Below are 57,671 nucleotides of genomic sequence, written 5' to 3' on the forward strand. Positions count from 1 at the left end.
TCGGTGCTGCCGCTCGGTGATCCGGGGCTCCCGCTCGGTGAGGCGCTCGGACGGGTCCGGCGCTGGTACGGCGAACGGGGCCTGCCCGCCTACGTCCAGACCGCGACGGGCGCCGAGGGCACCCAGGAACTGCTCTGCTCGAGCCTGGAGGACCACGGGTGGCGCCGCGAGGTGACGGCGGACCTGCGGATCGCGGCGCTGGCACCGGTCGGGGACCTGGACGTGGACACCGCCGCCGTGCGCGTGTCCCGCACGGCGGACGAGGCGTGGCTCTCGCGCTACCAGCGCTTCGAGACCCCGGGGCCGCACGTGCTGAAGGTGCTGGGCAGCGGTCCCTCGGTGTGGTTCGCCTCCGTGCCCGGCGACGATCCGGCGGGCACGCCGGCCGCGATCGGGCGCTGTGTGGTCGACGGCCGCTGGGCGGGCTTCATGGCCGTCGAGGTGGGCCCGGAGTACCGGCGCAGGGGCCTCGCGACGGCCGTCATGGCCGCTCTGGCCCGCACCGCGCTGGACGAGGGCGCTTCCGCCGCGTGGCTCCAGGTCGAGACGGACAATGAAGGGGCCGGTGCGCTGTACGAGCGCATGGGCTTCGCCACCCATCACAGCTACCACCACTTCCGGCCCGCGTGACCGGAACAGCGGCAGGGGTACGTGTCACACATGAGCACCGATGATCCCGGCAGGCCCGAACGCCGGCGGCGGTTCGCCGAGGAGGCACGCGCCGAGCGGCCGGACCTCGCGCTGCTCTGCCTGCTGCTGGGCGCCGAGGCGTCCCCGCCCGCGGCGGGGGACCCCGATCCGCACGGCATCGACGCCGCGCAGATCGAGCTGGACCGGCTGGCGGGCCTGCTCCCCTACGGGGCGCGCGGCCCTCGTGCCTGGGCGTCCGCGCTCGCCGAACTGCTCGGCGAGCGGTGCGGTTTCGCGGGATCCGCGCAGGACTACCAGCGGCTGGACTCCTCGGTGCTCCAGCAGGTGCTGCGGCGGCGCAGAGGGCTGCCCATCCTGCTCTCCGTCGTCTGGATCGAGGTCGCGCGCAGGGCGGGCGCACCCGTGTACGGGCTGGCGCTCCCCGGCCACTACGTGGTCGGGTTCGGCGACCCGGCCGAGCGGGTGCTCGCCGACCCCTTCGCCGGTGGTGCGCCGCTGACCGGCGAGGACGCGGATCTGCTGGTGACGGGCGTGACCGGGGCGCCCCCCGAGGCTTCGGCACCGGTGGCGGCCAGACCGCTGGAGACCGTGCTGCGGGTCCTGAACAACATCCGCGCCTGGGCCTCGGCACGCCCCGAGCGCACGGATGTGGCGCTCTGGGCGCTGGAACTCTCCCTGCTGCTGCCCTCGCACCCCGCCAGACTCCGCTACGAGCGCGCCCAGCTCCTCGTGCAGCGAGGTGAGTTCCTGCGCGGGGCCGCGGAGATGGACGAGTACGCCGAGATCGTCGACGGCATCGAGCCGACGGCGGCGCAGGCCATCCGCCACCGCGCCCAGGCCGCGAGGGCCCTGCTCAACTGAGGCGCGGCGCGAGGCGTGGGTCCCGGGGGTTCGCGGGCCGGCCTCTCCGCCACCCGACGAGCCTCCAGGACGTGTGGGCACGGCGGCCCCGGCACGGTCGTCGACAGCGCCGTCGCCGGCGTCCCCGCACGCACCGGGGCCCGGCCGCATCCCGCGGCCGGGCCCCGGGCCCGTCTCACACCACGCAGAACTCGTGGCCTTCCGGATCGGCCATCAGGACGTGGTCGGGCCGGCCCTGCAACTCGTACTCCTGGAGGACCGTCGCGCCGGCGGCCGTCAGCCGTTCCACCGCTGCGACCACCCGAGGCCACCGGGTCTCCCACGGGGTCTCACGGCCGCCGCCCGCCCGCACGTCCAGATGCAGACGGTTCTTCACGGTCTTGGGTTCCGGGACCTTGATGAGGGACAGGTCCGGGCCGTGGCCTTCCGGATCGCACAGGTAGGCGCCGTCGTCCCACTCCTCCTCAGGGACCCCGTGGTGCGCCAACCACGCCTCCCGATCGGCGAACCCGGCGGGTGGGGGCTTCTCCACGTACCCGAGGGCCGTGGCCCAGAAGACGGCCATCGCCCTGGGGTGCGCGCAGTCGATCGTCAGACTCCAGCTGGTCGACACGATCCGGTCTCCTCCCCGAGCCTGCCCCGTGGGACGGCTCCTCACGGACGGCCCCGCACGGTCGTGGCGTGCCGGGGCCGGACGGCGACGCCTCCGCCCGGAGGGGTCCGGGCGGAGGCGGGCCGCACGCTGGCTGTCCTGCCGGTCAGCCCTCGCCGTTCAGCTCGATCGCGACCGTGCGTTCGGCGGGGGTCTTGCCGAGCAGCGCGCCCTGCATGGCGTGGGCCACGTCGTCGGCGCCGACCGGATACTGCTTGCCGTCACCCTTGGTGATCATGATGCCGTCGAAGACGCCGTCGAGCAGGGTCTCGATGGCCTTCTTGTCGTAGACCGCCACCAGCTTGCCGTCGACCGGCTTCATGGAGAGGATCTGCGGCAGCGACCTGGCGGGGCCGAAGTCGATCTGCTTGGGCCCTGCCTTGATGGTCACCAGACCCGACATCGCCGGCTCGGCGAACTCCTTCATCGCCCGGTCGAGTTCGGCCTGGGTGATGGTGGGTTCGGTGGCGGCGACCGGCAGTTCGACGACGGCCGGCTCCCCGGTCTGCACCTGCGCGCGGTACGCGTCGCGTACGGAGATCATCGAGCGGTTGACGTCCAGGGCCTTGCCCGACTTGCCCGGTACGGCCACGGCCTTGTTCGGCTCGAACTTGATCGTGCCGTCGCTCGCGGAACCGGAGACGCCGGCCAGATCGGTGAGCGCGACACCGAGCTTCTCCTCGTCGACGGGGATCACCGGGTCGGCGGGGCGCGCCCCGCCGAACAGGGAACCGATCACCGAGACCGGGTTGTAGTCGCTGCCCGCGGCGCCGCGCACCGTCTCCTGGCTGTCCAGGGTCAGGCCCGCCTTCTCGGGGGCGAGCTTCTCCTTCTTGCCGTCCACGGAGAGCTGGAGCGGCGTCCGGGCGCGCTTGCCGAGCGCGGCCTCCAGCTTGCTGACCGCCTCCTCCTTGGTCCCGCCGCCGATGTCCACACCGAGCACGGTGGTGCCCTTGGGAACCTCGGAGTGGTTCAGCAGCAGTCCCGCGCCGTAGGCCAGGCCGAACAGCACGAAGACGGCCACGCCGAGCAGAACCAGCTTGGAGCGGCCCTTCTTGGCCGGCGCGGCGGCCTGGGGCGCGGGCCGGGGCGCGGGAGCGGGCGCCGGGGCACCCGGGGCCGCGGGTCCGCCGCCCGCGGGGCCCTCGGGCCGCAGCCCGCCGGGGCCTCCGGGGAACGGGGAGCGGGCATCGCGCGAGTCCGGCGGGATGACGGGGATGCCGCTGGTCAGCGTGTCGCCGGAGACGTTCCCGCCGGAGCCGGAACCCGGACCGGGCGCCGGAGCCTGCGGGGTGAGGATCGCGGTGTCGTCCGACATCCTCGGCGGCACGCCGCCGGGGCCGCCAGGCCGGGCGCCGGAGGGGCCCGCCTGTCCGCCGCCGGGGAAGCCGTCGAGGTTCGGGGTCAGCGCCGAACTGCCGGTGACCGGGCCGGTGGTGGGACCGGAGGGACCCGGGCCGCCGGGCGGCCTCGTACCGAGGTTCGGCGTCGGGTGCGAGCCGCCGGAGCCACCCGCGCCGAGTCCGTCGAGGGCGCTGCCGCCCTGCCGGGCCCCGCCGTGGTCGCCGGGCTGCTGCGGGCCGTCCGGGAAGTACGGCGCGTCCGTGCGGGGCGGCGTCGGCGCGGGGCCGGAACCGGGCCCTCCGGCCGAAGGGCCGCCCGGGGACGGCGCGCCGGGCCCCTGGCCAGGCGTGCCCGGAGCGGAGGCCGAAGCCGCCGCACCCGCGGCGGGGGCCGGGGCCTTGCGCGGGGCGAACCAGTCGCTGCCGCTCTTCTCCTTGGCGGGCTTCTCGGCCGGCGCCTCGGCGGCGGGACCGCCGTCCCGCGGCTCCGGGCCGGGGCCGCCGGGCGACGGCACGGAAGCGCCGGGCCTCGGGGTGCTGCCGGTCCGCTCGGTGGCCGGACGGCCCCCCGTGGGATCGGTCTCACTCATGGGCGTCCGCATGACGACCGGCGGGATCGGACGCGAACCCGGAATGTTGATCCGGATGCGCGTCGTCAGCGTCGTCTCGGTTCTGGGCTCCTCGGGCTGAGGCGGATCCGCAGGTTCCGGAGTCTCCTCCGCCCCCTCCTGAGAGGGGTGCAGCGACGGATACTGGCGTGATCCGTACGGCGGCGTACCCGACGGGTACGCGGCTCCGCCGCGCCCCTGGGGCCCGGAGGACGAACTGTCAGTTTCACGACTCAAAGCAGGTTCTCCCGATTGGCTCCGCCGCCCGTACTTCCCCCGTGCCGCAGGCCAGGGGACGGCTCGGCGCGCGCACCACCATACTGGCCGCCGCCGTAAGACTCTCCGCGCCCTGGGGAATCAAGGATGCACCCACCGCCGCGCGGAGGGACAACCGGGAGCGGACATACCACATCACGTGCCGTGCCGGCCGGTGTCGTTGGCCGGATCAGGCAGCCGCGACATCGTGGCACACATCACAGCGGCGCCCATCCCTCCGAGCATGAAGAGCGCCAGGCCGAGTTCCGCCCCGAAGACGAAGTCCCCTTCGGGGCGCCCTCCGAGGAGCAGGACGACGGCGATGAACCAGCCGACGGCCGGTACCAGCGCGCCGAGCTGTGTACGGGTCAGCACCCGGCCGCCGTAGAACAGCCCGGCCGACGCGGCGAGAGCGAGCAGCAACCCGCCCGGGAACAGGGCCGCCTGGACGAGGGTGCCCGCGAGCCCGACGGCCGCGCCGAGCACCGCGAGGCCGACGTACAGCGGGATGCGCCTGGGGTTCGGGGGCGCTGCGAGTCCGGTGGGCCCGGGGCTCCTGGGCGGGGCGTTGGTGCGCGGCGCCTGTGAAGAGGCGCGCTGCCTCTGCCTGCTGCTCATGTCTGTGCTCCCGGTGCGAGGGGCGCGTCCGTCAGGCCCGCGAAGAGGTCGCGCTCCCGCCCACCATGGTCCACGCCGGGAACGCCCCGCACCAATTGGTAGTACTCGGTCGTGAAGACGGGCTGCCCGAGATCGTTCGAAAGAGCGAAGAACGGGCCGTCGACGGCGATCTGGGTGGCGTGCGCCCGCATGGCGGCGGTCTTGGCCCCGGCGTAGGACGAACCGTCGATCTCGGTGGTGATCTCCGCGTCGTCCACCACTCCGGGCACGTCGTCGATCGCGGCGATCCCGGGGAAGGCGTCAGGGGCGGTCTCCCGCAGCCGGGCGAAACCTTCCTCGGCCACGGAACGGGGCACCCGGTTCCAGTAGATCTTGGCGACGGTGTGCGGCTCCGCCCCGTCCTCGTACGCGGGATCGGCGGCCAGGTCGGCGGCGCGCATGGCGACGCGGTGGGCCTGGATGTGGTCGGGGTGGCCGTATCCCCCGTCCGGGTCGTAGGTGACCAGCACCTGGGGACGCAGGCTCCGGATCACCGCGACGAGGTGCCCGGCGGCCTCGTCGAGCCCGGCCGCCCAGAAGGCGCCGGGCCGGTGGTTCTGCTCCGTGCCCATCATTCCGGAGTCGCGGTACGTGCCGGCGCCGCCCAGGAAGCGGTGGTCGCTCACCCCGAGCTCCCCCATCGCGGCGGCGAGTTCACCGACGCGGTGGGCGCCCAGGCCGCCCTCCCGGTCCTCGGCGAGGTGCGCCAGGGCGGGCGGGATGACCTCGCCCTCCTCGCCGAGGGTGCACGTCACCAGGGCGACGTGGGCGCCCTCGGCCGCGTACCTGGCCATGGTGGCGCCGTTGTTGATCGACTCGTCGTCGGGGTGCGCGTGCACCAGGAGCAGACGGCGGGCGGGAAGGTCCTTCATGGGACCACCCTACGAGCAGCCCGCCCCCCGCACGGACCGCCCCACGGAGTCCCGGCCCCCCGGGCCGTCCGTCAGAACTTGATGCCCCCGATCATTCCTGCCACGTTCGACGTCACCTCCGAGATGGTCGGGGCGATCGACGAGCTCGCGAGATAGAACCCGAGCAACATGCAGACCACCGCGTGTCCGCCCTTCAGTCCGGATTTCCGGATCAGCAGGAAGACGACGATCGCCAGCAGCACCACCGCCGAAATCGAGAGTGCCACGGCGGTTCACCTCCATCAGTACGGTCGGGACAGGCAGCACACATGGAGCCAGCAGGTTCATACCCACCGAGCGCTACGGATCATAACTATCCGTGCCGACGCATTGATCGGGGCACGGCAGCACGAGGGGCGCACGGACCGCCCGCCGCGGGCTAGGTTCGGTGCCATGACCTCGCAAAAGCTGTCTTTTCCGCGCCAGCACGCCCGGACCCAGCGGTTCACTCTCGGCGCACCTCGCGCCTTCACGGTCTCACCGGATGGGACGAGAGTGGTCTTCCTCCGGTCGTCCTCCGGCACGGACCGGACGAACCGGCTCATGGTGCTCGACACCGCCACCGGTGAGGAGCGGGTCGCCGCCGACCCGGCCGTCCTGCTGGGCCGTTCGCCGGAGAAGCTGTCGCCCCAGGAGCGGGCCCGCCGCGAGCGCTCCCGGGAGGGCTCGGCGGGCATCGTGGGCTACGCGGTCGACGAGACGGCCGAGTTGGCGGCCTTCGCGCTCTCCGGCAAGGTGTACGTCGCGGAGTTGAGAGCGGGCACGGCGCGCGCCCTGCCCGTGCCGGGCCCGGCGATCGACCCGCGCCCCTCCCCTGACGGCCGGCACATCGCCTACGTCTCCCGGGGTGCGCTGCGCGTGGTGGGCGCGGAGGGCGAGGGCGACCGTGCGGTCGCGGAGCCGGAGGAGGCGCATGTCTCCTACGGCCTGGCCGAGTTCGTCGCCGCCGAGGAGATGGGCCGCTACCGGGGCTTCTGGTGGTCGCCCGGCTCGGAGCGCCTGCTCGTCGCCCGGGCCGACGACAGCGCCGTACAGCGGTGGTGGATCGCCGATCCCGCGCATCCCGGCAGCAAGCCTGCCGAGGTGGCGTACCCGGCGGCGGGGACGGCCAACGCCGAGGTGCGGCTCTTCCTGACGGACCTGGAGGGGACGCGTACGGAGGTTGTCTGGGACCGGTCCCGATTTCCCTATCTGGCCCGGGTGCACTGGTCCTCGCACGGCGCACCGCTGCTGCTGGTGCAGGCCCGTGACCAGCGCAGTCAGCGGTATCTGGCCGTCGACACGGAGAGCGGAGCGACCCGGACCGTCCATGTGGACGAGGACGGGATCTGGCTCGATCTTTTCGCCGGAGTCCCGGCGTGGGCGCCGGACGGCCAGCTCGTCCGGGTCGCGGACGAGGGGGGCGCGCGGGTGCTCTCGGTGGGCGGGCGGCCTCTGACCGGTGGCCGGCTGCACGTCCAGGCGGTGCTGGACATCGGCGATTCGGACATCCTGATCCAGGCCACTGCGGGCGAGGAGGCGCCGGACCCGGAGACGGGGCAGAGCCATGTGTACCGGGTCAACGAACTCGGCGTGGAGCGCGTCAGCGAGGGCGCGGGGGTGCACTCCGCGGTGCGCGCGGGCGCGGTGACGGTCCTGGTGTCGGCGTCCCTGGAGTGGCCCGGAGCGGTGGTGAAGGTCCTGCGGGACGGCAAGCGGATCGCCACCGTGGCCGGTCTCGCCGAGGAGCCGTCCCTGCGGGCCCGGGTCCGGCTGACGGAGGGGGGCGCACGGCGCATCCCGTGCGCCGTGTTGCTCCCCACCGGCTATAAGGAATCAGATGGTCCGCTTCCGGTGCTGATGGACCCGTACGGCGGCCCGCACGGCCGCCGGGTGGTGGCCGCGCACAATCCGCACCTCACGTCCCAGTGGTTCGCGGACCACGGTTTCGCCGTGATCGTCGCGGACGGCCGCGGCGCGCCCGGCCGCTCCCCGGGCTGGGAGAAGGCGGTCAGGGACGATCTCACCCTCACCCTCGACGACCAGGTCGAGGCGCTGCACGCGCTGGCCGGCAGCTTCCCCCTGGACCTCTCGAAGGTGGCGATGCGGGGCTGGTCGTACGGCGGCTACCTCGCGGCGCTCGCGGTGCTGCGGCGCCCGGACGTCTTCCACGCGGCCGTGGCCGGCGCGCCGGTGACGGACTGGCGGCTGTACGACACCCATTACACCGAGCGCTATCTCGGCGACCCGGCCGAGCAGCCCGAGGTGTACGCCCGCAACTCCCTGGTCACCGACGAAGGGCTCTCCGGGCCGGCCGGCGAGGCGCGGCCGATGATGATCGTGCACGGCCTGGCCGACGACAACGTCGTGGTCGCGCACGCGCTGCGGCTGTCGTCCGCGCTGCTGTCCGCAGGACGTCCGCACGAGGTGCTGCCGCTGAGCGGGGTGACGCACATGACCCCGCAGGAGCAGGTGGCCGAGAACCTGCTGCTGCTCCAGGTCGACTTCCTCAAGCGCTCTCTGGGGCTGCCGCGGGCGTAGGCGGGGCGCTCACCAGCTGGGCGGCGGCGAGGAGGGCGGCGGCGGGGACGCCCCGTGGCCGCCGCCCTGCGGATAGCCGTAGCCGGGGGTTCCACCCGAGGGGTAGCCGTAGCCCGGCGTGTCCGTCTGCGGGTAGCCGTAGCCGGGGGTCCCGCCCGAGGGGTAGCCGTAGCCCGGGGCAGCGGTCTGCGGATAGCCGTAGCCGCCGTGTCCCTGGTTCCGGTCGCCGGTCTCCTCGAAGCCCCTGCGCGCGAGGACCAGCAGGACGACGGTCCCCGCGAAGGTGAGCAGGAACGAGGTGAGCACGACGAGCTGGTACTCCACCCCGAGGTCGCCGAAGCCGTCCAGCATCCGGTGGTGGAAGGCCCGCGCGATCCCGAAGGCACCCGAGACCAGCAGGAAGGCCGCGGCGATCATGCCGAGCGGCCGTGCGTGGACGGCCCGGAAGAGCGCCGTCCAGGCCACGAGGAGGCAGACCGCGGCCAGAGCCACGCTCGCCCAGCCGGGCGGCGCCCCGGTGAGCCCCAGCGGGATGGCGCGCCCGCCGACGAACCAGTCCGGGTAGAACGCGTCGGGCAGCGTGAAGAACTGCCGGACCTCCCAGGCGAGCAGGACCGCGCCCGAGACGCCGAGCAGCAGGAAGGCCGTGACACCGGCGGCCTGTCCGGGGCGGGTGGGCAGGCGCTCGTAGGAGTCCTCGGGCTGTCTGCGGCCGGCCGCGCCCGTGATGACGAGCGCGAGCCCCGCGGCCACGACGGCGAAGGTGGCGACGAGCGCGCGGGTGCGCAACTCGTCGCCGAAGCGTCCGTCCATCCAGGACGCGCCGACGGTCCAGACGCCGGGCAGCCGCAGCACGAGGGTGACCACCCCCGTGGCGACCAGCGTGGAGGCCGCGATCGACGAACGGAGCGCGGCGACGAGGGCGAGGACGCTCACGACGAGCAGCACCGCGTCGGTCTGCGTCGTGGCGGGGAGACGTTCCGGCCGGGCGTCGCTGTAACCGGCCCAGTAGCGCAGCAGCTCGGCGGGATCTCCGACGGCACGCAGGTCACGCACGATCCAGGCGGCGGCGACGGCCGCGAGCACGGCGCACAGCACCGCTCCGGTGATTCTGGCTCCCCGTGTGAGTATCACCCCAGCGATACTCCACCGCGTCCCGCGGATGGACAAGGGGACCTCTGGGAATCAGGGGGTACGGGTAACCGGCCGGGGCGACGTGATGAACACCCCGGCCGGTTCACGGCACCCGCACGGCCGTACGTTGTCCATGGTGGTGCGTTCGTATATCGGAGCCGCGACGGTGAAGTTGCCTCCGTGTTAACGAAATTGACACCCCTTTATCCTTCTTTGTCACCCGTTTCGCCCGTGCGCGGCGAGGCCGGCGCGTCCTCCTGCCCCGGCACTCCGGCCTGCGCGGACCCCTCCTCCGGCCCGGGCGCTTCCTGCGGAACCACCCGCTTCTCCTCGGCGAAGTGGCACGCCGAGTCGTGCCTGGCCGGGGTGTCCACCTCCCGGAAGACGGCCGGCACCGCCAGCAGCGGCACCTCCAGTTCACACCGCTCCTGCGCCTTCCAGCAGCGGGTGCGGAAGCGGCAGCCGGAGGGGATGTTCGCCGGGGAGGGCACGTCCCCGTGCAGGATGATCCGCTCGCGGTGCTCACGGGCCGTCGGGTCGGGCACCGGCACGGCGGACAGCAGCGCCTGGGTGTACGGATGCGTGGGGTGGTCGTAGATCTCCTCGTCCGTGCCGATCTCGACGATCCGCCCGAGGTACATGACTCCGACCCGGTCCGAGATGTGCCGGACGATCGACAGGTCGTGCGCGATGAACAGGAAGCTCAGGCTGAACTCGGCCTGCAGCCGGTCCAGCAGGTTGACGACCTGGGCCTGGACCGACACGTCGAGAGCGGAGACCGGTTCGTCGGCGACGATGATCTCCGGGTTGAGGGCGAGGCCGCGGGCGATGCCGATGCGCTGGCGCTGACCGCCGGAGAACTGGTGCGGATAGCGGTTGATGTACTCCGGGTTGAGCCCGACGACGTCGAGCAGGTCCTGCACCTTCTGCCGGCGGTTCCCCTTGGGCGCCACCTCGGGGTGGATCTCGTACGGCTCCCCGATGATGTCGCCGACCGTCATACGCGGGTTCAGCGAGGTGTACGGGTCCTGGAACACCATCTGGATGTTGCGGCGTACGGCCTTCAGGGCGCGCCCGGACAGCTTCGTGACGTCCTCGCCCTTGTAGCGGATCGAGCCGCCGGTGGGCGGCTCCAGGTGCACCAGCATCTTGGCGACGGTCGACTTGCCGCAGCCGGACTCCCCCACGATGCCGAGGGTCTCGCCCGCCGCCAGGTCGAAGTCCACGCCGTCGACGGCCTTGACCGCCCCGATCTGCTTCTTGAAGAGGATGCCCCGGGTGAGCGGGTAGTGCTTGACCAGCCCGCGCACCTCCAGGATCGGATCGCCCTCGGCGTACGGCCGCGTGCGGTCCGCCTCGCGCGCCTCGGAGAGCAGTGTGGAGCCTCCCGCTCCCGTGGCGTCCTCGCGTCCCGCGTCATCGGCGTGCATCGAGCGTCTCCTTCCAGAAGTGGCAGGCGCTCCGGCGCTCCTCGTCCACGGTGTAGAGCGGCGGCACGTCCGTCCGGCACACGGCCTGGGCCATCGGGCAGCGGGGGTGGAAGGCGCAGCCGGGCGGGATGTGCAGCAGGTTGGGCGGCAGCCCCTTGATCGCGTACAGCTCCTGGCCTTTCTGGTCCAGGCGCGGGATCGACCGCAGAAGGCCCTTGGTGTACGGGTGGGCGGGGGCCTCGTAGATCTCGTGGACGGGCGAGGTCTCGACGATCCGGCCGGCGTACATGACCGCGATCTTGTCGGCCACGTCGGCCACGACGCCGAGGTCGTGGGTGATGAGGATCAGGCCCATGTTGAGTTCCCGCTGGAGCTCGGCGAGCAGGTCCATGACCTGGGCCTGGACGGTCACGTCGAGGGCGGTGGTGGGCTCGTCGGCGATGATCAGCGAGGGTTCCAGGGCCATCGCCATGGCGATCATGATGCGCTGGCGCATGCCGCCGGAGAACTGGTGCGGGAAGTTGCCGACCCGCTCCCGGGCGGCCGGGATCCGCACCCGGTCCATCAGCTCGATGGCCTTGGCCTTGGCGTCGCCCCGGGACATCCCCCGGTGCACGACGAACATCTCGCCGAGCTGGTCGCCGACGCTCAGCACGGGGTTCAGCGAGGAGAGCGCGTCCTGGAAGATCATGGCCATCTCCTGGCCGCGGATCTTGCGCCGTTCCTCGGGCTTGAGTGTGAGCAGGTCGCGGTCCTTGAAGAGGATCTCGCCGCCGCTGATCTTCCCGGGCGGCGTGTCGAGGATGCCCATGATCGCCTGGGCGGTGACGGACTTGCCCGATCCGGACTCGCCGAGCACGGCGAGCGTCTCGCCCTCGGCCACCGAGTAGTTGACCCCGTTGACGGCCTTGGCCACCCCGTCCCGGGTGTGGAACTCCACGTGCAGATCGCGCACTTCGAGCAACATGGCAGCGGACTCCTCAGCGCAGCTTGGGGTCGAGGGCGTCGCGCACCGCGTCGCCGAGCATGATGAAGGCGAGCACGGTGACGGCCAGCGCTCCGGCGGGCCAGAGCAGCATGTGCGGCGCGTTGCGGACGTACTGGGAGGCGGCGGAGATGTCGATGCCCCAGGAGACCGCGGGCGGCTTCAGGCCGACCCCGAGGTAGGAGAGGGTCGCCTCCAGCGAGATGTAGGTCCCCAGCGCGATGGTCGCGACGACGATGACGGGCGCGACGGCGTTGGGCAGGATGTGGCGCAGCATCATCCGCGGGTTGGAGGCGCCGAGCGCCCTGGCCGCCTGGACGTAGTCGTTCTGCTTGGCGGTGATGACGGAGCCGCGCGCGATACGGGCGATCTGCGGCCAGCCCAGCAGGACGATGAAGCCGATCACGGGCCAGACGGTGGAGCTGGTGACGACGGAGAGGAAGACCAGTCCGCCGAGGACCACCGGGATGCCGAAGAAGACGTCCGTGATGCGGGAGAGCACGGCGTCCCAGCCCCTGCCGAAGAAGCCGGCGAGTCCTCCCAGCACGCCGCCGAGGAGCGAGACCCCGAGGGTGGAGAGGACGCCGACGGTCACCGAGGTCCGGGCGCCGTAGACGGTGCGGGTGTAGACGTCGCAGCCCTGGCCGTCGAAGCCGAAGGGGTGGCCCGGCTGGGAGCCCTCCTGGGCCTTGGCCAGGTCGCAGTTGAGCGGGTCCTGGTCGGCGATCAGCGACGGCCAGATGGAGATGATCACCAGGAACAGGATGACCAGCCCGGAGATGATGAAGACCGGGTTGCGGCGCAGGTCGCGCCAGGCGTCGGACCAGAGGCTGCGCGGCTTGCCCGCGGGCCCGGTCCCCTCCGGGCCGCCGGGCGTCTTCTCCAGCGTGGTGCCCTCGTCCATCGCGAGGTCCATCGCCCCGCCCGCCCCGGCCCCCGAGATCGCCCCGCCGCCCGTCGTCTCGTCCCACGGCTTCTGCTCAGGCATAGCGGATCCTCGGGTCGAGTACGGCGTACAGGAGGTCGACGATCAGGTTCGCCGCCAGGAAGACGAGGACCAGGACGGTGACGAACCCGACGACGGTCTGGGAGTTCTGGCGCAGGATGCCCTGGTAGAGCTGGTAGCCGACTCCGTGGATGTTGAAGATGCGCTCGGTGACGATCGCCCCGCCCATCAGGGCGCCCACGTCCGTGCCGATGAAGGTGACGACGGGGATGAGGGAGTTGCGCAGGAGATGCCGTACCACCACCCGCCGCCGGGGAAGGCCCTTGGCCACGGCGGTACGGACGTAGTCGGCGCGGGCGTTCTCCGCGATCGAGGTACGGGTGAGCCGGGTGACGTAGGCCAGGGACACGGAGGCCAGGACGAGACCGGGGACGATGAGCTCGTCGACCGGCGCCTCCGGGGAGACGGAGGGCTTGATGATGCCCCACTCCACTCCCAGGAGCAGCTGGAGCAGCAGGCCGGTGACGAACGTGGGCACGGCGATGACGACCAGGGTCAGGATGAGGACGACGGTGTCGACGGGACGGCCGCGGCGCAGGCCGGTGACGACGCCGAGGCTGATGCCGATGACGATCTCGAACACGATCGCGACGATGGTGAGCCGGATGGTGATGGGGAAGGCCGTGGCCATCAGCTCCGTGACCTTCTGACCGTTGAACGCGGTACCGAAGTCACCGGTGAAGATGTTCCCCATGTAGGTCAGGTACTGCTGCCACACCGGCTTGTCGAGGCCGAACTCGGTGCGCAGCTGTGCGGCGGTCGCGGGGTCGCACTGGCGGTCGCCGCAGAGGCCCGCGATGGGGTCGCCCATCACGTTCACCATGAGGAAGATCAACAGCGTGGTGCCGAAGAAGACGGGGATCATCTGCAGCAGCCGCCGGATCACATAACGTCCCATGAGGGGCTCCGGGGGTCGGGGCGGGCTGAGGACCGGAAAGCCGGGTGGCCGGTGCGGTACTCCGCACCGGCCTCCGGCTTCAGGGGGTCACTTGACCTTGATCTGGTCGTACACCGGGACGCTGAAGGGGTTCAGCGAGACGTTCTCGACCCTGTCGGAGTAGCCCGCGCTGCCGTTCTGGTACCAGAGCGGGATGACGGGCATCTGCTCGACGAGGACCTTCTCGGAGTCCTGGAAGGTGGCGACGGCCTTGGCCTTGTCGCTCTCGGCGTTGGCCTTGTCGATCAGGTCGTCGAACTTCTGGTTGCTCCACTTCCCGTCGTTGGACGGGGCGTTGGTGTAGTAGAGCGGCTGGAGGAAGTTCTGGATGAGCGGGTAGTCCATCTGCCAGCCCGCCCGCCAGGCACCGGTCAGCTTCTGGGTGGAGACCTGGCTGCGGAAGTCGGCGAAGGTGCCGACGGGGCCGCCGACGCAGGCCTTGTTGTCGCCCATGACGTTGTTGATGCTGTTGCAGACGGCGTCGACCCACTCCTTGTGGGAGCCGGTGTCGGCGTTGTACGAGATCTTGAGCTGGCCGCCGGGGATGCCGCCGCCCTCCTCGATCATCTTCTTGGCCGCCGCCTTGTCGTACTCGCAGGGGGAGCCGCAGAGACCTTCCTTGAAGCCGCCCTCCTCGCCCAGGACCGGTGAGGTCCAGTCGGAGGCGGGGGTACGGGTCTTCTGGAAGATCTGGTCGGTGATCTGCCGGCGGTTGATCGCCATCGACAGGCCCTGGCGGACCTTGATCGCGTCGGGGGTGTTCCAGGCCTTCTCGTAGAAGGGGAAGGCCAGGGTCTGGATGATGCCGGCCGGGGTGTTGATGTACCGGTCGCCCAGGTCCGCCTGGACGTTCTTGAGCTGTGAGGCGGGCACGTCGTCGACCAGGTCGAGGTTGCCCGCCGTCAGGTCGGTGTAGGCCGTGTTGTTGTCGGTGTACACCTTGAGGTCGATGCCGCCGTTCTGCGCCTTGTCGTCCCCGGGGTAGCCGTCCCACCTGCGCAGGTTCATCGACGAGCCCTTGGCGTACTGGTCGATGGTGTACGGCCCGTTGCCGACGGGCTTGGCGAGCCAGGCGTCGTGGTCGGAGTAGAAGGTCTTCGGCAGCGGCACGAAGGCCGCGTAGCCGAGGGTGTCGGGCCAGAGCGAGAACTTCTGCGACAGCTTCGCCGTGAAGGTCGTGTCGTTGACGACCTTCAGACCGGAGAGGGTCTCGGCGCTGGCGGAGCCCGACTCGGGGTGGACCTTGTCATACCCCTCGATGTACTGGAAGAAGTACGCGTTCTTCTGGTTGTTCTTCAGCGCGGCGCCGTAGTTCCACGCGTCCACGAAGGACTTCGCCGTGATCTTCTCGCCGTTGCTGAAGGTCCAGTTGTCCTTGATCGTGATGGTGAAGTTCTGCGAGTCCTTGCTCTCGATCTTCTGGGCGATCTCGTTCTCGGCCTCGCCGGTCTTGGGGTTGTAGCGCACGAGGCCCCGGAAGACCATGTCGAGCACCTTGCCACCCTGCACCTCGTTGGTGTTCGCGGGCTCCAGGGGATTCTGCGGGTCGCCCCAGGACGAGCTCACGATCCCGTCGGCGCCACCTCCGCCGCTGTCGTCCCCACCGCCGCACGCCGTGGCCGTCAGGGCGACAGCGACGGCGCATGCGGCCCACCTGGCCTGTGTGGCTCCGCGCATGAAGTGCCTCCTAGGGTTCCCATGAGTAGCTCAATGCCTCATATCACCCCATATGACACTCCGTCGCATGTCGGCCTACGCCGTACGCCGTACGGTCGCCGGAACGCGTGGACGCCCGGCCCCCTGGGGGGACCGGGCGTCCACGGGTCGCTCTCGGCGGCGTCAGGCCGCGTGCACGACGTCCTTCTCCTCGGCGAAGTGGCACGCCGACTCGTGCGCGGCAGGCGTGTCCGAGGCCTTGAAGCGCTCGGGGATCGCCAGCAGCGGCACCTCGGTGGCGCACTTGTCCTGCGCCTTCCAGCAGCGCGTGCGGAAGCGGCAGCCCGACGGCGGGTTCGCCGGCGAGGGGACGTCACCGGAGAGGATGATCCGCTCGCGGCCCTCACGGGCGTCCGGGTCCGGCACGGGGACCGCCGACAGCAGCGCCTGGGTGTAGGGGTGCGTCGGGTGGTCGTAGATCTGCGTGTCCGTACCGATCTCGGCCATCTTGCCGAGGTACATGACACCGACCCGGTCCGAGATGTGCCGGACGATCGACAGGTCGTGCGCGATGAAGAGGTAGGACAGGTTGAACTCGTCCTGGAGCTTCTCCATCAGGTTGATGACCTGCGCCTGCACCGACACGTCGAGCGCGGAGACCGGCTCGTCGCAGATGATGATCTCCGGGTTGAGCGCGAGGCCGCGGGCGATGCCGATGCGCTGGCGCTGACCGCCGGAGAACTGGTGCGGGTACCGGTTGATGTACTCCGGGTTGAGCCCCACGACGTCCAGCAGGTCCTGCACCTTGCGGCGACGCTCACCCTTCGGGGCCACCTCGGGGTGGATCTCGAAGGTCTCCCCGATGATGTCGCCGACCGTCATGCGCGGGTTCAGCGAGGTGTACGGGTCCTGGAACACCATCTGGATGTTGCGGCGTACGGCCTTCAGCGCGCGCCCGGACAGCTTGGTGATGTCCTGGCCCTTGTAGAAGACCTCGCCGGCGGTGGCCCGCTCCAGCGTCATCAGGAGCTTGGCGACCGTGGACTTGCCACAGCCGGACTCGCCGACGATGCCCAGGGTCTCGCCCTGGTAGAGGTCGAACGAGATCCCGTCCACGGCCTTGACCGCGCCGACCTGCTTCTTGAACAGGATGCCCTGGGTCAGCGGGAAGTGCTTGACCAGGTTGCGCACCTGGAGGATCGGCTCCCCCTGCGAGACCGGCGCGTCGAGGGCCGCGACGGCCTCCGACTCGGTGGCCGCGTTGACCGTCGCCACTTCGGTGACGTTCGGGGTGGCGTCCACGGACTCCTTGTCGAGCTCAGCCATGGATCGTCTCCTTCCAGAAGTGGCAGGCGCTGCCGCGGCCGACCAGCTCGGTGCCGTCCTGCTCGGTCACCGGGCGCAGGGCCGGGATCTCCGTACGGCAGATGTCCTGCGCCATCGCACAGCGCGGGTTGAAGGCGCAGCCGGACGGCACGTGCAGCAGGTTGGGCGGCAGGCCCTTGATCGCGTAGAGCTCCTGGCCCTTCTGGTCCAGGCGCGGGATCGACTCCAGCAGACCCTTGGTGTACGGGTGCGCGGGGCGCTTGTAGATCTCGTGGACCGGGGCGGTCTCGACGATCCGGCCCGCGTACATCACGGCGATCTTGTCGGCGACGTCGGCGACGACGCCGAGGTCGTGCGTGATCAGGATCAGGCCCATGTTGAAGTCGCGCTGGAGCTCCGCGAGCAGGTCCATGACCTGGGCCTGGACGGTCACGTCGAGCGCCGTGGTGGGCTCGTCCGCGATGATCAGGTCGGGCTCCAGGGCGAGCGCCATGGCGATCATGATGCGCTGGCGCATACCGCCGGAGAACTGGTGCGGGTAGTCGTTCACCCGCTCCTTGGCCGCCGGGATGCGCACGCGGTCCATCAGCGCGATGGCCTTGGCCTTGGCGTCCTTCTTGGACAGGCCCTGGTGGACGCGGAACATCTCGCCCAGCTGGTAGCCCACGGAGAGCACCGGGTTCAGCGAGGAGAGCGCGTCCTGGAAGATCATGGCGATCTTCTGGCCGCGGATCTGCCGGCGCTCCTCGCCCGACATCTTGAGCATGTCCTGGCCGCGGAAGAGGATCTCCCCCTTCGGGATGCGGCCCGGGGGCATGTCCAGGATGCCCATGATCGCCTGCGCGGTCACGGACTTGCCGGAGCCGGACTCGCCGAGCACGGCGAGGGTCTCGCCCGCGCTGACGCTGTAGTTGACTCCGTTGACGGCCTTGGCGACGCCGTCGCGGGTGTGGAACTCCACGTGCAGGTCTCGGACTTCGAGCAGCGGGCCGCTCTCGTCGTTCGAACCACGCGGAGCCGGGACATCCGCCGTCTTGTCGATGATGGTCATGTACGCCTCCCTCAGCGCAGCTTGGGGTCGAGGGCGTTGCGTACCGCATCGCCGAGCATGATGAACGCCAGGACGGTGATCGACACCATGACCGACGGGATGATCAGCACGAACGCGGCGTTGCGCAGCTGCTCCTGGCCGGAGGAGATGTCGACACCCCACGACACGGTCGGCTCGGCGAGACCGATGCCCAGGAAGGACAGGGTGGCCTCGGCCGAGATGTAGCCGCCGAGCGCGATGGTCGCGACGACGATCACCGGCGCGATCGCGTTGGGCAGGATGTGCCGGAGCAGGATGCGGGAGGTCGAGGCGCCGAGCGCCTTGGCCGCCATCACGTAGTCGGCCTGCTTGATCGTCAGGACGGAGCCGCGCGCGACACGGGCGATCTGGGTCCAGCCGAGGAAGGCCAGGGCCAGGATGACGACCCAGATCTTGCGCTCCTCGAACGAGGTCAGGACGACCATCGCGCCGAGGATGAACGGCACGCCGAAGAAGATGTCGGTCACGCGGGACAGGATCGTGTCGATCCAGCCGCCGAAGTACCCGGCGAGCATGCCGACCACCGTGCCCAGGATCGTGACCAGGGCGGTGACGACGACGGCGACGGTGATCGAGGCGCGGGCGCCATAGACGACACGCGCGTAGATCGAGCGGCCCTGGATGTCGTACCCGAACCAGTCCTCCTGGAAGAAGTTCCCCCACTTGGGCTTCTGCAGGTAGTGGTGGGCCAGGTCCGCGTAGCGCGGGTCGGCGCCGGTGAACAGGCCGGGTGCTATCGCCATCACCAGCAGGAAGACGATCAGGATCGCCGAGACGACGAACAGCGGGCTGCGCCGCAGGTCGTGCCAGGCGTCCGACCACAGGCTGCGGGGCTTGCCGACGGCTGCGGCGGCGACGGGTGCGGCCACGGCCCCGGGGGTCTCCGCGGTGGCTTCCTTCAGTGTCTCAGGCATAACGGATCCTCGGGTCCAGGACCGCGTAGAGCAGGTCGACGACCAGGCTGGCGACGAGATAGACGATGACGATCAGCGTCACGATGCCGACGACGGTGGCGCCTTCGCGGTGCCGGAGCGCGTCGAAGACGTTGTAGCCGACACCCTTGACGTTGAAGATGCCCTCGGTGACGACGGCGCCGCCGAGCAGTGCGCCGAGGTCGGTCCCGAGGAAGGTGACCACGGGGATCATCGAGTTGCGCATCAGGTGCACACCGATGATGCGACGGCGCGGCAGCCCCTTGGCCACGGCGGTGCGCATGTAGTCCGAGCGCAGGTTCTCGGCGATCGAGGTACGGGTCAGTCGTGCCACGTAGGCGAGCGACAAGGACCCGAGTACGACCGCGGGCAGGATCAGCTCGCTCGAGTTCGCTTCCAGGCTCACGTTGGGCTCGACCCAGCCGAGCTGGAAGGCGAAGAAGTACTGGCCGAGGAAGCCCAGCACGAACGAGGGGACCGAGATGAGCAGCAGCGTCAGGACGAGCAGTCCGCGGTCGCGAAGGGTGTCGGCCTTCAGACCCGCGAAGACGCCCATGGAGATACCGACGACGACCGTGAAGATGAAGGCAAACAGGGCCAGCCGGACCGTGATCGGGAACGCTTCCGAGATGATGTCGGCGACGGGCCGACCGCTGGCGATCTGCGTACCGAAGTCCCCCTGGAACAGGTTCACCAGGTAGTTCCAGTACTGGTGCCAGAGCGGAAGGTCGAGCCCGAGCTCCTTCTTCATTGCGGCGATCTGCGTGGGGTCCACGGTCTGTTCGCCCGCGAGTGCGCGCACGGGATCGCCGGGCAGCGCGTACATCATGGCGAAGACCAGCAAGGTTGACCCGAGGAAGACCGGGATCATCTGGAGCAGTCGCCGCGCGACGTAACGCCCCATGTTTGCCTCCGATAGGGGATAAAGCAGCCCAGGGGCCGCTCTCCCGATAGGAAGAGCGGCCCCCGGGACCTACTGCCTGGTGTGGGCGGCTGATGGCCGAGTGGGGGCCCTCAGGCGTGGGTTACTTGACGACCGTGACTTCGGTGATGTTGTAGTCACCGTGGAAGTCGATGGTCACGTTGTCGACCGACTTCGAGTAGCCACCGTTGGTCTTGTACTCCCAGAGCGGGATCGCCGGCATCTTCTCGAGGACGAGCTTCTCGGCGTCCTGGTAAGCCTTGATCGACTCGTCCAGGGAAGCCGCGTTGTCGCCCTTCTTGAAGGCCGCGTCGACCTCCTTGTCGGAGAACCGGCCGTTGTTGGCCTCGGCGGTGGTGCCGTACAGCTCCCGCATGAAGTTGACGTTCAGCGGGTAGTCGGCGACCCAGCCACCGCGGTACATCGACTTGACCTGGTCGTTGTCACGCGCTTCCAGGTCGGTCTGGAAGTCCGGCTTGGCGTCCGGGATGCAGTCGACCCCGGTCGAGTTGCGGATGGACTCGCAGACCGCGGTCACCCACTCCTTGTGGCCACCGTCGGCGTTGTACTGGATCCAGATCTTGTTGCCCGGAACGCCGCCGCCCTCGGTGACGAGCGCCTTGGCCTTGGCCGCGTCGAACTTGAACACGTCGGTGCCCAGGTCCTGGTTACCGGCGACACCCGGAGGCGTGAAGCTCGTCGCCGGCTTGCGGGTGCCGTTCAGCACGGTCTTGGTGATCGTGTCGCGGTCGATCGCCATCGACAGACCCTGGAGGACCTTCGGGTCGATGTCCTTGAAGGTCTTCGAGTAGAAGGTCGGGACCAGCGACTGGATGGCCGCGTACGGCTCGTCGATCGCGCGGTCACCGAGGTCCGACTTGTACTTCGGGAGGTCCTTCGGGCCGACCTGGCGGATCATGTCCAGGTTGCCGGAGAGGAGGTCCTGGTACGCGGCCTCGACGGTCGCGTAGTTCTTGAAGAGGACACCCTTGTTCTTGGCCTTGTTCGGGCCCTGGTAGTCAGGGTTGGCCTTGACCTGGATGAGCTTCTTGTGGTCCCACTTCTCGAAGATGTAGGGACCGTTGCCGACCGGCGCCTGGCCGAACGCCTTGGTGTCCTTGTAGAACACCTCCGGCAGCGGGGCGAAGGTGGTGTAGCCGAGCTTGTACTCGTAGTACGGCACGGGCTTGTTGAGCTCGATCGTGAAGGTCGTGTCGTCGACGGCCTTCAGGCCGGACATCTCCGTGGCCTTCGGGTCACCCTTCTCGGGGTGGACGTCCGCGTAGCCCTTGATGTCCTCGAACCAGAACGCGTTCTGCTGGGCGTTCTTGACGTTCGCGTACCAGTTCCACGCCTTGATGTAGGACTCGGACGTGACCGGGGTGCCGTCGTGGAACTTCCAGCCCGCCTTCAGCTTCACCGTCCACGTCTTGTTGTCGTCCGACTTCACGGACTCGGCGTTCGTGTAGACGATGTTGCCCTCGGCGTCGAAGTCCAGGAGCTGGGTGAACACCGACTGGATGACGTAGCTGCCGAGCGACTCGTTCGTGTCGGCCGGGATCAGCGGCTTCTGCGGCTCGCCGACGTCGATGGAGACGTAGCCCTCGGGCTTGCCCTTCTCCTTCGAAGCAGACTTGCTGCTGTCGTCATCGTTGCCCCCGCCACAGGCAGTCGCGGCCAGGGCGATGATTGCCGCTCCCGCGACCCACTTGGCGCTCTTGGCACCGCGCATGGGTTTCCTCCTCATGAGTCCACTTTTGACTACAAGAGGGGCACTGCAGAGATCCACCGACACCCCTGACGGCGATCGTTCCAGTGCCCCGAGTGTGCTCGTGAGTCCGCACTCCCCACAGTGCGACGACCCATTGACCCGAGCTCAATGGAGCCAACTATTAAGGAACACCGGGCTGTAAACCACACTTAAAGGGTCTCGGTTTGACAACATCGAGAAGGCATGGTTGCCCGAAATCCGGACAAAGTGATCCCAGACAGACACCCCCGAAACGGACCGTTAACACATGTTCCGGAGAGCGACGCACGATATACGGACACCTCGGTCAGAAAAACAGGTTGACGAAAGGCCCGGGCCCCCACAGTGTCTGCGGGGGCCCGGGCCTCATGTCAATGGCCCGGACCGGCGGTTCTCCGGCCGTGGGCGGACGTCTCCGTCAGGTCAGGCGTTCTTGGCGCGCGAGGCGGTACGGCCACGCTGCTTGGCGTCCAGGACGACCTTGCGGATACGCACGGTCTCCGGGGTGACCTCGATGCACTCGTCCTCGCGGCAGAACTCCAGGGATTGCTCCAGCGACAGCTTGCGGGCGGGGACCACGTTCTCCGTGGTGTCCGCGGACGCCGCACGCATGTTGGTGAGCTTCTTCTCCTTGGTGATGTTCACGTCCATGTCGTCGGCGCGGGAGTTCTCGCCGATGATCATGCCCTCGTAGACCTCGGTGCCGGCCTCGGTGAAGATGACACCGCGCTCCTGGAGGTTGACCATCGCGAACGGCGTGACCGAGCCGGCACGGTCGGCGACCAGCGAGCCGTTGTGACGGGTGCGCAGCTCACCGAACCAGGGCTCGTGGCCCTCGAAGATGGAGTGCGCGATGCCCGTGCCGCGGGTCTGCGTCAGGAACTCCGTACGGAAGCCGATGAGGCCGCGGGAGGGCACGATCCACTCCATGCGGACCCAGCCCGAGCCGTGGTTCGTCATCGTCTCCATGCGGCCCTTGCGGGTCGCCATCAGCTGCGTGATGGCACCGAGGTGCTCCTCGGGCGAGTCGATGGTCATGCGCTCGATCGGCTCGTGCGTCTTGCCGTCGATCTGCTTGGTGACGACCTCCGGCTTGCCGACGGTCAGCTCGAAGCCCTCACGGCGCATCTGCTCGACGAGGATGGCCAGCGCGAGCTCACCACGGCCCTGGACCTCCCAGGCGTCCGGGCGCTCGGTGTCCAGGACACGGAGCGAGACGTTACCGATGAGCTCGCGGTCCAGACGGTCCTTCACCTGGCGGGCGGTGACCTTGTGGCCCTTGCCGCCCTTGCCGACGAGCGGCGAGGTGTTCGTGCCGATGGTCATCGAGATGGCGGGCTCGTCGACCGTGATCAGCGGGAGCGCGATCGGGTTCTCGGGGTCGGCCAGCGTCTCGCCGATCATGATGTCCGGGAAACCGGCGACGGCGCAGATGTCGCCGGGGCCCGCGACCTCGGCGGGCTTGCGGGTGAGCGCCTCGGTCATCAGGAGCTCGGTGATGCGCACGTTGGAGATCGTGCCGTCACGCTTGATCCAGGCGACCGTCTGGCCCTTGCGCAGCTCGCCCTGCTCGACGCGGCACAGCGCGATACGGCCGAGGAAGTTGTCGGCGTCGAGGTTGGTGACGTGGGCCTGCAGCGGGGCGGCCTCGTCGTACTCCGGCGCGGGGACCGTGGAGAGGATCGTCGAGAAGAACGGCTCCAGGTTGTCGCTGTCGGCCGGGACGGTGCCGTCCTCCGGCTTGGTCAGCGACGCGACGCCGTCACGGGCGCAGGCGTAGACGATCGGGAACTCGATCTGGTCCTCGTCGGCGTCCAGGTCGAGGAAGAGGTCGTAGGTCTCGTCGATGACCTCGGAGATCCGGGAGTCCGGACGGTCCGTCTTGTTGATGCAGAGGATGACCGGCAGCTTGGCGGTCAGGGCCTTGCGCAGGACGAAGCGGGTCTGCGGGAGCGGACCCTCGGAGGCGTCGACGAGCAGGACGACCGCGTCCACCATCGACAGACCGCGCTCGACCTCGCCGCCGAAGTCGGCGTGGCCGGGGGTGTCGATGATGTTGATCGTGATCGGGTCCCCGCCGTCCTTGGGGTGATACTTCACCGCCGTGTTCTTGGCGAGGATCGTGATGCCCTTCTCACGCTCCAGGTCGTTCGAGTCCATCATGCGTTCGTCGAGGTTCTCGGCGGCGTGGGCGGCGAAGGCGCCCGCCTGCTTGAGCATGGCGTCGACCAGGGTGGTCTTGCCGTGGTCGACGTGGGCGACGATGGCTACGTTACGGATGTCGTGGCGCGTGGGCATGGGTGGCTTGCGCTTCTCTCGGATCGTGGGATCAGGCGTCTCAGTCGGTCTCGAGTCCTCGTACGCCCGCCGGGCGGCACGCCACGGCTAGTCCAATGGTACGGGCCCGTCGAGTCCGGGGCTTCCCGGCCCGATCGTCGGAGCCGGGGTTCGGCCATGATTCAGCCGATATTCAGCCGATATTCAGCCGGTATTACGTCATCGTCCGGCCGGTGTGCGGGCGGACGGCAAGGGGTGTGGGAAGAGGAACAGCCCGGGTCTGGGCGGACACCACCTTGCCCGCCGGAGGTTCCGGCGGGCAAGGGAATTGAGCTGTATCTGAGCTTCGAATACGGCTTTGACCTGCTACTTCTTACGATTCGCGGGGGAACCTGCCGCTTGTCGCGCGGTGAAGCCGATGTCCTCGTAGCGGGGTGCGGCGAAGCCGAAGGCGCCGACGTTCACGAGCTTCCTGTCGACCGCGACAAGCTGTGGCCTCTGATACAGCGGAATCGATCCTGCCGCAGCCCAGATCCGTGCGTCGGCCTGCTTGAGGAGATCCCTGGCCGCGTTCGCGTCGAGTTCGGAGACCGCCCGGTCGAAGAGCTGGTCGATGTGGTCCGAACCGACCCGGGTGTAGTTCTGCTCGACGAGCAGCGAGCCGTCCGTGGCGGGTTCCGGCTTGGCGAAGATCGGGCGGCCGTCCGTCGCCGGGTAGGCGGTGGCGGGCCAGGAGTACAGCGCCATGTCGTAGTCACCGGAGGCGATGTGGTCCTTGAAGTAGCTCTCGTCGGGGACCTTGGTGATCTGGGTGCCGATGCCGATGGTGTCCAGCATCTCGACGATCTTCTCGCCGACGCTGCGCAGCGACTGCGACCCGGGTCCCGAGGGGAGGACGAAGCGCAGGGTCAGCGGCTTGCCGGCCTTGCCGACGCGGTGCCTGACCGAGGCGGGGGCCGGAGCGGCGGTGCCCGCCGGGGCGTAGGCCCCTGCGGCGCCGCCGGGGCTCTTGTCCTGTGCGGCGATCCCGGCGTCACCGGCCTTGCGGTCGCCGGGCTTGTCGTCGCCGACGATGTACGTCCCCTCGTCCCGCGACGCGGCGTCGTCCTTCGCGGCCTTGTCCGCCTCGCCGTCGGCGCCGGCCTTCTTCCCGTCCTTGGCGGCCTTCTCGTCCTCGCCTGCCTCCCCCGCCTTCTTCCCGCTCTCCCCTTCCTTTTCCTTCTTCTTCTCGGCCTCGCTGCCCGCCTTGGTGTCCTCGGTCCGGCGGACGGCTCCGCCCGGGGTCCACCCCGCGTCGGCGAGCAGCGCCCGCGCCTCCTTGGTGTCCTGCTCGCCGAGCGCCCCGCTGCCGTCCTTGTACGCGGGCTGCCCGGCCAGGGCCAGATGGCTTCCGGGCGGGGCCGCGGAGAGGCCGAGCGGCTTCAGCACGGTGTCGGCGAGCTCCTGGCGGTCCAGCGTCCGGGCGATGGCGCGCCGCACCCGGTCGTCCGAGAGGGGCCCGGACTCGCCGTTCAGCGCGAGCTGCGTGTACGCGGGCTCCAGCGACTTGCGTACGTCGAAACCGCGCAGCGCCTTCTGCTCGGCGGCGTACACGGCGACGGCCTCCTGGTTCTTCTTGCGGGCGGCCCGTGCCGTCTCGGCGGCCTCCTCGTCCGAGCCGTGGGCCAGCGCCCAGGACCGCAGGGCCGAGGCGGGGGTGGTGCCGGAGCCGGGACCGTGGGCGGGCGCCCCGGCGTTCCCGGCGCCCTCGCGGGCGGCCAGGGCGATGCGGTTCGCCGTCGCCGGCTCGATGTCGGCGACGTCCACCGTGCCCGCGGTGAGCGCGTCGGCCCGGTCCGCGGGTTCGACGGCGCGGAAGACGAGGGACTCGAGCTTGGCCTCGTCGCCCCACCAGCGCGGGTTCCGGTCGAGGACGACGGTCCCCTTCTTCTTGTCCACGCCCCGCAGCCGGAAGGGCCCGGCGGTGTTCTTGAGGGTGGTCCGGGCACCGTCGTTGAAGGTGCCGGGCGAGCCCGTCACCTCCTTGGGGTAGAGCGGCGAGAACAGCGAGCGCCAGTCGGCGTACGGCTTGGAGAAGGTGACCCGGACCTGGAGGTCGTCCTTGCCGCGTTCGATCTTCTCGATCCGCTCGTACCCCGCGTTGCGCGCGGTCCAGAACGCCGAGTCCTTGCCGCTCAGCGCGCGCCACTGGGCGACGAAGTCGGGGGCGCCGATCTCGCGGCCGTCGCTCCACACCGCCTGCTGGTTGAGCTTGTAGAGGACGACCTGCTTGGGCTCCTGCTCGATCACCTTCGCCGATTCCAGGAAGTCGGGGTTGAGCTTCGGCTCCCCCTTGGCGTTCATGGGGAAGAGCGAGGGCAGCAGGGCGCCGGTGATGCGCGCGGTCGCGCCGTCGGCGTCGGCCTGGAAGGCGTTGAGCGTGGCGGGCACCGCATCGATCGCCCAGGTGAGGGTGGAGCCGTCGGCGACCCGGTCCCGGGACGCGGGGGCGATGTCCTGGGGTGCGGCCACCGGGCTGGGGCCCTCGCTGTCCGCGGTACAGCCCGCCAGTACCGGGATCGTGAGCACACCTGTCGCCAGGAGCGCGACCGAGCGGCGCTTTCGGGCCGTCCCGTGCGGGACGCCGAGATGGGCCATGGCTGATACCTCCGGGGCCGGCCCGGTCCACCCCGTACCGGAAGGGACCGGATGATGCGTTCTGGTGGCATTTGCAGTTGATCAGACTGATTCGCTGATCCACTGAACGCACTTTCACGCGCGGGCGGGGGCGGACGCGGCCGGGGGGACCACGGATCTCACCCGAGCGGCCCCCGTCCGGCCGCCGTCCGGCCCGGTTCGGCCTCGGTCCGGCCGCCGTCCGGCCCCGGAGGGGTCAGCCCAGCAGTGCGACGATCGCGTCGGTGGTGCCGGTCTCGCCGAGCCTCGGGAAGATCTTCTCCACGCTGTTGCGGTGGGCGTCGGCGTCCATGTCGGTGACCGCGTCCGTCGCGACGGTGACGTGGTAGCCGTGCTCATGGGCGGCGCGGGCGGTGGACTCGACGCCGATGCTGGTGGCGATGCCGCTCAGCACCACCTGGGTGATGCCCCGGCGGCGCAGTTCCAGGTCGAGCGCGGTGCCGTGGAAGGCGCCCCACTGCTGCTTGGTGACGACGACGTCCCCGTCGCGCGGTCCGATCTCGGGCACGAGGTCGGACCAGTCCGGGGCGGGCTCGCGGGCCGGGGCACCGCTCTCGGTGCGGCCGGGCGCGCCCCCGGTCACGTGGACCAGGAAGACCGGGAGGCCCTTGGCCCGGAACGCGTCGGCGAGGGTGGCCGAACGGGCGACGACGCCCTCCGCCGGGTGCGCCGTCGGCAGGGCGACGATGCCCTTCTGGAGGTCGACGACGACGAGAGCGGTGCGGGGGTCCAGGACGGTGGCGGTCATGTGCGTACTCCTTGGGGTGGCGCTGTTCGTTGCGTCCGCGCGGGGGCGCGGGGAAGCCGGGCGGGCCGGTCAGGTGCGGGCGCGCAGGGCGCCGTCGGTGAGGGTGAGCACGGTCAGCAGGACGCCCAGGACGACGGCGACCGCCGCCATGAGGTGCAGTCCCGCGTCGCTCGCCGCGCCGGCGTAGGCCAGGGCGATCAGGCTGGACGCGGTGATCGCGCCGATGTACTGCGCGGTGCGCTGGAGCCCGGCGGCGGCCCCGATGCTCTCGGCCGGGGCGTAGGCCTGGACCGCCGCCTGGTTGCTCGTGCCGACGAGCCCCTGCGAGGCGCCGAAGCACGCTCCGGCGATCAACAGGACGCCGAGCGGGCTGTCGCCGGAGAGCAGGAGCAGGATTCCCCCGCCGGCGGTGAGCAGGACACAGGCCAGGGTCAGCGGGCCGCGCAGCCCCTTGGTACGGGCGCCGAGCAGCGAGCAGACGAGCGCGGTGACCGACATCGGCAGCATCAGCAGCCCGGCCTGGCCCGAGGAGAAGCCGCGGGCCTCCTCCAGCCACTGCGTGAAGCCGTACATCATGCAGTAGATGAGCAGATAGCTGAGCCCGTGGCGCGCGTACGTCCTCAGCAGTGCTCCGTTGCCCGCGAGCATCCGGACGTCCATGAACGGCTGCGGGGCGCGTAGTTGCCACCAGGCCAGTACGGCGGTCAGCACGGCGAAGGGGGCAAGCAGCCACCACCGGGGGTCGGCCAGGTCGAGGAGGAAGAAGACCAGCACCGTCAGAGCGGCGGTGAACAGGCCTGTCCCGAGCGGGTCCAGCGACACCCTGACGGCGCCGCCGTCGGCGGCCCGCTCACGCGGCGGGTCGGCCGGGACCCAGAGCAGCGCCGCACCGAGGGTGAGCAGCGCGATCGGCACGTTGACCGCGAAGATCCCGCGCCAGCCGACGACGGTCACGAGCAGCCCGCCGAGCGCGGGCCCGACGGCGGCGCTGCCCAGGGCGGCGAAGGAGAGCCGGGCCAGCACGGGGCGCGGAGTGGGACGGCCGAGACGCCGCGACTCGTCACGCAGCACGGCCATGGCGGCCGGGTAGGCGGCGGAGGTTCCGATGCCCAGGAGCACCCGGGAGACGATCAGCGCGCCGAAGCCGGGGGCGAGGGTGCCGACCAGGCCTGACGCGACCACGACGACGAGACCGGCCAGGAAGACCCGGCGCGGGCCGAGGGTGTCCGCGAGCTTGCCGAGCACCGGCTGGGCGACCGCGCTGGCGAGATAGAGGACGGAGATGAGCCACGCGGTGCCGGCCGCCCCGATGCCGAAGGAGTGCCCGATGGACACCAAGGCGGTGGAGATCATCGTGGTGTTGAGCGGATTGAGCAGGGAGCCCATCAGCAGGGGCGCGGTGAGCCGGGCGCCGAAGCCGGGCTCATCGGAGGGGCCGGGGGCCGCTGCGAGGGCCGCCGACGGGGCCGGGCCCGGAGCCGCGGCCGGGCCCGGAGCCGCCGGCCGTCCTCCGCGCCGTACCGCCGACGGGCCCGGCCGGTTCACTCGTCGACCAGACGGGCGATGAGCTCGGTGGCCTCGGCGAGCGCGCGGCGCTCCGCGCCGTCCAGCTCTCCCGCGATCGCCTCGGCCAGCCAGCTCCGCTTGGCGGCCCGCACTCCTGCCAGGGTGGCGGTCCCCCGCTCGGTGACGGAGACGACCGACTTGCGGCCGTCCTCGGGATCGGGAGCCCGGGTGACGAACCCCTGGCTCTCCAGCGCGCCGAGGGTGAGCCGCATCGACTGCGGCCTGACGAGTTCGGCACGGGCGAGCGCGGCCGTGGTGGCCGGCCCGTCGTCCTGGAGCCTGGCCAGGACCGATCGCTGGGAGGGAGTGAGCAGACTGTCCGCCGAGGAGCTGCGCAGCCTCCGGAGCAGCCGTCCGACCACGGCCGAGAGTTCGGCCGCGACGCGCTCGGCGCCGGGATCGGCCACCGGGTCGGGGGTGGGCCGCGCCGGGGCGCCGCCGGAGGGTTCGGACATGGGTCCCACCGTAAAGATGGACAGGGCAACTTGCAAGGTGGCCTGTCTATTTTCGGGCTCACCCCCGTTCGGGTGGCCGCGCCCCTGAGAGAGGAGAGGGCGGCGAGGGTCGCTGTTGCCCGCCGCCGGGCACGCGATCTAGGGTGAATGCGCTTTCAGAAGAGGGCCGCCATCCGCAGCAGCGGGTGTCGCAGGGAAGAAGAAGCGGACGGTCGGTCGAGTGAGTGCCCCCACGGTGTACGACGTCGCCGAGCGGTCGGGCGTGTCGATCGCCACGGTCTCCCGGGTCTACCGCACCCCGGACTCCGTGCGCGCCCAGACCCGCGAACGGGTCCTGGAGGCGGCGCGCGAACTCGGCTACGTACCGAGCGGCAACGCCCGGGGGCTGGCCAGCCGCACCACCGGCGTGCTGGGCCTCTGCTTCCCCGACTACGCCGATCCGGACGCCGAGGCCGACGCGGAGAACGACAGCGAGGCCGAGGACGCGGCGATGCTGTACTCCGACCAGATCATCCGGGGCATGGAGCGGGCGGCCCGCCGGCACGGCTACGCCCTGCTGATCGCGGCGTCGCTGGAGGGTGGGCCGGAGAGCCTCGTCGCCAAGGTCGCGGGCCGGGTGGACGGCTTCGCCGTGCTGGCGCAGACCGTGCCGACCGGGGATCTCGACGTCATATCGCGCCGGCTGCCGGTGGTGATGCTCGCCGGGCCACGCGAGATCGACCACCTGGACCACATCGTCGTCGCGAACGCCGCCGGGGAACGCGAGCTGGCCCGCCACCTCATCGAGGACCACGGGCTCCGCCGGCTCGCCTTCGTCGGCGGCGATCCCGACTCGCCGGACGCCGAGGCCCGCTTCCGCGGCTTCCGCGACGCCTGCCGCGACGCCGGGCTGCCCGTCCCCGAGGCACCGGACCTGCGGACGGGGATGATGACGCGCGCCGAGGGGGCGCGGGCCGCCGAGGCGCTGCTCGACCGGGGCACCGAGCGCCCGGACGCGGTGCTCTTCGCCAACGACCAGATGGCCGTGGGCGCCCTGCGCGCCCTGGAGCGGCGCGGGGTGCGGGTGCCCGAGGACATCGCGGTGACCGGCTTCGACGGGATTCCGCTGAGCCGGATCGTCCGGCCGTCGCTGACCACCGTGCGGCAGCCCATCCGGCAGCTCGGCGAACAGGCCGTGGAGTTGCTGGTGCAACGCCTGGCGGACCCGAGCCGCACCCCGGTCTCGCTGGAGCTCCCGGTCTCCCTGGCCCGCCGGTCGAGCTGCGGCTGCGGCTGAACGGGCCGGCCGGCACGCCTCAGAGGTGCGCCCCGAAGAACCGCGCGCGGCGCGCCACGAGCCCGGCCGTCTCCTCCACGATCCCCCTGTACGCGAAATGCCCCGCCCGCAGCACGAGCAGTTCCCGGGGACCGGGCAGCGCGTTGTACACGGCGAACTGCCCGGGCGGCGGGACCGCCGGGTCGAACAGCGCCGCGGCGACCAGCGTCGGCAGCTCCAGCCGCGTGGCCGCCGTCGCCGCGTCGAAGTACCGCAGCACCTCCGTCACCGCGGGGTGGAGCCGGTGGTGGGCGCGCACCGACTCACCGCTGCCGGCGCAGGGCAGGGTGAGCCTGAGCGGGTGGTTGCCGAAGGTGGGGACCGTGAGCTGGGCGGCGCGGAACCGGTCGTCCCAGGGCAGCGCGAGCGCCCCGAGCCCGCCGCCGAAGCTCTCCCCGAGGTAGCCGAGCCGCGCGGGCCCTGCGAGCTGCGGCAGCACCTCCTGCAGCGCCGATGCCGCGCACCACAGGTCCGCCACACAGTCGCCGATGACATAGGTGTCGCGCGCGTCGATGCCGTGCAGCACGTGCCCCGCGGCCTCGGCCGGTATCCCGGGCACCAGTCCCCGTCCGCCCATGCCGCGCACGCAGGGCAGGATCGCCGCCGACCGGGGCAGCGGCAGCGGCACGTCGGGCCCCGGCCGCTCCCGCCCGCCGTATCCGTGGCCGACGACGAAGCCGTGCTCCGCCGGGCCGTCCACGGGCAGCGCGACCCAGCCCCCGAGGCGCACGCCCCCGACGGAGGTGAAGGTCACAGCGTGCAGCCGGAGCCCGTCGCGCTCCTCCTCCACCGGCCCGAGCTCGGGCGCGGTGACGACGGCGCGGGCCTCGCGGTGCCGGGCCCTCCAGAACGCCTCGAAGTCCCCCGGAGCGGTCGGCGCCTCGACGCGCAGCAGCTCGTCGAGCGTCCGCCCGTAGGCCGGGTCGAAGGGGAAGTCGTGCGCGAACGAAGTCATGCGCAGGACAGTAACGGGCCGCTTCCGGAGCCCGGAATCCCGCCAAACAAGCGGAATCGGTCACATCCACTTCAAATCCGCAAACAGTGTGCATACGGTGCCACGAACAACCCTCCAGGTGTCCGGCACGTTGCACGAGTGTGACCCAGCACCCTCTTGCGGTTTCCCGAACGACTACAGCAGAGTGATGTATGCGCTTACAGGCAGCGCATACATCCGGATTGCTCGAGGAGGAGCCCTCCATGTCCCGCACCGCCAGAACCGCCTCCGCAGCCATCACCGTGGCGCTCGCCCTCGGCGTCTCCGCCTGCGGCGGCTCCGGTGGCGACGACGTCGCCGCGGACGCGAAGCAGACGCTCACCGTCTGGGCCATGGGCGCCGAGGGCGAGAAGCTCGCCGAGGTGGCCGAGGTGTACGAGAAGGCCAACCCGAACGTCACCGTCAAGGTGACCCCGGTCGGCTGGGACGTCGCCCACCAGAAGCTCGTCTCCGCCGCCGCGGCCGGCACCATGCCGGACGTGGCGCAGATGGGCGGCAGCTACATGGGGGAGTTCGCCGAGCTCGGCGTCCTGGAGCCGGTCGACACGAAGGTCTTCGACAAGGCGGACTTCTTCCCCGCGGGCTGGAACCAGGGCGAGGTGGACGGCACCGCGTACGGCGTGCCGTGGTACGTCGACACCCGCGTCCTCTACTACCGCACCGACCTCGCGAAGAAGGCCGGCGTCGACAAGGCGCCCGCCGACTGGCAGGAGATGCAGGACCTGGCCACCGCGTACCAGAAGAAGGCCGGCACCAAGTGGGGCCTGTCCATCCAGCCGAGCGGCCTGGACACGGTGCAGAGTTTCTACCCGTTCCTCTACTCCGCCGGCGGCACGATCCTCGACGACGACGGCAAGGCCGCCATCGACAGCCCCGAGGCGGTCAAGGCGCTGAAGGAGTACGGCACGTACTTCGACAAGGGCCTCGCCAACAAGTCGGTGCAGCCGGGCTACGACGTCGTGAAGGACTTCGGCAACGGCCGCGTCCCCATGTTCTTCGGCGGCCCGTGGCACGTCACCCTGCTCGACGAGGGCCAGCCGCAGATCAAGGGCAAGTGGGCCGTGGCCCCGGTCCCGGCGGACGCGTCCTCCGTGTCGATGGCGGGCGGCTCCTCCCTGGTGATCTCCAAGGACAGTGAGCACAAGGCCGCCGCCACGGAGTTCATCACGTACCTCACGGACGCCGAGGGCCAGGCCGACTGGTACGAGCGGACCAAGGACCTCCCCGCGAACACCGCGGCCTGGGAGTCCGGCACGCTCGCCGACGACGCGAACCTCCAGGTCTTCAAGAAGCAGATGGACACCGCCAAGTCCTCCCCCTCCACCCCCACGCTGACCGAGATCACCGACAAGGTCGACCAGGCGATCGCGAAGGTGACGCAGGGCAAGGCTTCCGCCGAGGACGCGCTGAAGGCCGCGCAGTCCGAGATCGAAGCCCTCGTGAAGTAGGAGCCATGGGCACCACGACCTCGACGGCCGCACAGCCGGCCACGGTGAAGGACGGTCCCGCCCCCGCCCCGCCCCGGGCCGGTGCGGGGCGCCGGAAGCGCTCGATGGGCGTACAGAACGCGGCGGGCTGGCTGTTCTCCATGCCCTTCCTCGTCCTGTTCACCGTCTTCATGGCGTTCCCGATCCTCGCCACGCTGCTGATGAGCTTCACCGACTTCGGGCTGCGCAACGTGACGCGCCCCTGGGAAGCGAACTTCATCGGCTTCGAGAACTACACCGAGCTGTTCGGCGACGAGAAGTTCCTCACGTCGCTCCTCAACACGGCGTACTTCGTGGTCGTGGGCGTCCCGCTCACGATCGCGATCGGGCTGGTCGTCGCCGTACTGCTGAACAACGGCATCGACCGGGCGAGGACCTTCTTCCGGGTCGGTTTCTACGCCCCGGTGGTCACCACCATCGTGGCCGTGGCCGTGGTGTGGCGGTTCGTGCTGGACCCGAGCGACGGGCTGATCGCGGGCCTCTTCTCCGAAGTGGGCCTCACCGCACCCGACTTCCTCGGTTCCGAGACGCTGGCGATGCCCTCGATGATCGCGATGGCGGTCTGGCGCAACGTCGGTACGGTCATGGTGCTCTTCATCGCGGGCCTTCAGGCCATTCCCACCGAGGTCCGTGAGGCCGCGCGGCTCGACGGCGCCGGGGTGTGGCAGGAGTTCCGGGGGATCACGGTGCCGCTGCTGCGACCGACGCTCCTCTACGCCACGGTGATCACCACCATCGGCTACCTCAACGTCTTCGAGGAGCCGTTCGTGATGACGCAGGGCGGCCCCTCCGACTCCACGCTGACCGTGTCGCTGAACATGTACCGCGAGGGCTTCAACTTCTTCCACATGGGCTACGCGAGCGCCATGGCGTATGTGCTCTTCGTGGTGATCATGGGCATCACGGTGCTGCAGCTCCGACTGCTGAAGGACAACACCAAATGACCGTCGGCCAAGCACCCGCGCGCACGGCTCCCACGGGCAGGTCCCGGAACCTGAGGCGTCCCCTGGTCTACGTCCTGCTCTCGCTGGGCCTGCTGATCATGTCGGCGCCGTTCCTCTGGATGGCCGTCTCGTCGTTCAAGACGACCAGCGAGCTCTCGGCCAGTCCTCCGGTGTGGATCCCCACCGAATGGACGCTGGACAACTTCCGGCAGCTGCTGGACAAGCTGGACCTGCCGCTCTACTTCATGAACTCCGTGATCGTGGCGGTGCTGGTCACCGTCTCGAACCTGGTCTTCTGCTCGATGCTCGGGTACGCGCTGGCCAAGCTGAGGTTCGTCGGACGCAACAAGATCTTCGGTGTGGTCCTCGGGGCGCTGATGGTGCCCGGCAACCTCATGCTGCTGCCGCTGTTCGTGCTGATGAGCAAGTTGAAGCTGATCGACTCGTACGCCGGCCTGGTGCTGCCCTTCGCGGCCGGCGCGTTCGGCGTCTTCCTGATGCGCCAGTTCATGCAGTCGATCCCCGACGAGCTCCTGGAAGCGGCCCGGATGGACGGCGCGGGAGAGTGGTACATCTTCTGGCGGATCGTGATGCCGCTGGTGAAGCCCGCCCTCGCGACGCTCTCGATCTTCACCTTCCTCGGCTCCTGGAACAACTTCGTCTGGCCGCTGATCGCGACCAACGACCCGGACAAGTACACGCTCCCGGTCGCGCTGGCCACCTTCGCCACCGACCCCAACAAGGCGGGCGGCTCCAACGGCATGCTGATGGCCGGAGCCTTCCTCGTCGTCCTGCCGGTGCTGATCCTCTTCATCGCCCTGCAGCGGCACTTCACCCAGGGCATCGCCACGGCGGGCATGAAGTAGCCCGCCCGGCAGGGCCCCCGTACACCCACGAGGCCGTCACCCCACCCCACGGCCGCACCCCTCCCCGCACCAGAGAGACATTTCGCGATGACGCACATCCAGGTCCCGTTCCCCGAAGGCTTCCTGTGGGGCGCCTCCACGGCCGCCCACCAGATCGAGGGCAACAACACGAACAGCGACTGGTGGGTCAAGGAGCACTCCACCGGTACGCACATCCAGGAGCCCAGCCTGGACGCCTGCGACAGTTACCACCGCTGGACCGAGGACATGGACCTGCTGGCGTCCCTCGGTTTCACCGACTACCGCTTCTCCGTCGAGTGGGCGCGCGTCGAGCCCGTCGAGGGGCGCTTCTCCCGCGCGGAGCTCGCCCACTACCGGCGCATGGTCGAGGGCGCGATCGCCCGCGGGCTGCGCCCGATGGTGACCCTGCACCACTTCACCGTGCCGCAGTGGTTCGAGGCGCGGGGCGGCTGGACGGCGGACGGCGCCACCGAGCTCTTCGCGCGGTACGTCGCGGCCTGCGCGCCCGTGATCTCCGAGGGCGTCAGCCACGTCTGCACCATCAACGAGCCGAACATGATCGCCGTCATGGCCGGTCAGGCGAAGCGCGGCGACATCGGCTTCCCGCCCGCCGGACTGCCCACTCCTGACGACGAGACCACCGAGGCGGTCATCGCCGCGCACCACGCGGCCGTGAAGGAGGTCCGCGCGATCGACGCGGGCATCCAGGTCGGCTGGACCATCGCCAACCAGGTCTACCAGGCCCGCCCGGGCGCGGAGGAGGTCACGGCCGCCTACCGCCATCCGCGCGAGGACGTCTTCATCGAGGCGGCCCGGGGCGACGACTGGATCGGGGTGCAGTCCTACACCCGCACCGAGATCGGTCCCGACGGCCCGATCCCCACGGCCGGCGACGTCGAGCGGACGCTCACGCAGTGGGAGTACTACCCGGCCGCCGTCGGGCACGCCCTGCGCCACACCGCCGAGGTCATCGGCCCGGAGATGCCGCTGATCGTCACGGAGAACGGCATCGCCACCGCCGACGACACCCGCCGCGTCGCCTACTACACGGGCGCGCTGAACGAGGTGGCCTCCGCGATCGAGGACGGGCTGAACGTCCAGGGCTACCTGGCCTGGAGCGCCCTCGACAACTACGAGTGGGGCTCGTTCGCACCGACCTTCGGGCTGATCGCCGTGGACTGGGAGACCTTCGAGCGGACCGCGCGGCCCTCGGCCGAGTGGCTCGGCTCGCTGGGCCGCACCCGGCAGCTGCCCCGCACCGCCGGCTGACGCCGGCCCACGACCGGGGCCACCTGACAGGCCCCCCGGGGTGCGGGAGCCGTCGCCACCTGACGGGCGGCGGCTCCCGCACCGCACCGTCCCGTCCGGCCGCGGCTCCTCCCCCGGAGCCTCCGGGGCGGACTCCTCGGACGCCCCCGCCCTTCCCCGCAGCCCGGCCGCCGTCCCCGGTCCCCGCCCCGCGGGTCCCCGGAACGCGCCGGGTCGCGGGTGGCAGCGGGCGGACATAGCCTCCCAGATGTGACGCCGCCTGCGAGCCGTACCGGGACCTCCCGGTCTTCGACAGCCGGCAGGGTCCTCGTCGCCGCGCTGGCCGCGGTGCTCTGGATCGCCCTGCCGGGTGCCCCGGGCGCCCAGGGCGAGGATCCCGTCGAGCTGTCCCGCGACGGGCAGATCACCGACAGGGTGGACGCGCTCGGAGACCGGAAAGCGCAGGTCGAGGCCGCGCTCGACCGGTTGTTCGACGAGCGGCGGGTCCAGCTGTTCGTCGTGTACGTACGTGACTTCTCCGGCCGCGACGCCCGGACCTGGGCCGACGAGACCGCGAACCGCAACGGCCTCGGGCAGGAGGACCTCCTGCTGGCGGTGGCCACCCACGCCCGGCAGTACGCCTACTCCGTCGACCAGGGGTCACGGCTCACCGACGCGCAGCTCCAGGACGTGGCGAACACCGCGATCGAACCTGCGCTCCGGCAGAACGACTGGGCCGGTGCCGCGATCGGCGCCGCCGACGGCTACGCCGCGGTCCTGGCGGGTGACCCGGTGCCCACACCCGCCCTCACCCCGGGCGCCGCGGATCCCGGCGGCGGCTCCGACAGCGGCGCCTCCGTCAATCTGCTCGTGCCGCTGGCCGTCGTCGTCGTGGCGGGCGCGGTCGCCTTCTTCGCCTTCGCCCGCCGCAGGCGGCGTACGGCGACCCGGACGACACCCGCGGCGGGCGGCTGGGGAAGCGGGGGGACGGGCACGGCCGCACCGCAGGTCCCGCTGCCGGAGCTGGACGCTCGGGCGACGGCCGACCTGGTCGACACGGACGACTCCGTGCGCACCAGCGAGGAGGAACTCGGCTTCGCCGTCGCCCAGTTCGGCGAGGAGGCCGCCGCGCCCTTCGCGGAGGCCGTCGCGCACGCCAAGGCCGAGCTGACCGAGGCCTTCCGGCTGCGGCAGCAGCTGGACGACGCCTTCCCGGAGGACGACGCGACCCGGCGCCGCATGATGGACGAGATCATCGACCGCTGCACCGACGCGAACGAACGCCTGGACGCCGTGTCCGAGGACTTCGACCGGCTGCGCGCGCTCGAACAGAACGCCCCGCAGGCCGTGAGCACCGCCGAGACCACGTTCCGCGAACTGCTCGCCCGGGTCTCCGCCACGGAGACGGCGCTCGCCTCGATGCGCGGACGGTACGCCCCCTCGGCCACCGATCCCTCGGCCGAGGGCGTCGAACAGGCCAAGGACCGGCTGGTCTTCACCACCTCCAGCCTCAACAAGGCCCGTCAGGCGGTGGACAGCGGGAACAACTCGGAGGCGGCGGTCTACGTCCGCGCCGCCGAAGGGGCGATCCAGCAGATCTCCACCCTGGTGGACGCCGTCGACCGGCGGTCCGGGGAGCTGGCCGAGGCGGCGGAGAAGCTGCCCGGCGCGCTCACGGAGACGCAGACCGACCTGGCCGACGCCAGGGGTCTGCTCGCCGGCACCCCGGAGGGCGTGTCCACCGCGGACCTGCGGGGCAGGGTCGCCCGGGCCGAGGCAGTGGTCGCCGACGTCGGAGGGGAGACGGCGTCCGGTCCGTACGACCCGATCGACGCGCTCCGCAGGGTGGAGGAGGCGGACGCGGCGCTGGACGAGGCCCTGGCCGGAGCCCGCGAGGAGGAACACGGCGGCCGGCGGGCCCGCTCGCTCCTCGATCAGGCGATGCTCACCGCGCGGGCGGAGATCGGCGCCGCGGCCGACTACATCACCACCAACCGGGGAGCCGTGGGCAGCCAGGCGCGCACCCGGCTCGCGGAGGCCCAGCGGCGGTGGGAGCGGGCCGGAGAACGGTCGGGGTCGAACGATCCGCAGGGCGCCCTGGCCGAGGCCCAGCAGGCGGACGCCCTGGCCGCGCAGGCGCGGAGCCTGGCCGAGCAGGACGTACGGAACTACCGCGACCAGAGCGGTTTCGGCGGCCCGCGCGGCGGGGGCGGGGCGGGCGGCGCCGTGCTGGGCGGCATCATCCTCGGCGGTCTGCTCGGCGGAGGTGGCCGGGGCGGAGGACCGGGGGGAGGCTTCGGCGGCGGATTCGGCGGCTCCGGGGGCGGGTTCGGCGGTGGGCCGGGCAGCTTCGGCGGCGGAGGGACCCGCGGCCGGCGCGGCGGCGGGGGCCGCTTCTGACCGCGCTGGCCCGCCCCGTGCGTCAGGTGCCCCCGGCCGTGCGCCTGACGTTCCGCACAACCAGGTGTCGTCACAAGGAGAGGTGCCATGAGCAAGCAGACCGTCCTCGGCCGCGTCACCCAGCTGGCGCGGGCCAACATCAACGCCCTGATCGACCAGGCGGAGGATCCGCAGAAGATGCTGGACCAGCTGATCCGCGACTACACGAACAACATCGCGGAGGCCGAGCAGGCGGTGGCGGCGACCATCGGCAATCTCCGGCTGATGGAGGAGGACCACCGGGAGGACGTCGACGCGGCCAGGGAGTGGGGCCAGAAGGCCCTCGCCGCCAGCAGGAAGGCCGACGAACTGCGGGCCGGCGGGGCGGGGGCGGAGGCCGACCGGTTCGACAATCTCGCCAAGGTCGCCCTGGGGCGGCAGCTCCGGTCGGAGCAGGAGGCGCAGACGGCGGAGCCCACCATCGCCTCGCAGACCGTGGTGGTGGACAAACTGAAGGCGGGGCTGGACCAGATGAAGGACAAGCTGGCCCAGCTGAGGTCCAAGCGCGACGAACTGGTGGCGCGCGCCGCGTCCGCGCAGGCGCAGAACCGGATGATGGACGCCGTCAAGAGCATCGATGTCATGGACCCGACGAGCGAGCTCGGCCGGTTCGAGGACAAGGTGCGGCGCGAGGAGGCCAGGGCGGTGGGCAAGCAGGAACTCGCCGCGTCGTCCCTGGACGCCCAGTTCGAGCAGCTGGACGCCCTCGGGGACAGCGCGGAGATCGAGGCCCGGCTCGCGGCCCTGAAGTCCGCTTCGTGACGCCTGCCGTCCCTCCGAGCGCGGTCAGTACATGCTCAGCAACTGCTCCACGGAGAGTTCCGCGGCGGGCTCTCCGTCGGGCAGGGCAAGTTCGAACCAGACCGTCTTGCCGCGCGGGGTGCGCCGTGACCCCCAGGCCGCGCTGAGGAGCCCGACCAGCTGCAGCCCGCGTCCGCCCTCGTCGGTGTCGCGGGCGCGCCGGCGCCGCGGCTGGACGAGGCCCGCGTCCCAGACCTCGCAGACGAGCGTACGGTCCCGGAGCAGCCTGAGCCTGATCTCGCCCTCGCCGTACCGCAGCGCGTTGGTGACCAACTCGCTGACGAGCAGTTCGGTGGTGTCCACCAGGTCGTCCAGGCCCCAGGAGACGAGCTGTTCACGGGCCATCTCCCGGGCGCGAGCCACCGAGCGGAGCTCCCGCGGCAGCCGCCAGTCGCCGACCGCGTCCGGGGCGAGCCCCTGGATACGGGCCATCAGCAGGGCGATGTCGTCCTCGCCGTGCCGGGTGTCCAGCGTGGACAGCACGTGGTCGCAGACGTCCTCGAGCGGCTGCGAGGGCTCGGCCAGGGCGAGCCGGAAGGCGTCCAGGCCCTCGTCGAGCGGATGGTCGCGCGACTCGACGAGCCCGTCGGTGTAGAGGGCCAGCAGGGAGCCTTCCTTCAGCTCCACCTCGACCTCCTCGAACGGCTCGCCCCCGACACCGAGCGGCATGCCCGGCGGCACGTCGAGCAGCATCGCGGGTTCACCGGGCTCGGCCACCACCGGCGGGAGATGACCGGCGTTGGCGAAGGTGCACCGCCGGGTGACCGGGTCGTAGACCGCGTACACACAGGTCGCCAGGTAGACCTCGGAGAGGTCGGCCTCGCGTGACTTCTGGGCCGCCCGGGAGGGCCACTGGGCCCCGCCGCCCGCGCCGAAGCCGTCGCTGCGCTCGCCGCCGCCCGGGGTGCCCAGTCCCCGGGCGACCTCGTCCAGGGCGGAGAGCACCTCGGCGGGCTCCAGGTCCAGGAGGGCCAGGGTCCGTACGGCGGTGCGCAGTTCTCCCATGGCCACGGCGGCCCGCAGCCCGCGCCCCATCACGTCCCCGACGACCAGGGCGGTGCGGTGGCCGGGGAGCTCGATCACGTCGAACCAGTCGCCGCCGACCTCGGTGGCCGTGTTGCCCGGGAGGTAGCGGCAGGCGATGTCGAGTCCCGCGGCCTCCGGGTCGCCCGGCGGGAGCAGGCTGCGCTGGAGGATCAGCGCGCGCTCGTGCTCGCGGCGGTAGAGGCGGGCGTTGTCGATGCAGACCGCCGCGCGGGCGGCGAGCTCGGTGGCCAGCGCCCTGTCCCGCTCGCCGAAGGGTTCGCTGCCCTTCGTACGGGAGAACTGCACGAGGCCGACGACGATGTCGTGGGCGACCATCGGCACGGCGAGGGTGGAGTGGACGAAGCCGCGTTCGTCGCCGGGCACGGCCGTCACGCGTCCGCTGCGCAGGGCGACGGCGCAGGGCGAGTGGAAGGGGTAGCGGTGGACCGAGCCGAGTGCGGGCGGACCGGTGGCCCCGTGGGGTGCCCCCTCGCCGGCCCGGGCGCCGGGGATGACCCCGGGGAGCGCGTCGGACACGGCGCTGGCGTGGGCCACCCTGCGCAGGTCGGCCGAGCCGGTGCCCGACTCCTGATGGTGCCGCCCCCAGCTGGCGGGTGAGGCCTCCTCGCCGGTGAGCAGACCCTGGTACAGGTCGACGGAGGCCAGGTCGCAGAATCCGGGCACCGCGACGTCGAGCAGTTCCCGGGCGGTGGTCTCCAGGTCGAGGGAGTTGCCGATGCGTGCGCTGGCCTCGTTGAGCAGCGCGAGGTTACGCCGGGCACTGGCCGCCTCGCGGGCGGCGATGTGCCGCTGCGTGACATCGGTGGCCAGACCGGCTATGCCGATGGGGCGCCCCGAACCGCTGTGCACGCGGTAGAGGTTCATGGACCAGTGGCGCCGTCCCGGGGCGCCGGGCGGGGTCCCGACGAGCTGGAGGTCGGTGACCGCGTCGCCCGTGTCCAGTACCCGCCGGAGGGTGGCGGAGAGGCGTTCGGCCTCCGGCCGGGGCAGGTAGTCCTCCACGGTGCGGCCACGGTGGTCGTCGGCCTCGCCCCCGAAGACGGTCGCGAATCTCTGGTTGGCTCGTACGACGGTGAAATCGGTGCCGAAGAGGACGAAACCGAAGGGCGATTGGCCGAAAATCGCCTGTGAGGCCGCGAGGTCCGTCTCGATCCGCCGCAACGCCCTGACGTCGACGACGATGCAGAGCGCGGCACGTTCACCCGTCCCCGTCTCGCTCGGCATGACGTAGATCTCGGCGAGTCCGCGCACGGAGTTCTCACCCGGGATCCGGAACGGGACGAGGCCCGTCCATTCCTTGCCGTCGAGGATCTCACCGACCCGCCTGTGGGCATCCGGGCGCAGCTCGGCGGGCATGAACGCCTCGACCGGATCCTTGCCCACCACCTCGTCGGAGGCCATGCCGAACAGACCAGCGGCCCTCCGGCTCCACTGCTCGATCAGCCCGTCGGGCCCGATCGAGAATGAGGCGACCCTGATGTAGTCATAGATCGAGCCAGGCGGGCTGCTCTGCCACATGACGTCGCCCGCTGTCCCAGGTATCTCGCTCACGCGACCGTCCCCTCCAGCTCACACACCGGACCGGTCCTGCCCGCAGTATTCAGCACTACGGGCCTCACCGGCACGGCGTTCACGATCACAGCACGGTCTCAGTCCCTTTCAGCCAGGTTCTGCCCGACCTCCGGTGATCGCTGTGCGTCCCCTTGCACTCCTAACCAGACAGAGGGAGCTCGAACCACACGGTCTTGCCGGTCTTTCCGCGCCGGGTGCCCCAGCGGCGTGCGGAACAGGCCACGAGCTGGAGCCCGCGGCCCCCCTCGTCCTCGGGCCCGGCACTGCGTTCGGTGGGCGGATCCGGAACCGGATCGGAGACTTCCACGAGCAGGCCCGGCTCGTCCCCCCCGCCTGCGGGCCGTCCGCCGTCCGGATGCGGACGCACCAGCCGGACCCCGATGGGGCCGGAGGCATAGCGCAGGGAATTGGTCACCAGTTCACTGACGAGGAGGACGGCGACATCCCCCACCGCCGCGTTGAGCCCCCAGTGGTGCAGGGCGTCCCGGACCGCATGCCTGGCGCTGCGCACGGAGCCCGGTACCGCCGGAAAGCTCCACTCGGCGCACTCGCCTTCGGTATCGGTCACGCCGATCACTTCCCAGGGCCGGCTGCGGGCACATCCCTCGTCAAAGGACTAATCGGCACATACCCGATATTTGGTGCACCTTATCGCTGATGGTGAGGGATGGGTCGTACGGGCGTATGCCACCCCGGCCCACTCGCACGTCCGCCGGGCAGCCCACGCCGAGCGGGAGGGTACGCAAGGACACGGCGGCCCGGAACACGTGGCGCGAGGACGAACGAGCGGAGGAAAGGCCAGGCGGGCGGGGCGCGGCGCTACGGGCAACCGGAGGGAGGCCGAGCACGCGGGTGGGACGGGTACGAACGAGGAAGGGGGCGCCCGGGGAGGCGGCCAGGTCAGGGACGGCAGGCCGTCGCGCCTGGCCACGGCGCGTGCTCACCCGGCAGGCAGGCCACCGCACGCCGGGGCCGCACCCGCTCGCACGGCACGTCAGGCGCGCGTTCGCCAAGCCTCGGACGGCCCCCGCCCGGCCTACAGACACCCCCGGCCCGGCACGGCAGAGGCCCCTGCCCGGCACGTCGGCCCGCTCTCGACCCGGCGTCCGGCACACGGCCGCGCGGCACATCCGGCGCACGTCCCCCGGTCCGGCACGGCGGACACCTCTCCCGGCACGTCAGCCCGCGCTCCCGACCCGCTCGCCCGGCGCACGCCCCCGGGCCCGGCACGGCAGAGGCCCCCACTCGGCACACGGGAGAGCCCACCCTGCACGACGGCCACCCCACCCCGCACGTCAGGCGCGCCGCGCCTCGCGCAGGCGGCGCACGGCCTCGGTCACGGCAGGCCGGTCCTGGTCCAGCCAGTCGACGGAGTCCGCCTCCTCCGGAGCGAGCCAGCGCAGCTCGTCGTGGTCCTCCAGCGGGCTGGGCTCGCCCGACACGAGCCGGACCATCCACACCCGCAGCACGAGGCCGGGCTTCAGCGGCCACTCCCCGGGGATGCGCTCCAGCGGCTCCGCCTCCACGCCGAGCTCCTCCCGGAGCTCCCGTACGAGCGCCTGCTCGCCGCTCTCACCCGGCTCCCGCTTGCCGCCGGGCAGCTCCCAGCGGCCCTTCAGCTCCGGCGGGGCGCTGCGGCGGGCGGCCAGGAGCCGTCCGCCGTCACAGACGGCTCCGGCCACCACCACGGAATCACTCATGCGCCGGAGCGTAACCGGTGGCGTCTCCCGTTACGGGTGCGCGCCCCGGGTCGTGCGCTCCACCCAGTACAGCTGCTTGTGCCCGTTCCGGTCCAGGCCGTCCGCGATCTTCTGCGCCTCGTCCTGCGTCGCGTAACGCCCGACGCGGTACCTGTTGCCGTTGTCGTCCTGTCTGATCACCAGCCAGGGGAGCACGGCACCGCTGTCGGTCATGACGTCTCTCCCCAGCATCTCGCCCCTCTCCCCACCGGCGTGCACGTCTCTAAGGATCCCCAGGAAACCGCAGTACGCATATGCCCGAGCGTACGCCTGACCTTCACGCAGCGAATGCGGATTTACACAAAGAGGCACGCATCCGGCCACATCGAAGGGGGCGCACTCTCACGAATGCGCCCCCTTGGCGAGCTCCCCTCCCGGCGTCAGCCGGCCGGGGTCCTCGGGGCCGGCAGGGCCGGCATCGGCAGCAGCACCGGGGCCGCGCCCGATTCCTTGCGGCAGACGTCACCGCACTCCGCGTCCAGCGAGCAGCAGAGCGAGCAGATCGGACCGGCCTGGACGGGGCAGTCGGCGATGTCCGGCAGCTCGTAGGCGGTCTCGCAGACCGCGCAGGTGTGGGTGGCCGTGATGTCGGCGATCTCGACATCGGGGCCGTTGACCGGATTCGGGCGCGCCAGGTAGTACTTCCCCTTCGTCAGCCAGGCGATCGACGGGCAGAGGACCAGCGCGAGTCCGGCCGCGATGAAGGTGGAGAACGCCTCGGCGTACCGGCCGAACAGACCGAAGAAGGCGAGGATCGAGACGGTGGAGGCGATGACCATCGCCCCGAAGCCGGCCGGATTGACCGCGTAGAGGTAGGCGCGCTTGAACTCGATGTAACGGGGGCTCAGCCCGATCCGCTTGTTGATGACCAGGTCGGCGGCGACGGCCACGATCCAGGCGATGCCCACGTTGGAGTAGAAGCCCAGCAGCTTGTTGAGGGCGGCGAACATGTTCATCTCCATCAGCGTGAGCGCGATGGCGAGATTGAGGAAGATGTACCAGACCCGGCCGGGGTGCTTGTGCGTGATGCGGGAGAAGAAGTTCGACCAGGACAGCGAACCGCTGTAGGCGTTGGTCACATTGATCTTGATCTGGGAGACGATCACGAAGAGGGCCGCTGCGGGCAGCGCGAAGGAGCCGAGCCACGGCTTGAGGGCTTCGATCTGCGGCGCGATCGGCTCCAGGGCGTGCGTCTTGCCGACCGCCTCCAGCGCGACGAAGGCGAGGAAGGCGCCCCCCAGCTGCTTCGCGGCACCGATGATCACCCAGCCGGGACCGGCGGCGAGAACGGCGAGGTTCCAGCGCCGCTTGTTGGCCTCCGTCCGGGCCGGCATGAAGCGCAGGTAGTCGGCCTGCTCACCGATCTGGGCGATGAGTGAGAGCGCGACACCCGTGCCGAGCCCGAAGGCGATCCAGGAGAAGCCCGGACCGGCCCCCTCCGTACCGCCGAAGGAGCTGAAGGCGCCCCAGGAGTCCGGGGCTTCGAAGGCGAGCACCACGAAGGGCAGGATCATGCCGATGATCCAGACCGGCTGCGTCCAGGCCTGCACCTTGGCCAGCGCCCCCATGCCCCGGAACACGATGGGGATGACGATCAGCGTGGTGACCAGATAGCCGATCTCCACCGGCAACCCGATCGCCTGGTGCATGGCCTGCGCCATGATCGAGCCTTCGAGCGCGAAGAAGATGAAGGTGAAGGACGCGTAGATCAGCGAGGTCAGGGTCGAACCGAAGTAGCCGAAGCCCGCCCCGCGGGTGACCAGGTCCATGTCCAGGCCGTACTTCGCACAGGCCCGGGCGATCGGTATGCCGGTGAGGAAGATGATCGCCGCCGCAGCCAGGATCGAGGCCAGCCCGCTGGTGAAGCCGTAGGTGAAGACGATCGACGCGCCGATCGCGAAGTCGGCGAGATACGCGATGCCGCCGAGCGCCGTGCCCGCGACCGTCGAGGGCGACCAGCGCCGGAAGGAATGCGGCGCGTAGCGCAGGGAGTAGTCCTCGCGGCTCTCGTCGGCCGCGAGCCTGGCGTAGCTCCGCCCGGGCGGCCGGGGGCCTTCCTGAGGTTCGTGGAGCGGCGCCTCGCCCGGCGTGGACGTTGCGATGTCCGTCATCGGTGACTTCCCGTTCGTCGGTCCGGTGTGCGGGTGACGAACGGGAAGCTAGGAGGCGGACATGACAAGACGTCACGACGAAGGGTTGCCCGCCGGTTACGTACGCGCCGGAGGTGTTAACTCCGCATCACACGCGGCGGACAACCGGTCCCTCCCACCGGTCACCACGGCCGCCCCGCCCGCTATTTGACCGGCAGATGGTAGGCGATCCTGTACCGGTCGGCGGGCACCACGACGTCGGCCGTCTCCACCGCGCGGCCCGAGGCGTAGTACGTCCGTCCGATCACCATCACCACATGGCCCGGGACCCCGCCGAGCGCCAGGAGCTCCTCCGCCAGCCCCGGGCGCGCGCCGACCTCCTCGGCCACGTTGTCCACGACGATGTCGATGGCCGCCATCCGCTCGACCACACCGCAGCCGCCCAACGGGCCCTCCTCCGGCAGCATCACCGGCGTACGCCCCGTGACGGCCAGGGGCTCCCAGGACGTGGAGAGCATCACCGGCTCACCGGCCTCCCGGAAGACGTACCTCGTGCGCATCACACGGTCACCCGGCTCGATGCCCAGCCGCTCGGCGACCTCGGGGCTCGCCCCCTCCTGCTCGCTGCGGGACTCCCAGGTGCCCCGCGCCCCTTCCGCCGTCTGCTCCTGACGGAACGGGGTGGACCCCCCTCCCGCCCGGTAACCGGAGCGGGCGATCCTGCGCGGCACCGGACGCTCCCGCACGTAGGTGCCCGAGCCCGACCGCCCCTCCACGAGGCCTTCCGCCATCAGCACCTTGCGCGCCTCCAGCGCCACGGTGTCCGAGACCCCGTACTCCTCGCGGATCCGGGCCTGCGAGGGCAGGCGGGTGCGGGGCGGCAGCGCGCCGTTGACGATCTTCTCCCTGAGATCGCTCGCCACGCGCAGATAGGCGGGCTGCTCACCGAAAGCCACGGGCCACTCCCAACAGGTTGACAGACAGCAACAGCGTCGCAACGGTGGGTTGAAGACCGCAAGCGCAGGCCAGGGTTTCACTCGAAGTGATGATTCGCCGTCGACCAGCGCATACCCGAGCGGACTCCCGGCGGATGGCGACGGAGTCTTGACCGCTTTGGTCCAGACCAATACGTTCCTGTGCACAGCACGGCTCCCGTTGCCCCTCGGGCACCGGAACACCTCTCGGACACGTACCCGGCCCTCATCCCGGACCACGCACAGGAACGAGCCCCATGCGCCGAAGAACCTTGACCGGAACGATCACCGCCGCCTGCGCCCTCACCCTGCTCGCCGGCCTCGCCCCCGCCGCCACGGCGGAGGGCACCGACCGGGCCGCGGGCCACCACGACCGCGCGTACCGAACCGTCGGCTACTTCACCCAGTGGGGCGTCTACGGACGCGACTTCCAGGTCAAGGACCTGGACACCAGCGGTACCGCCGCCAAGCTGACCCACATCAACTACGCCTTCGGCAACGTCAGCCCCGAAGGTGAGTGCTTCACCGGCAACGTGCCCGGCGAGGCCGACGCCTGGGCGGACTACGCCCGTCCGCTGGACGCCGCCGGCTCGGTCGACGGTGTCGCCGACACGGCGACACAGCCCCTCGCGGGCAACTTCAACCAGCTGCGCGAGCTCAAGGACAAGCACCCCGGCCTCAAGGTGATGATCTCCCTGGGCGGATGGAGCTGGTCCACCCACTTCTCGGACGCCGCCCGCACCCCCGCGTCCCGCAAGGCGCTGGTCAGCTCCTGCATCGACCTGTACATCAAGGGCAACCTGCCCGTCGACGGCGCACGCGGTGGCGAGGGGGCCGCGGCCGGGCTCTTCGACGGTATCGACCTCGACTGGGAATGGCCCGGCTCGGCCGGCGACACGGACACCGTGTACCGCCCGGAGGACAAGCGGAACTTCACCGCACTGGTCCACGAGTTCCGCACGCAGCTCGACGCCTACGCCAGGAGCGCCCGGAAGGGGAAGCCGAAGCACTACGAGCTCTCGGCCTTCGTCCCCACCGCCCCCGCCAAGATCGACGCCGGCTTCGACGTACCCCGCATCATGCGGGACTTCGACTTCGTCAATCTCCAGGGGTACGACTTCCACGTCTCCGGCGAGACGACGACCGCCCAGCAGTCGGCCCTGTACGCCAAGGGCGACTTCAGCGTCGACCAGACGGTCCGCGACTGGATCAGGCGCGGCGCTCCCGCCCGCAAGCTGGTGATGGGCATGCCCTTCTACGGCCAGGGCTGGACGGGCGTCACCGGCGGCGGGGACGGGCTGGGGCAGCCGGCGACGGCACCCGCGCCCGCCACCTACGCCGCGGGCTACGAGGACTACAAGGCGCTCAAGAAGCTGGCCGATTCGGGGAAGTTCACGGTGCACCGGGACGCCCGCAACGGTCACGCCTGGCTGTTCGACGGCTCCACCCTCTGGACGTACGACGACCCGGCGGTGCTGCGCACCAAGACCTCGTACATCCGCGACCGAGGGCTCGGCGGTGCGATGTTCTGGTCGCTGGACGGTGACACGGACGACGGCGAGCTGATGACCGCGGTCGACCGGGGCCTGCGCCGGCGCTAGGCCCTTCCGCGGCCGGGGGACGGAGGCGAGGCGGGGCACCGGCCCCGCCTCGCGTTCACCGGTTCAGCTCACGGCCCGCGTCAGAACTGCAGGGCCCAGGAGTTGATCCGCCCCGTGTCGTAGGTGGCGTTGTCGGACACCCGGAGCTTCCAGGTCCCGTTGGCGGTCTCGGAGGAGGCGTTGACCGTGTACGTGGTGATCACGTTGTCGGCGCTGCCCCCCGTCCCGTAGGCCTTCAGGTTGTAGACCGAACCGTCGGGCGCGACCAGGTCGATCTTGAGGTCACCCGAGTAGGTGTGCGTGATGTTGACGGGCACGCTGAGCGCGGACGGCGCGTTGCCGCTGACGCCGGAGACGGTGATCGGGGACTCCACCGTGGAGTTGTCGGCTATGGCGTAGCCGGTCGTGCTCTCGAACTTGCTGCCGGTGGGCGGCGGGGTGGTGCCGCCCGAGCCGACGTTCAGCAGCTTGTTCGGGGAGCCGGTGCCGGGGTTCGTCACCACGCCGCTGGTCGCGGCGGCCACCAGCCCTGCGGAGACCTGGGCCGGGGTCTGGCCCGGGTGGTCGGCGAGGTACAGCGCTGCCGCGCCGGCGACGTGAGGGCTCGCCATCGACGTACCGCTGATGGTGTTGGTGGCGCTGTCGCCGGTGTTCCACGTCGAGGTGATCGAGGAACCGGGCGCGAAGATGTCCACGACGCTGCCGTAGTTCGAGAAGCTGGAGCGGGCGTCGGTGCTGGTCGTGGAGCCGACCGTGATCGCCGCGGCCACGCGCGCCGGGGACTTGGTGGAGGCGTTGGTCGACTCGTTGCCCGCCGCGACGGCGAAGGTGATGCCGGAGTTGATGGCGCTCTGCACGGCGGCGTCGAGCACCGAGTCCGCCCCGCCGCCCAGGCTCATGTTGGCGACGGCCGGCTTGACCGCGTTCGCCGTCACCCAGTCGATGCCCGCGACGACCTGGTCGGTGGTGCCGGAGCCGCTGTTGTCGAGGACGCGCACGCCGACGATCTTCGCCTTCTTGGCGACTCCGTACGACGTCCCGGCGACGGTGCCCGCCACGTGGGTGCCGTGGCCGTTTCCGTCCTGCGCCACGTTGTCGTTGTCGATGGCGTCGTAGCCGTTCGAGGCACGCCCGCCGAAGTCGCTGTGGCTGATGCGCACCCCGGTGTCGATGATGTACGCGGTGACGCCCTCGCCCGCCTTGTCCGGGTAGGTGTAGCTGCTGTTCAGCGGCAGGGCGGTCTGGTCGATCCGGTCCAGGCCCCACGAGGGCGGGGAGGGCTGGGTGCCCGAGATGGTGAAGGTCCGGTTCTGCACGACGGACTCGACGGCCGGGTCGGCGGCGAACTTCTTCGCCTGGGCGGCGGAGAGTTCGACCGAGTAGCCGTTGACCGCGGAGCGGTAGGTCCTCTTGATCGTGGCGCCGTACTCCGCGGCGAGCGCCTTGCCCGCTCGGGAGCCCGCGTCGGCTGCGGATTCGTCGAGCGTGACGATGTAGCTGCCGCTGATGGTGCCCGGGGCACCCGCGTTCTCGATCCGGCCTTCGGGAGCGCTGCCGGACGCCGCCGCCGGGAAGGCGGCGGCGGTCGCGAGCGCCAGGGCGGCGCCGGTGACGACGCTGGTCGCGGCCAGTCTTCGCGCGTAGCGTGCGGAACGACGTTCTGCTGCCATGGGGGGAAAGCCTCCTCGGTTGCGGTGCGCTGGGTGGGGATGCATGGGGGTGCACGGCCCGCATCGCGTCACCTGGGGGTGCGTCAGGTGGATGACACGACAGGCTGGATCACCGGTTGGTCATGAGCATGACAAACCAGACGCGGAGTGCTCCGCGCTCCATGTGGCTTCATGTGAGCGGCGCGCTCTGCTGAGCGAAAGATTGGCCGATCCATAGGAATCGCACAAGGGTGTCACTCGCCGGGCCATACATTGGCCACATGCCCGACACACGGACACCCACGGCCTCCTACCTCTGCCCACGGGACGGCACCCGGGCCGCCGCGACCACGCTGACCTGGTGCTGCCCCGTCTGCGAGGGCCCGTGGGACCTCGCCGCCGACGACCTGTCAGCGGTGCGTCCCGACGCGCTGAGCGGACGCGTCAATTCACTCTGGCGTTACGAAGAGGCGCTTCCCCTCTCCGCCCCGGAGGTCTCCCTCGGCGAAGGACGGACCCCGCTCGTCCCCCTCACCGCCCGGGTCTCGGCCAAGCTCGACTACCTGATGCCCACGCTCTCCTTCAAGGACCGTGGCGCGGTCATGCTCGTCGAGCTCGCCCGCCGGCTGGCCCCGGAGCGGGTCGTCGCGGACAGCAGCGGCAACGCGGGCACGTCGGTCGCCGCCTACTGCGCGCGCGCCGGGCTGCCGTGCACGGTGTACGTCCCGGAGGGCACCTCCCCGAAGAAGACCGAACAGATCCGGGCGCACGGCGCCCGTCCGGAGGTCGTGCCCGGAGGCCGGGAGGCGACGGCCGCCGCCGCACGGAGCGCCGCCGGGGAGGCGGGCACCTTCTACGCCTCGCACGTCTTCAACCCGTACTTCCTGCACGGCACGAAGACGTACGTGTACGAGATCTGGGAGGAGCTGGGCGGCACCCTGCCGGACGCCCTGGCCGTACCGGTCGGCAACGGCACCCTGCTGCTGGGCGCCGCCCTGGCCACCGGGGAGCTCCTCGCGGCCGGGCTGATCGACCGCCGCCCGGCCCTGATCGCCGTACAGGCCGAGGCGGTGTCCCCGCTGGCGGCGGCCTTCCACGCGGGGGCGGAGGACCTGCCGGACGTCCCCGGGCGGGCATCACCCACCCTCGCCGAGGGGATCGCCATCCCCCGCCCGCCGCGCGCCCGGCAGATCCTCGCGGCCGTACGGGAATCGGGCGGCACCTTCCTCACCGTGGCGGAGGACAGGATCAGGGCGGCGCAGCGGGACCTCGCCGCGCGGGGTTTCTTCGTGGAGACCACGGGGGTCGCCTGCTGGGCGGCCGTCGGGGACGTGACGGACCGGAGCGTGGTGGTGCCGCTCTGCGGGGCGGGCCTGAAGACGGGCCTGGCGCCCTGACGGTCACCGAGGCCGTGGCGGCTGCCCCGTGGGGCCGGTGCCGCGCCGTTGAATCCGACGGCCCGTCAGTCGGTCCAGTAGGTGTCGTGCTTGATGAAGAACTCCGCGCGTTCCTTCTCCGGCCAGTCGGAGACCTGGTGCACCTTCTCGAAGTACTCCTCGCGGGGTGCGCCCGGCGTGAAGAGCAGCAGCAGCGACGCCGGCTCCTCCGCGTCGTTGCGGAAGGCGTGCAGGCCGCCCTGCGGCACGTAGAGGAAGTCACCCGGCGTGGTGTCGGTCCACCGCTCGCCGTCGTAGATCCGCACCGTCCCGTCGAGGATGAAGAACGACTCCGAGATCGACCGGTGGAAGTGCGTGGCCGGGCCGCCGGCTCTCGGGCCGAGGGTGACGCGGTAGAGCCCGAACTCGCCGTGGGTCGACGCGGTCGTGGCGAGGTAGTGCGTGTTTCCGCCACTGCGTGTGAGCAGGTTCGGGGCGGTGTCGGCCGAGCGGTACTGCGCGGTGACCTCGCCCTCACCGCCCTGGTAGACGGGTTCCGGGTACGACATGCCGCTCTCCCTCTCCGGCCGTGGACCGGTCCGCTGCCCCCGCGCGCCGCTACCGCGCGGGCAGCGCCGCTTTCCCTACCTTTCGTACGGTGAGCCTCAAGCGCATCTCCCTTCTCACGCCCCTGGTCGCGGGCGCCTTGATCGCCCCCCTGCCCCCGCTCTCGTACGCGGCCGGGCACACCCCTTCGCCCGTCTGCGGCGGGGCCGACTCCCCCGCCGACCCCTCGTGGGCGCCGGCGTCCACCACCTTCGGCGAGGCCGAGGGCTACGACCCCTACGTCGGCAACGGCTATCTGGGCCACCGCGTGCCCGCCACCGGCGCGGGATACGCCGCCACGGGCGAGAAGACCGGCTGGCCTCTCTACACCCCACGGTACGACGGTGCCTTCGTCTCCGGGCTGTACGGCCGCGAGGGGAGCCTGGCCGGGGGCCGCGAGGTGATCGCCGCGCTGCCGAGCTGGACCACGCTCGACCTGCGCGTCGGCTCCGAGACGTACGGCTCCGCCACCCCTCCCGGGCGGATCTCCCGCTACCGTCAGACCCTGCATCTCCGCTGCGGCGTCGTGGTCACCTCGTTGCGCTGGACCACGGCCGACGGCCGCGCCACCGATCTGACCTACGAGGTGCTCACCGACCGCTCCGACGTGCACACCGGCGCCGTACGCCTGACGATGACCCCGCACTGGAGCGGCACCGCCACGGTCACCGGCAGGCTGGACGAGCGCGGTGCGCGACGGGTCACCGCCGGCGACGACGGCACCTTCCGCACCCTCGGCCCGGGCACCGAGGGCGCGATCGTCCAGCGGGGCACCCGGGGAGCTCGCACCACCAGGGTCGGCGCGGGCCGCTCGTACACCTTCGAGAAGTACGTCGGCGTCGACACCGCTCTCACCTCCCGCACCCCGCTCGCCTCCGCCGAGGCCGCCGCCGAGCGCGCGGCCCGGCGCGGCTGGGCCGGGGTCCTCGCCGGGAACGCGGCGGCCTGGCGTGCCGCCTGGGCCTCGGACGTGCGGGTGCCCGGCAGCCCGGACCTCCAGGCGTGGCTGCGGGCGGCCCAGTACGGACTGCTCGCCGGCACCCGTCCCGGTGCGTCGGACAGCATCGCCCCGGCCGGCCTGACCAGCGACAACTACGCGGGCATGGTGTTCTGGGACGCCGAGACGTGGATGTATCCGGGGCTGCTCGTCACCCGCCCCGAACTCGCCCGGTCCGTCGTCGAGTACCGCTACCGGACACGGACGGCCGCCCGCGCGAACGCGGAGAAGCTGGGGTACGCAGGGCTGTTCTACCCCTGGACCAGCGCGAGCCAGGGGCGTCTCGACTCCGAGTGCCAGAGCTGGGACCCGCCGCACTGCCTCACCCAGAACCACCTCCAGGGCGATGTGGCGCTCGCCGTCTGGCAGTACTACCTGGCCACCGGTGACCGCGCCTGGCTGGCCGGCCGGGGGTGGCCCCTGCTGAAGGGCATCGCCGACTTCTGGGGGTCGCGCGCCACGGCGAACGAGGACGGCAGCTGGTCGGTGAAGAACGTCGCCGGCCCCGACGAGTACAGCAACGGGGTCACGGACGGCGTCTTCACCAACGCCGTCGCCGCCACCGCCCTGCGCCACGCCACCCGAGCCGCCGAGATCCTCGGCCACCCCGCGCCCCCCGCCTGGACCCGGGTCGCCGACGGGCTGCGCATCCCGTACGACGCCGAGCGGAAGATCTTCCTGCAGTACGCCGGCTACAACGGCTCGACCATCAAGCAGGCCGACACGGTCCTGCTGATCTACCCGCTGGAGTGGCCGATGGAGGAGGGGGCCGCCGCCGCGACCCTCGACCACTACGCCGCCCGCACCGACCCCGACGGGCCCGCGATGACGGACTCGGTGCACGCGATCGACGCCGCCGCGATCGGGGAGCCGGGCTGCGCCACGTACACGTATCTCCGGCGCGCCGTACGCCCGTTCGTCCGGGGGCCGTACCACCTCTTCTCGGAGGCGCGGGGGGCGAAGTCCGGCGCCCAGGACCCGCTGTCCGGCTTCCCCGCCGAGGACTTCCTCACCGGGAAGGGCGGCCTCCTCCAGGTCTTCACGCACGGGCTCACCGGGCTCAGGCTGCGCGAGGACGGCGTACGCCTGGACCCGCTGCTGCCGCCCCAGCTCCGTGACGGCGTGGAGGTGACGGGGCTGCGCTACCGGGGCCGTACGTACGACGTCGCCGTCGGCCCCCGGACGACGACGGTCCGGCTGACGGAGGGTGCCCCCTTCACGGTCCACACCCCCGCGGGCCCGCGCCGCCTCTCCGGCACCCTGACGCTCCCCACCCGCCGCCCCGACCTCACCCCCACGCCGGACGCGGCCCGCTGCCGCCCCGCGACGGCCACCTCCGAGGCCCCGGGGCTGTACGCCGAGGCGGCGGTGGACGGCAGCCCGTCGACGTCCTGGTCACCTGACGGCGCGTCCGGCTCCCTGACGGTCGCGCTGCGCGACGCGACCCGGATCGCCGCGCTCACCCCTCGCTGGTCGGACGTGACCCCGGCGGCGCACACCCTGGAGACCTCCCTGGACGGCCGCACCTGGCGACCGTTCCGGCCGGAAGACTCGGCCCGCAGGATCCGGCTGACGGTGCGCTCCGCGGACGCGGAGAAGCCGGCAGGGGTGACGGAACTGACCGTCACTCCCCAGGCCCGGTAACTCCTTCCGCACGTCCCCCCAGGTCTGCGACCGTGTCGCTTCCTCCGGGCCGGCCGCCACCACCGGCGCGGTGGACGCGCCACCGACAGCCCGCGCGGCCGTGGCCTCCAGCCGGAATCGCCGCCGGACCTCCGGCGGCCCGGCCGGATGGCGGTGGACGACCTTCACCGCCACGGCCTTCCCGCCCGGCGACCGGCCCCTTCCCCCTGCCCAGCCACCCCGTCCCACGGTCGCGGCGCTGTTTCCCGGACCTGCCGGACGACGGGCCGGGGCACAGGGGCAGGCGCCGGAGCGGTGCCCGTCTGCGGCGGATCTGCACACCTCGTGCGCAGATGCCGGGGCGCCTCCGGCGGCTCGCCACGCCAGAAGCGCGACCAGGGCGCGCACGGCCGAGAATGTCCTGTTCGCGGGGGATCGCAGAACGGGCGGCCGGAACATCCGTCGGGCGGTCACGTGGAGAAGTTGTACCGGTCCATGGAGCGTTGTGCGCTCCCCGGTTTCCCGACCGCCCGAGGCGTTACGCAGGACTGCGGTCCGGGTGGCCCCGCAACGCGCCCACGTGCTTTCATCCTTCTCATCGCGGATCCGCAGAAGCATGTGCCGCATTCAGGCACGCACAAGCGCCGATTTCCGCGAAAACAGCGAGGGCCCTCTTTCCTGACGGGGTCGGCCCTTGCCATTCGAAAGCACCGCGAAGGGAATTCACCTCATGAGCTCCGCTCCCCAGATACAGACCCAGGAAATCTCCGACACGGACCTGGACAACGTCTCCGGCGGCCTTCTCGGCGGCCTGGCCGGCGCCGTCTCCCTCGAGTCGCCCCTCTCCGCAGAACTCTCCGGCGCCGTCGGTGTGAACGCGCTCGGCGTCGCCGGCCTCGGCTCCGCCGCCACGCTCTCGGTCTGATCCCACACCGCACCCGTATGCCCCGATACCAGCCAGGTCGCGGGGCGTAAGGGCGTGGGGGCACCAGGACCTTCGCACACCGGACCCTGGACGACGGCCGGAGGGCTTCGCACGTGAGGGACGACCCGCACACCCCGCGCCGCCCTCGCGGCCCCGGCAACCGGTGGGAGCTCGTCTGGAGCCATCGGGAGGAGCTGCTGGAGTTGGCGCGCCTCCGCGCCCCCAGTGACGACGAGGCCGAGGACGCCGTCCACGAAGCGATGATCCGCGCGGTGGAGGACCCGGACGTCCGGTACTGCCGGCTACGCCCCTGGCTCAGGCGCGCGACCGTCCGCGCGTGCGCCGAACGGCACCGCAGGATCGCCCGCGACGCGGAGCTGGCCCGGAGCCTTCCCGTCACCTCGGTCGACCCCTGCCAGGTCGAGGAAGCGGCGTGCGACCGGGCGGAGGCCCGGTGGCTGGCCGGCCGCGGGAGGGAACTGCTCACGGCTCGCCAGGCAGAGGCGCTGCGGCTGCGGTCCCAGGACCTCGACGTCGGACAGGTCGCCCGGACCATGGGGCTGAGCTACCGGGCGACCGAGTCACTGCTCGCCAGGGCCAGGAGGTCACTGCGGGAGGCCCTGGCGGCGAGCCTCGCCCTGGCCGTGACCGCATGGCTGTGCGTACGCCGGTTCCCCGGTACGGGCACGACCCGGTCGGCCGTGGCGGCCTCGGCGGCGACGGTCGCCGTGGCGGGAGCCTTTCTGCCCCTCCCCTCCCCCGGCCCGCCCGACAGCCGCCCCCCACGGGCGGGTGCCCCGCCGGCCGCCCGCTCCGAACCGTTCCCCTCTCTCCGTACGGCCCCGGACCGCCCTCGGACGCCCTCCCCCTCCCCCGGCGCGGGGCGCGGCACGCGCACGGTCCAGGGCACCGCGCTCCCCACCACGAAGAGGTCACCGGAAACCTATGGGCCGGCGAACGCGGCAGCCCTGGAGCTGCGAATCGACTCCCTCTCGGTGACTGCGGAACTCCGGTCGCCCGCTCCGCGCCTCTCTATTCCGTCCCTGCCCGTGAGCAATGCCGGCGTCCTTTCCACCGAGGCGCCGGTGGAGCTGCCCGGAATCGCGAGCGACGAACCGAATGCACCGTCCGACCCGCCTCTGCCCGAGACCGCCGACATTCTCAGCGAGGCCCCGGAGCATCCCGGTCCGGACATCCTCGGGGAATAGCGGAAGAAACGCAGCGCTCGGCGAATTCACCGTACCGGCCGGCGCCCTTCGAAAGCTGCACAGCACGTCACCGCACGGCGATCTCGTGACACGGGACGGGTAGGCTCGCCGGGCACGCCGCGGGCGGGGCAGGAGCGGAGGCGGACGATGGCGAACTCGCCTTCCGGGGAGTCGGTCACCGAACGGATCGTGCGCGTCCTCGAGACGTTCGACGCCGACCGCACCGTCCAGACGGCGACGGAGATCAGCCGGCGCGCGGGACTGCCGTCCTCCACCGGCCACAGGATGGTGGCGGACCTCCTGGAGTGCGGCCTCCTGGAGCGTGACGAGGACCAGCGGGTACGCCTGGGCATGCGCCTGTGGGAGCTGGCCCTGCGCGGATCGCACGCCCTGCGTCTGCGTCAGGCGGCGCTGCCCCTCATGGAGCGCGTGCAGGCCCGCCTGCGGGAGCACACCCAGCTGGCGGTGCTGGAGAACGACGAGACGCTCTTCGTCGAGCGCCTGTCCCACCCGCATGCCGGCGCCAACATCACCCGGATCGCGGGACGCCTGCCGCTGCACGCCTCGTCGTCGGGGCTCGTCCTGCTCGCCCACGGCCCGGAAGAACTGCGGGAACGCATCCTCGCCGGACCGCTCGACGCGGTGGCCCCGGGCACCGAGACCGACCCCGCGCGGCTGCGCCGCGACCTGGCCCGGATCCGCCGTGAGGGCGTCGTGGTGGCTCCGGGCTCGGTCGAGTCCGTATCGACCGGTGTCGCCGTGCCGATCCGCGAGGGACGCGGCCCGGTGATCGCGGCGCTG

Annotated in this window: 46 protein-coding genes (2 of these 46 cut by a window edge); 16 read left to right on the plus strand and 30 right to left on the minus strand. The window is 71.2% G+C overall.

Going from position 1 to position 57,671, the window contains the following annotated elements; translation table 11 throughout:
- Both ACFY8O_RS02945 and ACFY8O_RS02950 read left to right on the plus strand, forming a co-directional pair.
- Positions 1–630, plus strand: the 3' portion of a protein-coding gene (locus ACFY8O_RS02945) for a GNAT family N-acetyltransferase (RefSeq protein WP_387898207.1). It extends 372 nt beyond the left edge of the window; 630 of the gene's 1,002 nt are visible here — the last part of the coding sequence; the start codon falls outside the window, past its left edge; its stop codon occupies positions 628–630.
- 30 nt (positions 631–660) lie between these two features.
- A complete protein-coding gene (locus ACFY8O_RS02950) occupies positions 661–1,512 on the plus strand; it encodes a transglutaminase family protein (RefSeq protein WP_387898210.1) in 852 nt (283 codons plus the stop codon).
- Positions 1,513–1,687: 175 nt separating this feature from the next.
- On the opposite strand, the gene ACFY8O_RS02955 is transcribed toward ACFY8O_RS02950, so the two are convergent.
- From ACFY8O_RS02955 to ACFY8O_RS02975, 5 genes are all read right to left on the minus strand, one after another.
- Positions 1,688–2,125, minus strand: coding sequence for a VOC family protein (locus tag ACFY8O_RS02955; RefSeq protein WP_387898213.1), 438 nt, complete (start codon positions 2,123–2,125; stop codon positions 1,688–1,690).
- Between the two features lie 145 nt (positions 2,126–2,270).
- Entirely contained in the window at positions 2,271–4,352 is a 2,082-nt protein-coding gene (locus tag ACFY8O_RS02960; RefSeq protein WP_449341819.1) for a hypothetical protein, read from the minus strand.
- Between the two features lie 174 nt (positions 4,353–4,526).
- On the minus strand, positions 4,527–4,988 hold the full coding sequence (locus ACFY8O_RS02965) for a DUF6113 family protein (RefSeq protein ID WP_145803495.1): 462 nt from the start codon (positions 4,986–4,988) through the stop codon (positions 4,527–4,529).
- Positions 4,985–5,899, minus strand: a complete 915-nt coding sequence (gene mshB / locus ACFY8O_RS02970) for an N-acetyl-1-D-myo-inositol-2-amino-2-deoxy-alpha-D-glucopyranoside deacetylase (RefSeq protein ID WP_387898220.1) — start codon at positions 5,897–5,899, stop codon at positions 4,985–4,987. Before mshB ends, ACFY8O_RS02965 begins: the two co-directional genes overlap by 4 nt.
- 71 nt (positions 5,900–5,970) lie before the next feature.
- On the minus strand, positions 5,971–6,165 hold the full coding sequence (locus ACFY8O_RS02975; RefSeq protein ID WP_014154257.1) for a hypothetical protein: 195 nt from the start codon (positions 6,163–6,165) through the stop codon (positions 5,971–5,973).
- Between the two features lie 166 nt (positions 6,166–6,331).
- Between ACFY8O_RS02975 and ACFY8O_RS02980 the strand changes: the two genes are divergently transcribed.
- The gene (locus tag ACFY8O_RS02980; RefSeq protein ID WP_145803499.1) at positions 6,332–8,458 is read left to right on the plus strand and encodes a S9 family peptidase; all 2,127 of its coding nucleotides are present in this window, start codon (positions 6,332–6,334) and stop codon (positions 8,456–8,458) included.
- A 9-nt stretch (positions 8,459–8,467) separates the two neighbouring features.
- On the opposite strand, the gene ACFY8O_RS02985 is transcribed toward ACFY8O_RS02980, so the two are convergent.
- From ACFY8O_RS02985 to ACFY8O_RS03060, 16 genes are all read right to left on the minus strand, one after another.
- On the minus strand, positions 8,468–9,592 hold the full coding sequence (locus ACFY8O_RS02985) for a hypothetical protein (RefSeq protein WP_387898224.1): 1,125 nt from the start codon (positions 9,590–9,592) through the stop codon (positions 8,468–8,470).
- A 203-nt stretch (positions 9,593–9,795) separates the two neighbouring features.
- Positions 9,796–11,022 carry an ABC transporter ATP-binding protein gene (locus tag ACFY8O_RS02990; protein WP_145803503.1) on the minus strand — a complete coding sequence of 409 codons (1,227 nt, stop codon included), beginning with the start codon at positions 11,020–11,022 and terminating at the stop codon, positions 9,796–9,798.
- Positions 11,009–11,989, minus strand: a complete 981-nt coding sequence (locus ACFY8O_RS02995; protein ID WP_145803505.1) for an ABC transporter ATP-binding protein — start codon at positions 11,987–11,989, stop codon at positions 11,009–11,011. The genes ACFY8O_RS02990 and ACFY8O_RS02995 overlap by 14 nt, the downstream gene beginning before the upstream one ends.
- 13 nt (positions 11,990–12,002) lie before the next feature.
- A complete protein-coding gene (locus ACFY8O_RS03000) occupies positions 12,003–12,995 on the minus strand; it encodes an ABC transporter permease (protein WP_145803507.1) in 993 nt (330 codons plus the stop codon).
- Positions 12,988–13,911: an ABC transporter permease gene (locus tag ACFY8O_RS03005; RefSeq protein ID WP_145803509.1), complete on the minus strand. Its 924-nt coding sequence runs from the start codon at positions 13,909–13,911 to the stop codon at positions 12,988–12,990. The genes ACFY8O_RS03000 and ACFY8O_RS03005 overlap by 8 nt, the downstream gene beginning before the upstream one ends.
- A gap of 87 nt (positions 13,912–13,998) precedes the next feature.
- Entirely contained in the window at positions 13,999–15,627 is a 1,629-nt protein-coding gene (locus ACFY8O_RS03010) for a peptide ABC transporter substrate-binding protein (RefSeq protein WP_387898229.1), read from the minus strand.
- A 162-nt stretch (positions 15,628–15,789) separates the two neighbouring features.
- On the minus strand, positions 15,790–16,932 hold the full coding sequence (locus tag ACFY8O_RS03015) for an ABC transporter ATP-binding protein (RefSeq protein WP_145803513.1): 1,143 nt from the start codon (positions 16,930–16,932) through the stop codon (positions 15,790–15,792).
- Positions 16,925–17,983 (minus strand): ABC transporter ATP-binding protein, encoded by a 1,059-nt coding sequence (locus ACFY8O_RS03020; protein ID WP_145803515.1) that lies wholly within the window; start codon positions 17,981–17,983, stop codon positions 16,925–16,927. The genes ACFY8O_RS03015 and ACFY8O_RS03020 overlap by 8 nt, the downstream gene beginning before the upstream one ends.
- Positions 17,984–17,994: 11 nt before the next feature.
- A complete protein-coding gene (locus ACFY8O_RS03025; protein WP_145803517.1) occupies positions 17,995–18,936 on the minus strand; it encodes an ABC transporter permease in 942 nt (313 codons plus the stop codon).
- A complete protein-coding gene (locus tag ACFY8O_RS03030; protein WP_145803519.1) occupies positions 18,929–19,858 on the minus strand; it encodes an ABC transporter permease in 930 nt (309 codons plus the stop codon). The genes ACFY8O_RS03025 and ACFY8O_RS03030 overlap by 8 nt, the downstream gene beginning before the upstream one ends.
- A gap of 121 nt (positions 19,859–19,979) precedes the next feature.
- Positions 19,980–21,608, minus strand: coding sequence for a peptide ABC transporter substrate-binding protein (locus ACFY8O_RS03035; protein ID WP_145803521.1), 1,629 nt, complete (start codon positions 21,606–21,608; stop codon positions 19,980–19,982).
- 441 nt (positions 21,609–22,049) lie between these two features.
- Positions 22,050–23,924 (minus strand): translational GTPase TypA, encoded by a 1,875-nt coding sequence (gene typA / locus ACFY8O_RS03040; protein ID WP_145803523.1) that lies wholly within the window; start codon positions 23,922–23,924, stop codon positions 22,050–22,052.
- A 345-nt stretch (positions 23,925–24,269) separates the two neighbouring features.
- On the minus strand, positions 24,270–26,540 hold the full coding sequence (locus ACFY8O_RS03045) for an ABC transporter family substrate-binding protein (protein ID WP_387898236.1): 2,271 nt from the start codon (positions 26,538–26,540) through the stop codon (positions 24,270–24,272).
- Between the two features lie 235 nt (positions 26,541–26,775).
- Positions 26,776–27,327, minus strand: a complete 552-nt coding sequence (locus ACFY8O_RS03050) for an isochorismatase family protein (protein ID WP_145803527.1) — start codon at positions 27,325–27,327, stop codon at positions 26,776–26,778.
- Positions 27,328–27,396: 69 nt separating this feature from the next.
- Positions 27,397–28,872: an MFS transporter gene (locus ACFY8O_RS03055; protein ID WP_387898240.1), complete on the minus strand. Its 1,476-nt coding sequence runs from the start codon at positions 28,870–28,872 to the stop codon at positions 27,397–27,399.
- Positions 28,869–29,348: a MarR family winged helix-turn-helix transcriptional regulator gene (locus tag ACFY8O_RS03060; protein ID WP_387898243.1), complete on the minus strand. Its 480-nt coding sequence runs from the start codon at positions 29,346–29,348 to the stop codon at positions 28,869–28,871. Before ACFY8O_RS03060 ends, ACFY8O_RS03055 begins: the two co-directional genes overlap by 4 nt.
- A 220-nt stretch (positions 29,349–29,568) precedes the next feature.
- Between ACFY8O_RS03060 and ACFY8O_RS03065 the strand changes: the two genes are divergently transcribed.
- Positions 29,569–30,624, plus strand: coding sequence for a LacI family DNA-binding transcriptional regulator (locus tag ACFY8O_RS03065; protein ID WP_387898246.1), 1,056 nt, complete (start codon positions 29,569–29,571; stop codon positions 30,622–30,624).
- 19 nt (positions 30,625–30,643) lie between these two features.
- Here the strand turns inward: ACFY8O_RS03065 and ACFY8O_RS03070 are convergent, their stop codons facing one another.
- The gene (locus ACFY8O_RS03070; protein ID WP_387898249.1) at positions 30,644–31,618 is read right to left on the minus strand and encodes an acetylxylan esterase; all 975 of its coding nucleotides are present in this window, start codon (positions 31,616–31,618) and stop codon (positions 30,644–30,646) included.
- Between the two features lie 242 nt (positions 31,619–31,860).
- Here ACFY8O_RS03070 and ACFY8O_RS03075 point away from each other — a divergent pair, with 242 nt between their 5' ends.
- The 6 genes from ACFY8O_RS03075 to ACFY8O_RS03100 all read left to right on the plus strand — a co-directional run bounded on the left by ACFY8O_RS03075 (position 31,861) and on the right by ACFY8O_RS03100 (position 39,424).
- Positions 31,861–33,105, plus strand: a complete 1,245-nt coding sequence (locus ACFY8O_RS03075; protein WP_387898252.1) for a sugar ABC transporter substrate-binding protein — start codon at positions 31,861–31,863, stop codon at positions 33,103–33,105.
- 5 nt (positions 33,106–33,110) lie between these two features.
- Positions 33,111–34,088, plus strand: coding sequence for a carbohydrate ABC transporter permease (locus ACFY8O_RS03080; protein ID WP_387898255.1), 978 nt, complete (start codon positions 33,111–33,113; stop codon positions 34,086–34,088).
- On the plus strand, positions 34,085–34,954 hold the full coding sequence (locus ACFY8O_RS03085; RefSeq protein ID WP_387898258.1) for a carbohydrate ABC transporter permease: 870 nt from the start codon (positions 34,085–34,087) through the stop codon (positions 34,952–34,954). Before ACFY8O_RS03080 ends, ACFY8O_RS03085 begins: the two co-directional genes overlap by 4 nt.
- A gap of 87 nt (positions 34,955–35,041) precedes the next feature.
- The gene (locus tag ACFY8O_RS03090) at positions 35,042–36,244 is read left to right on the plus strand and encodes a glycoside hydrolase family 1 protein (RefSeq protein WP_145803540.1); all 1,203 of its coding nucleotides are present in this window, start codon (positions 35,042–35,044) and stop codon (positions 36,242–36,244) included.
- Positions 36,245–36,493: 249 nt separating this feature from the next.
- Complete coding sequence (locus ACFY8O_RS03095; RefSeq protein ID WP_387898261.1) at positions 36,494–38,623, plus strand: TPM domain-containing protein; 2,130 nt, start codon at positions 36,494–36,496, stop codon at positions 38,621–38,623.
- Positions 38,624–38,710: 87 nt separating this feature from the next.
- On the plus strand, positions 38,711–39,424 hold the full coding sequence (locus ACFY8O_RS03100) for a PspA/IM30 family protein (RefSeq protein ID WP_145803544.1): 714 nt from the start codon (positions 38,711–38,713) through the stop codon (positions 39,422–39,424).
- A gap of 24 nt (positions 39,425–39,448) precedes the next feature.
- On the opposite strand, the gene ACFY8O_RS03105 is transcribed toward ACFY8O_RS03100, so the two are convergent.
- From ACFY8O_RS03105 to ACFY8O_RS03130, 6 genes are all read right to left on the minus strand, one after another.
- The gene (locus ACFY8O_RS03105; protein WP_387899539.1) at positions 39,449–42,028 is read right to left on the minus strand and encodes a SpoIIE family protein phosphatase; all 2,580 of its coding nucleotides are present in this window, start codon (positions 42,026–42,028) and stop codon (positions 39,449–39,451) included.
- A gap of 193 nt (positions 42,029–42,221) precedes the next feature.
- A complete protein-coding gene (locus tag ACFY8O_RS03110) occupies positions 42,222–42,659 on the minus strand; it encodes an ATP-binding protein (protein ID WP_145803546.1) in 438 nt (145 codons plus the stop codon).
- 718 nt (positions 42,660–43,377) lie between these two features.
- Positions 43,378–43,782 carry a (deoxy)nucleoside triphosphate pyrophosphohydrolase gene (locus ACFY8O_RS03115; RefSeq protein WP_145803548.1) on the minus strand — a complete coding sequence of 135 codons (405 nt, stop codon included), beginning with the start codon at positions 43,780–43,782 and terminating at the stop codon, positions 43,378–43,380.
- Between the two features lie 30 nt (positions 43,783–43,812).
- Positions 43,813–44,013, minus strand: a complete 201-nt coding sequence (locus tag ACFY8O_RS03120; RefSeq protein WP_145803550.1) for an SPOR domain-containing protein — start codon at positions 44,011–44,013, stop codon at positions 43,813–43,815.
- Between the two features lie 188 nt (positions 44,014–44,201).
- Positions 44,202–45,932 (minus strand): purine-cytosine permease family protein, encoded by a 1,731-nt coding sequence (locus ACFY8O_RS03125; RefSeq protein ID WP_387898267.1) that lies wholly within the window; start codon positions 45,930–45,932, stop codon positions 44,202–44,204.
- A gap of 182 nt (positions 45,933–46,114) precedes the next feature.
- On the minus strand, positions 46,115–46,867 hold the full coding sequence (locus ACFY8O_RS03130; protein ID WP_145803553.1) for a GntR family transcriptional regulator: 753 nt from the start codon (positions 46,865–46,867) through the stop codon (positions 46,115–46,117).
- Positions 46,868–47,142: 275 nt separating this feature from the next.
- Between ACFY8O_RS03130 and ACFY8O_RS03135 the strand changes: the two genes are divergently transcribed.
- On the plus strand, positions 47,143–48,486 hold the full coding sequence (locus ACFY8O_RS03135; RefSeq protein ID WP_145803555.1) for a glycoside hydrolase family 18 protein: 1,344 nt from the start codon (positions 47,143–47,145) through the stop codon (positions 48,484–48,486).
- Between the two features lie 80 nt (positions 48,487–48,566).
- On the opposite strand, the gene ACFY8O_RS03140 is transcribed toward ACFY8O_RS03135, so the two are convergent.
- A complete protein-coding gene (locus ACFY8O_RS03140; protein ID WP_145803557.1) occupies positions 48,567–50,156 on the minus strand; it encodes a S8 family peptidase in 1,590 nt (529 codons plus the stop codon).
- Positions 50,157–50,416: 260 nt separating this feature from the next.
- Between ACFY8O_RS03140 and ACFY8O_RS03145 the strand changes: the two genes are divergently transcribed.
- On the plus strand, positions 50,417–51,532 hold the full coding sequence (locus tag ACFY8O_RS03145; protein ID WP_387898271.1) for a threonine synthase: 1,116 nt from the start codon (positions 50,417–50,419) through the stop codon (positions 51,530–51,532).
- Between the two features lie 65 nt (positions 51,533–51,597).
- Here ACFY8O_RS03145 and ACFY8O_RS03150 read toward each other — a convergent pair whose 3' ends face one another.
- On the minus strand, positions 51,598–52,080 hold the full coding sequence (locus ACFY8O_RS03150) for a cupin domain-containing protein (protein ID WP_387898274.1): 483 nt from the start codon (positions 52,078–52,080) through the stop codon (positions 51,598–51,600).
- An 89-nt stretch (positions 52,081–52,169) separates the two neighbouring features.
- Here ACFY8O_RS03150 and ACFY8O_RS03155 point away from each other — a divergent pair, with 89 nt between their 5' ends.
- The 4 genes from ACFY8O_RS03155 to ACFY8O_RS03170 all read left to right on the plus strand — a co-directional run.
- Positions 52,170–54,758: a glycosyl hydrolase family 65 protein gene (locus ACFY8O_RS03155; RefSeq protein ID WP_387898277.1), complete on the plus strand. Its 2,589-nt coding sequence runs from the start codon at positions 52,170–52,172 to the stop codon at positions 54,756–54,758.
- 709 nt (positions 54,759–55,467) lie between these two features.
- Positions 55,468–55,662, plus strand: coding sequence for a hypothetical protein (locus tag ACFY8O_RS03160; protein ID WP_145803565.1), 195 nt, complete (start codon positions 55,468–55,470; stop codon positions 55,660–55,662).
- 113 nt (positions 55,663–55,775) lie between these two features.
- Complete coding sequence (locus tag ACFY8O_RS03165; protein WP_387898281.1) at positions 55,776–56,870, plus strand: RNA polymerase sigma factor; 1,095 nt, start codon at positions 55,776–55,778, stop codon at positions 56,868–56,870.
- A gap of 147 nt (positions 56,871–57,017) precedes the next feature.
- A protein-coding gene (locus tag ACFY8O_RS03170) for an IclR family transcriptional regulator (protein WP_145803569.1) crosses the window boundary here: on the plus strand, positions 57,018–57,671 show its 5' portion. The gene runs 138 nt beyond the window's last position; 654 of the gene's 792 nt are visible here — the first part of the coding sequence; its start codon is at positions 57,018–57,020; its stop codon lies off the right edge, out of view.

The sequence above is a fragment of the Streptomyces argenteolus genome, assembly GCF_042902585.1.
In the GTDB taxonomy this organism is placed as follows: Bacteria; Actinomycetota; Actinomycetes; order Streptomycetales; family Streptomycetaceae; genus Streptomyces; species Streptomyces argenteolus.

Coding starts and splice junctions, on each gene's coding strand:
- ACFY8O_RS03075 (WP_387898252.1), top strand. CDS start 31,861: ATGTCCCGCACCGCCAGAACCGCCTCCGCAGCCATCACCGTGGCGCTC.
- ACFY8O_RS02980 (WP_145803499.1), top strand. CDS start 6,332: ATGACCTCGCAAAAGCTGTCTTTTCCGCGCCAGCACGCCCGGACCCAG.
- ACFY8O_RS03135 (WP_145803555.1), top strand. CDS start 47,143: ATGCGCCGAAGAACCTTGACCGGAACGATCACCGCCGCCTGCGCCCTC.
- ACFY8O_RS03070 (WP_387898249.1), bottom strand. CDS start 31,618: ATGACTTCGTTCGCGCACGACTTCCCCTTCGACCCGGCCTACGGGCGG.
- ACFY8O_RS03120 (WP_145803550.1), bottom strand. CDS start 44,013: ATGCTGGGGAGAGACGTCATGACCGACAGCGGTGCCGTGCTCCCCTGG.
- ACFY8O_RS02965 (WP_145803495.1), bottom strand. CDS start 4,988: ATGAGCAGCAGGCAGAGGCAGCGCGCCTCTTCACAGGCGCCGCGCACC.
- ACFY8O_RS03105 (WP_387899539.1), bottom strand. CDS start 42,028: ATGTGGCAGAGCAGCCCGCCTGGCTCGATCTATGACTACATCAGGGTC.
- ACFY8O_RS02990 (WP_145803503.1), bottom strand. CDS start 11,022: ATGCACGCCGATGACGCGGGACGCGAGGACGCCACGGGAGCGGGAGGC.
- ACFY8O_RS03020 (WP_145803515.1), bottom strand. CDS start 17,983: ATGACCATCATCGACAAGACGGCGGATGTCCCGGCTCCGCGTGGTTCG.
- ACFY8O_RS03030 (WP_145803519.1), bottom strand. CDS start 19,858: ATGGGGCGTTACGTCGCGCGGCGACTGCTCCAGATGATCCCGGTCTTC.
- ACFY8O_RS03115 (WP_145803548.1), bottom strand. CDS start 43,782: ATGAGTGATTCCGTGGTGGTGGCCGGAGCCGTCTGTGACGGCGGACGG.
- ACFY8O_RS03025 (WP_145803517.1), bottom strand. CDS start 18,936: ATGCCTGAGACACTGAAGGAAGCCACCGCGGAGACCCCCGGGGCCGTG.
- ACFY8O_RS03125 (WP_387898267.1), bottom strand. CDS start 45,932: ATGACGGACATCGCAACGTCCACGCCGGGCGAGGCGCCGCTCCACGAA.
- ACFY8O_RS03000 (WP_145803507.1), bottom strand. CDS start 12,995: ATGCCTGAGCAGAAGCCGTGGGACGAGACGACGGGCGGCGGGGCGATC.
- ACFY8O_RS03140 (WP_145803557.1), bottom strand. CDS start 50,156: ATGGCAGCAGAACGTCGTTCCGCACGCTACGCGCGAAGACTGGCCGCG.
- ACFY8O_RS03050 (WP_145803527.1), bottom strand. CDS start 27,327: ATGACCGCCACCGTCCTGGACCCCCGCACCGCTCTCGTCGTCGTCGAC.
- ACFY8O_RS02995 (WP_145803505.1), bottom strand. CDS start 11,989: ATGTTGCTCGAAGTGCGCGATCTGCACGTGGAGTTCCACACCCGGGAC.
- ACFY8O_RS03035 (WP_145803521.1), bottom strand. CDS start 21,608: ATGCGCGGTGCCAAGAGCGCCAAGTGGGTCGCGGGAGCGGCAATCATC.
- ACFY8O_RS03160 (WP_145803565.1), top strand. CDS start 55,468: ATGAGCTCCGCTCCCCAGATACAGACCCAGGAAATCTCCGACACGGAC.
- typA (WP_145803523.1), bottom strand. CDS start 23,924: ATGCCCACGCGCCACGACATCCGTAACGTAGCCATCGTCGCCCACGTC.
- ACFY8O_RS03005 (WP_145803509.1), bottom strand. CDS start 13,911: ATGGGACGTTATGTGATCCGGCGGCTGCTGCAGATGATCCCCGTCTTC.
- ACFY8O_RS03085 (WP_387898258.1), top strand. CDS start 34,085: ATGACCGTCGGCCAAGCACCCGCGCGCACGGCTCCCACGGGCAGGTCC.
- ACFY8O_RS03100 (WP_145803544.1), top strand. CDS start 38,711: ATGAGCAAGCAGACCGTCCTCGGCCGCGTCACCCAGCTGGCGCGGGCC.
- ACFY8O_RS03150 (WP_387898274.1), bottom strand. CDS start 52,080: ATGTCGTACCCGGAACCCGTCTACCAGGGCGGTGAGGGCGAGGTCACC.
- ACFY8O_RS03010 (WP_387898229.1), bottom strand. CDS start 15,627: ATGCGCGGAGCCACACAGGCCAGGTGGGCCGCATGCGCCGTCGCTGTC.
- ACFY8O_RS02950 (WP_387898210.1), top strand. CDS start 661: ATGAGCACCGATGATCCCGGCAGGCCCGAACGCCGGCGGCGGTTCGCC.
- ACFY8O_RS03080 (WP_387898255.1), top strand. CDS start 33,111: ATGGGCACCACGACCTCGACGGCCGCACAGCCGGCCACGGTGAAGGAC.
- mshB (WP_387898220.1), bottom strand. CDS start 5,899: ATGAAGGACCTTCCCGCCCGCCGTCTGCTCCTGGTGCACGCGCACCCC.
- ACFY8O_RS03045 (WP_387898236.1), bottom strand. CDS start 26,540: ATGGCCCATCTCGGCGTCCCGCACGGGACGGCCCGAAAGCGCCGCTCG.
- ACFY8O_RS03015 (WP_145803513.1), bottom strand. CDS start 16,932: ATGGCTGAGCTCGACAAGGAGTCCGTGGACGCCACCCCGAACGTCACC.
- ACFY8O_RS03090 (WP_145803540.1), top strand. CDS start 35,042: ATGACGCACATCCAGGTCCCGTTCCCCGAAGGCTTCCTGTGGGGCGCC.
- ACFY8O_RS03145 (WP_387898271.1), top strand. CDS start 50,417: ATGCCCGACACACGGACACCCACGGCCTCCTACCTCTGCCCACGGGAC.
- ACFY8O_RS03060 (WP_387898243.1), bottom strand. CDS start 29,348: ATGTCCGAACCCTCCGGCGGCGCCCCGGCGCGGCCCACCCCCGACCCG.